The 47312-nt window shown below is 64.7% G+C and carries 50 protein-coding genes; 37 read left to right on the top strand and 13 right to left on the bottom strand.

Annotated features, from left to right (window positions below; translation table 11 throughout):
• The coding region (locus tag ACESNG_RS01460; RefSeq protein WP_373067422.1) for a hypothetical protein at nucleotides 1-202 on the bottom strand (202 nt) is incomplete at its 3' end.
• Nucleotides 203-378: 176 nt separating this feature from the next.
• On the opposite strand from ACESNG_RS01460, the gene ACESNG_RS01455 reads away from it, so the two are divergent.
• Entirely contained in the window at nucleotides 379-1107 is a 729-nt protein-coding gene (locus tag ACESNG_RS01455; protein ID WP_373060668.1) for a hypothetical protein, read from the top strand.
• 18 nt (nucleotides 1108-1125) lie between these two features.
• Here the strand turns inward: ACESNG_RS01455 and arfB are convergent, their stop codons facing one another.
• The 3 genes from arfB to ACESNG_RS01440 are packed head-to-tail and all read right to left on the bottom strand — an operon-like array spanning nucleotide 1126 to nucleotide 3717.
• Nucleotides 1126-1563, bottom strand: coding sequence for an alternative ribosome rescue aminoacyl-tRNA hydrolase ArfB (gene arfB / locus ACESNG_RS01450; protein ID WP_373060667.1), 438 nt, complete (start codon nucleotides 1561-1563; stop codon nucleotides 1126-1128).
• Between the two features lie 10 nt (nucleotides 1564-1573).
• The gene (locus ACESNG_RS01445; protein ID WP_373060666.1) at nucleotides 1574-2365 is read right to left on the bottom strand and encodes a class I SAM-dependent methyltransferase; all 792 of its coding nucleotides are present in this window, start codon (nucleotides 2363-2365) and stop codon (nucleotides 1574-1576) included.
• The gene (locus ACESNG_RS01440; protein WP_373060665.1) at nucleotides 2362-3717 is read right to left on the bottom strand and encodes a hemolysin family protein; all 1356 of its coding nucleotides are present in this window, start codon (nucleotides 3715-3717) and stop codon (nucleotides 2362-2364) included. The genes ACESNG_RS01445 and ACESNG_RS01440 overlap by 4 nt, the downstream gene beginning before the upstream one ends.
• Nucleotides 3718-3861: 144 nt before the next feature.
• Here ACESNG_RS01440 and ACESNG_RS01435 point away from each other — a divergent pair, with 144 nt between their 5' ends.
• The 22 genes from ACESNG_RS01435 (at nucleotide 3862) to ACESNG_RS01330 (ending at nucleotide 29915) form a co-directional block, all read left to right on the top strand.
• Complete coding sequence (locus ACESNG_RS01435; RefSeq protein ID WP_373067419.1) at nucleotides 3862-5634, top strand: nitrogen regulation protein NR(II); 1773 nt, start codon at nucleotides 3862-3864, stop codon at nucleotides 5632-5634.
• On the top strand, nucleotides 5631-7013 hold the full coding sequence (locus ACESNG_RS01430; protein ID WP_373060663.1) for a sigma-54-dependent transcriptional regulator: 1383 nt from the start codon (nucleotides 5631-5633) through the stop codon (nucleotides 7011-7013). Before ACESNG_RS01435 ends, ACESNG_RS01430 begins: the two co-directional genes overlap by 4 nt.
• A gap of 2 nt (nucleotides 7014-7015) precedes the next feature.
• On the top strand, nucleotides 7016-7387 hold the full coding sequence (locus ACESNG_RS01425; protein ID WP_373060662.1) for a type IV pilin protein: 372 nt from the start codon (nucleotides 7016-7018) through the stop codon (nucleotides 7385-7387).
• A gap of 222 nt (nucleotides 7388-7609) precedes the next feature.
• Nucleotides 7610-7984, top strand: coding sequence for a type IV pilin protein (locus tag ACESNG_RS01420; RefSeq protein WP_373060661.1), 375 nt, complete (start codon nucleotides 7610-7612; stop codon nucleotides 7982-7984).
• A gap of 288 nt (nucleotides 7985-8272) precedes the next feature.
• On the top strand, nucleotides 8273-8647 hold the full coding sequence (locus tag ACESNG_RS01415) for a type IV pilin protein (protein WP_373060660.1): 375 nt from the start codon (nucleotides 8273-8275) through the stop codon (nucleotides 8645-8647).
• 295 nt (nucleotides 8648-8942) lie between these two features.
• Nucleotides 8943-9317, top strand: a complete 375-nt coding sequence (locus tag ACESNG_RS01410) for a type IV pilin protein (RefSeq protein ID WP_373060659.1) — start codon at nucleotides 8943-8945, stop codon at nucleotides 9315-9317.
• Nucleotides 9318-9502: 185 nt separating this feature from the next.
• A complete protein-coding gene (locus tag ACESNG_RS01405; protein ID WP_373060658.1) occupies nucleotides 9503-10711 on the top strand; it encodes a sensor histidine kinase in 1209 nt (402 codons plus the stop codon).
• A gap of 57 nt (nucleotides 10712-10768) precedes the next feature.
• Nucleotides 10769-11185: a hypothetical protein gene (locus tag ACESNG_RS01400; RefSeq protein ID WP_373067417.1), complete on the top strand. Its 417-nt coding sequence runs from the start codon at nucleotides 10769-10771 to the stop codon at nucleotides 11183-11185.
• Nucleotides 11186-11235: 50 nt separating this feature from the next.
• The gene (locus ACESNG_RS01395) at nucleotides 11236-12090 is read left to right on the top strand and encodes a hypothetical protein (protein WP_373060656.1); all 855 of its coding nucleotides are present in this window, start codon (nucleotides 11236-11238) and stop codon (nucleotides 12088-12090) included.
• A complete protein-coding gene (locus ACESNG_RS01390; protein ID WP_373060655.1) occupies nucleotides 12071-13135 on the top strand; it encodes a hypothetical protein in 1065 nt (354 codons plus the stop codon). Before ACESNG_RS01395 ends, ACESNG_RS01390 begins: the two co-directional genes overlap by 20 nt.
• A gap of 223 nt (nucleotides 13136-13358) precedes the next feature.
• Nucleotides 13359-14402 (top strand): type IV pilus assembly protein PilM, encoded by a 1044-nt coding sequence (pilM, locus tag ACESNG_RS01385; protein WP_373067414.1) that lies wholly within the window; start codon nucleotides 13359-13361, stop codon nucleotides 14400-14402.
• Between the two features lie 11 nt (nucleotides 14403-14413).
• Nucleotides 14414-15169 carry a PilN domain-containing protein gene (locus ACESNG_RS01380; RefSeq protein WP_373067412.1) on the top strand — a complete coding sequence of 252 codons (756 nt, stop codon included), beginning with the start codon at nucleotides 14414-14416 and terminating at the stop codon, nucleotides 15167-15169.
• 12 nt (nucleotides 15170-15181) lie between these two features.
• Complete coding sequence (locus ACESNG_RS01375; protein WP_373060652.1) at nucleotides 15182-15805, top strand: type 4a pilus biogenesis protein PilO; 624 nt, start codon at nucleotides 15182-15184, stop codon at nucleotides 15803-15805.
• Entirely contained in the window at nucleotides 15802-16311 is a 510-nt protein-coding gene (locus ACESNG_RS01370; protein ID WP_373060651.1) for a hypothetical protein, read from the top strand. The genes ACESNG_RS01375 and ACESNG_RS01370 overlap by 4 nt, the downstream gene beginning before the upstream one ends.
• The gene (locus tag ACESNG_RS01365; protein WP_373060650.1) at nucleotides 16308-18557 is read left to right on the top strand and encodes an AMIN domain-containing protein; all 2250 of its coding nucleotides are present in this window, start codon (nucleotides 16308-16310) and stop codon (nucleotides 18555-18557) included. The genes ACESNG_RS01370 and ACESNG_RS01365 overlap by 4 nt, the downstream gene beginning before the upstream one ends.
• Nucleotides 18558-18579: 22 nt before the next feature.
• The gene (locus ACESNG_RS01360; protein WP_373067410.1) at nucleotides 18580-20991 is read left to right on the top strand and encodes a YncE family protein; all 2412 of its coding nucleotides are present in this window, start codon (nucleotides 18580-18582) and stop codon (nucleotides 20989-20991) included.
• A 1306-nt stretch (nucleotides 20992-22297) separates the two neighbouring features.
• The gene (gene aroC, locus ACESNG_RS01355) at nucleotides 22298-23488 is read left to right on the top strand and encodes a chorismate synthase (protein ID WP_373063060.1); all 1191 of its coding nucleotides are present in this window, start codon (nucleotides 22298-22300) and stop codon (nucleotides 23486-23488) included.
• Nucleotides 23485-24036, top strand: a complete 552-nt coding sequence (locus ACESNG_RS01350; protein WP_373063062.1) for a shikimate kinase — start codon at nucleotides 23485-23487, stop codon at nucleotides 24034-24036. Before aroC ends, ACESNG_RS01350 begins: the two co-directional genes overlap by 4 nt.
• A gap of 3 nt (nucleotides 24037-24039) precedes the next feature.
• Nucleotides 24040-24468: a DUF494 family protein gene (locus tag ACESNG_RS01345; protein ID WP_373063064.1), complete on the top strand. Its 429-nt coding sequence runs from the start codon at nucleotides 24040-24042 to the stop codon at nucleotides 24466-24468.
• Between the two features lie 4 nt (nucleotides 24469-24472).
• Nucleotides 24473-27103, top strand: coding sequence for a type I DNA topoisomerase (gene topA, locus ACESNG_RS01340; protein ID WP_373063066.1), 2631 nt, complete (start codon nucleotides 24473-24475; stop codon nucleotides 27101-27103).
• Between the two features lie 465 nt (nucleotides 27104-27568).
• The gene (trmFO, locus tag ACESNG_RS01335) at nucleotides 27569-28933 is read left to right on the top strand and encodes a methylenetetrahydrofolate--tRNA-(uracil(54)-C(5))-methyltransferase (FADH(2)-oxidizing) TrmFO (RefSeq protein ID WP_373063068.1); all 1365 of its coding nucleotides are present in this window, start codon (nucleotides 27569-27571) and stop codon (nucleotides 28931-28933) included.
• A 7-nt stretch (nucleotides 28934-28940) separates the two neighbouring features.
• Nucleotides 28941-29915: a tyrosine recombinase XerC gene (locus tag ACESNG_RS01330; protein WP_373063070.1), complete on the top strand. Its 975-nt coding sequence runs from the start codon at nucleotides 28941-28943 to the stop codon at nucleotides 29913-29915.
• A 559-nt stretch (nucleotides 29916-30474) separates the two neighbouring features.
• Here the strand turns inward: ACESNG_RS01330 and ACESNG_RS01325 are convergent.
• On the bottom strand, nucleotides 30475-31452 hold the full coding sequence (locus tag ACESNG_RS01325) for a threonine/serine dehydratase (RefSeq protein WP_373063072.1): 978 nt from the start codon (nucleotides 31450-31452) through the stop codon (nucleotides 30475-30477).
• Nucleotides 31453-31461: 9 nt separating this feature from the next.
• Here ACESNG_RS01325 and hslV point away from each other — a divergent pair, with 9 nt between their 5' ends.
• The 4 genes from hslV (at nucleotide 31462) to ACESNG_RS01305 (ending at nucleotide 35193) form a co-directional block, all read left to right on the top strand.
• Nucleotides 31462-32007, top strand: coding sequence for an ATP-dependent protease subunit HslV (gene hslV / locus ACESNG_RS01320; RefSeq protein ID WP_373063074.1), 546 nt, complete (start codon nucleotides 31462-31464; stop codon nucleotides 32005-32007).
• A gap of 84 nt (nucleotides 32008-32091) precedes the next feature.
• Nucleotides 32092-34464, top strand: a complete 2373-nt coding sequence (locus tag ACESNG_RS01315) for a ShlB/FhaC/HecB family hemolysin secretion/activation protein (protein ID WP_373063076.1) — start codon at nucleotides 32092-32094, stop codon at nucleotides 34462-34464.
• Between the two features lie 160 nt (nucleotides 34465-34624).
• Nucleotides 34625-34969, top strand: a complete 345-nt coding sequence (locus ACESNG_RS01310) for a helix-turn-helix domain-containing protein (RefSeq protein ID WP_373063078.1) — start codon at nucleotides 34625-34627, stop codon at nucleotides 34967-34969.
• Nucleotides 34966-35193: a hypothetical protein gene (locus ACESNG_RS01305; protein ID WP_373063080.1), complete on the top strand. Its 228-nt coding sequence runs from the start codon at nucleotides 34966-34968 to the stop codon at nucleotides 35191-35193. Before ACESNG_RS01310 ends, ACESNG_RS01305 begins: the two co-directional genes overlap by 4 nt.
• A gap of 35 nt (nucleotides 35194-35228) precedes the next feature.
• Here ACESNG_RS01305 and ACESNG_RS01300 read toward each other — a convergent pair whose 3' ends face one another.
• Complete coding sequence (locus tag ACESNG_RS01300; protein ID WP_373067424.1) at nucleotides 35229-36401, bottom strand: alpha/beta hydrolase; 1173 nt, start codon at nucleotides 36399-36401, stop codon at nucleotides 35229-35231.
• 1375 nt (nucleotides 36402-37776) lie between these two features.
• Between ACESNG_RS01300 and hslU the strand changes: the two genes are divergently transcribed.
• The 7 genes from hslU to ACESNG_RS01265 all read left to right on the top strand — a co-directional run bounded on the left by hslU (nucleotide 37777) and on the right by ACESNG_RS01265 (nucleotide 42633).
• Nucleotides 37777-39171, top strand: a complete 1395-nt coding sequence (gene hslU / locus ACESNG_RS01295) for an ATP-dependent protease ATPase subunit HslU (protein WP_373063082.1) — start codon at nucleotides 37777-37779, stop codon at nucleotides 39169-39171.
• Between the two features lie 48 nt (nucleotides 39172-39219).
• Complete coding sequence (locus ACESNG_RS01290; protein ID WP_373063084.1) at nucleotides 39220-39576, top strand: ribbon-helix-helix protein, CopG family; 357 nt, start codon at nucleotides 39220-39222, stop codon at nucleotides 39574-39576.
• A complete protein-coding gene (locus ACESNG_RS01285) occupies nucleotides 39549-40064 on the top strand; it encodes a hypothetical protein (protein ID WP_373063086.1) in 516 nt (171 codons plus the stop codon). The genes ACESNG_RS01290 and ACESNG_RS01285 overlap by 28 nt, the downstream gene beginning before the upstream one ends.
• Before the next feature lie 286 nt (nucleotides 40065-40350).
• Complete coding sequence (locus ACESNG_RS01280; protein ID WP_373063088.1) at nucleotides 40351-40632, top strand: hypothetical protein; 282 nt, start codon at nucleotides 40351-40353, stop codon at nucleotides 40630-40632.
• Nucleotides 40633-40872: 240 nt separating this feature from the next.
• Nucleotides 40873-41808: an ATP-binding protein gene (locus ACESNG_RS01275; RefSeq protein WP_373067407.1), complete on the top strand. Its 936-nt coding sequence runs from the start codon at nucleotides 40873-40875 to the stop codon at nucleotides 41806-41808.
• 95 nt (nucleotides 41809-41903) lie between these two features.
• On the top strand, nucleotides 41904-42182 hold the full coding sequence (locus ACESNG_RS01270) for a type II toxin-antitoxin system Phd/YefM family antitoxin (RefSeq protein WP_373063092.1): 279 nt from the start codon (nucleotides 41904-41906) through the stop codon (nucleotides 42180-42182).
• A gap of 73 nt (nucleotides 42183-42255) precedes the next feature.
• Nucleotides 42256-42633, top strand: coding sequence for a type II toxin-antitoxin system VapC family toxin (locus ACESNG_RS01265; RefSeq protein WP_373063094.1), 378 nt, complete (start codon nucleotides 42256-42258; stop codon nucleotides 42631-42633).
• Nucleotides 42634-42686: 53 nt separating this feature from the next.
• Here ACESNG_RS01265 and ACESNG_RS01260 read toward each other — a convergent pair whose 3' ends face one another.
• Nucleotides 42687-43073 carry a type II toxin-antitoxin system VapC family toxin gene (locus ACESNG_RS01260; RefSeq protein WP_373063096.1) on the bottom strand — a complete coding sequence of 129 codons (387 nt, stop codon included), beginning with the start codon at nucleotides 43071-43073 and terminating at the stop codon, nucleotides 42687-42689.
• A gap of 2 nt (nucleotides 43074-43075) precedes the next feature.
• Nucleotides 43076-43303, bottom strand: coding sequence for a type II toxin-antitoxin system Phd/YefM family antitoxin (locus ACESNG_RS01255; protein WP_373063098.1), 228 nt, complete (start codon nucleotides 43301-43303; stop codon nucleotides 43076-43078).
• 930 nt (nucleotides 43304-44233) lie between these two features.
• On the opposite strand from ACESNG_RS01255, the gene ACESNG_RS01250 reads away from it, so the two are divergent.
• Both ACESNG_RS01250 and ACESNG_RS01245 read left to right on the top strand, forming a co-directional pair.
• A complete protein-coding gene (locus ACESNG_RS01250; RefSeq protein ID WP_373063100.1) occupies nucleotides 44234-44476 on the top strand; it encodes a hypothetical protein in 243 nt (80 codons plus the stop codon).
• Nucleotides 44473-44598 (top strand): hypothetical protein, encoded by a 126-nt coding sequence (locus ACESNG_RS01245; protein ID WP_373063102.1) that lies wholly within the window; start codon nucleotides 44473-44475, stop codon nucleotides 44596-44598. The genes ACESNG_RS01250 and ACESNG_RS01245 overlap by 4 nt, the downstream gene beginning before the upstream one ends.
• Before the next feature lie 134 nt (nucleotides 44599-44732).
• Here the strand turns inward: ACESNG_RS01245 and ACESNG_RS01240 are convergent, their stop codons facing one another.
• The 5 genes from ACESNG_RS01240 to ACESNG_RS01220 all read right to left on the bottom strand — a co-directional run bounded on the left by ACESNG_RS01240 (nucleotide 44733) and on the right by ACESNG_RS01220 (nucleotide 46628).
• Nucleotides 44733-44900, bottom strand: coding sequence for a hypothetical protein (locus tag ACESNG_RS01240; RefSeq protein ID WP_373063104.1), 168 nt, complete (start codon nucleotides 44898-44900; stop codon nucleotides 44733-44735).
• Between the two features lie 9 nt (nucleotides 44901-44909).
• Nucleotides 44910-45545 carry a DUF885 family protein gene (locus tag ACESNG_RS01235; RefSeq protein WP_373067405.1) on the bottom strand — a complete coding sequence of 212 codons (636 nt, stop codon included), beginning with the start codon at nucleotides 45543-45545 and terminating at the stop codon, nucleotides 44910-44912.
• A complete protein-coding gene (locus tag ACESNG_RS01230; RefSeq protein ID WP_373063108.1) occupies nucleotides 45523-45681 on the bottom strand; it encodes a hypothetical protein in 159 nt (52 codons plus the stop codon). The genes ACESNG_RS01235 and ACESNG_RS01230 overlap by 23 nt, the downstream gene beginning before the upstream one ends.
• A 184-nt stretch (nucleotides 45682-45865) precedes the next feature.
• The gene (locus tag ACESNG_RS01225) at nucleotides 45866-46135 is read right to left on the bottom strand and encodes a hypothetical protein (RefSeq protein WP_373063110.1); all 270 of its coding nucleotides are present in this window, start codon (nucleotides 46133-46135) and stop codon (nucleotides 45866-45868) included.
• 178 nt (nucleotides 46136-46313) lie between these two features.
• Entirely contained in the window at nucleotides 46314-46628 is a 315-nt protein-coding gene (locus ACESNG_RS01220) for an AbrB/MazE/SpoVT family DNA-binding domain-containing protein (protein ID WP_373063112.1), read from the bottom strand.
• Nucleotides 46629-46878: 250 nt separating this feature from the next.
• Between ACESNG_RS01220 and ACESNG_RS01215 the strand changes: the two genes are divergently transcribed.
• On the top strand, nucleotides 46879-47312 hold a 434-nt coding region (locus ACESNG_RS01215), incomplete at its 3' end, for a Uma2 family endonuclease (protein WP_373067402.1).

Here is a 47312-nt window from a genome sequence, read left to right as displayed (position 1 = left end):
TCGGCGCGCCCGCCATCGGCGCGCCCGGGTTCACCGCGAGCGCTTGGTAACCTTCAGGAGGCGCGATCCAACCAGCACTCGCCAACCGGACCGACGGCGCCACCCGGTTGCCCGACGGCGCACCGGCGCGCAACGCCCCCACTACGGCCGCGAAAGCCATAGCAAGGTGCAGCAGCCAGACGGAGCGAGGCGTAGCGATCATAACCTGAATCAATACCAAATCCTGAGACGGGATTCAAGCAGTCGAGGCGCTAAGACTGAAACGTGACACTTTCTGACCGAGTCGGCGTACTCCTCAGCAAGACCGAATTGCACCCGGTGATCCGGTCGACGCTTTCAATCACATGAGCAACGCGCCTATCCATGTCCGGAGTTTCCATGGGCTCTCCAACCGCCGTGCAGACCATCGTTTCAGCGATCGTCGCTGCCATTCTTGCCGTTCCGGCCGGCGCGCAGACCGACGCCGAGCGCGGTGCGCCCTCCGGTCGCGGATCGATCGGCATCCACCTGCAGCTTTCCGAGCCCAAGGGTGAATTCGGCCGGAATACCGGTAACGGCTTCGGCGTTGGCGGGTACGCGCTCGTGCGACTCGATCCGAACTCGATCGCGAACCTGCGCGCCGACCTCTCCTTCCTGACGTATGGCATGAGTACACGGCGCATTCCGTTGAGTGGAACAGGCGGACTGATTCAGCTCGACCTGCGCACGACCAGCAACATCGTGTCGTTCGTGGCCGGTCCGCAGTTGCTCGGCCCTACTGGCATGTTCACGCCCTACGCCACGGCGCTGGGCGGTTTCTCCGTGTTCTGGACGTCCAGCTCCATTGAAGGATCGAGCAACCAGCGAGATTCGTTCGCCACCACCACCAACGCCAGCGACGCGTCACTCGCCTACGGTGGGGCGGTGGGCAGCTACATCCGCGTGAACAATGGCACGTATCCGGTGCGCATCGATCTCGGCGCGCGTTTCCTGCGCCACGACGATGTGCGCTATCTCAACGCCGATCGCGTGCGCGACGCGTACACCAATGACCGACCGCCGGTGCCCCTTCGCGGGCGTGCCGATTTCGTGACCTACTACCTTGGCGCCAATATCATCGCCTTCTGATCCCACGACCGACAACTATCACGCCTCGTCGGGGCGTCGCCGACGCTTGGTCTCGCTGCGCTGGCGCTTCTCGGTCAATCGCCGTTCAATGGAGCCCCGCGTAGGCCGTGTCGCCTTGCGGGGCTTCTGCACGACGAGCGCTCGCGCCACGAGATGGACCAACCGCTCGATTGCCGCGCGGCGGTTCTGCTGTTGGCTGCGATACTCGCCGGCCACGATGCGCAGCGCACCGTCGGTGTCCAGCCGCGATGCGAGGCGCGCCATGACGAGCGCACGCTGCTCATCGCGCAGCGCACGACTCAGACGCACGTTCCACTGCAGCGCGATGCGTGTAGCACTGCGGTTCACATGCTGGCCTCCCGGTCCGCTGCCGGAAATTGCCGTGACATCGAGCTCGTACGCCGGAATGCGCACCCCCAGCACGACGTCCACGTCCTCCTGCGATGGCGCTGTCATGTACGGCCGTTCACGGCGTACGGCATGGCGACGTACGGAGCTTCGTCGAGATCGCCGCAGGCGTAGGGCGCGACGCGGAGTCGGGAGCCAGGAAAATCGCCACGTACTCCGAGGGAGCGGTCGTCGTGATCGACAGCTGCCGATAGCCCACGGCGGCCAGCTCGCAGCGCAGCAAAGGCCGCGGTGTACCGTGCCCATAAGTGGGACGGTCGAGATCGAGAATCACGAGACGTCCACCCGGACGCATCGCGGTGGCGAGATTCCAGAGCAACGCGAAGGGCTGCTCGATCTCGTGATACATGTGAATCATGATCGCCACGTCCACGCTGGCGCTCGGTAAGCGCGGGTCGTGCGCATCGCCACGCACGACCTGCACGTTACCCATCCCTTCGCGCCGTACGCGTCGTTGCAGCAAAGTGAGGTAATCGGGAATGATGTCCTGTCCGAATACCCGACCGGATGCACCGACCAGCGGCGAGAGTCGGGACACGTAGTAGCCGTCGCCGGCGCCGATATCGGCGACCTGCTGGCCCTGCCGAATCTTCGCCAGTTCTATCACGCGCGTGAACTCGCCCACGTCATCGCGGTCATCCTCATCGCTCCATCGCGGCGCGACGATGTCCGCCACCGGTCGCATCGGGTTCGGAAACTCACTGGCCGGCGCGCCCGGCGGGGCCGCCGGACCGATCGTGTCTTGTTCTGCGGCCACGACGCCAGCGGTCGTGTTGCCGTTTCGGTCGGCTGACGCGCCGCACGCGAATGCCGCCGCGACGACGATCAGCGGCCACCATACACGGGTCATGTGGTGCTCGGTAAATCGGTACGTGAATGCACGCGCAGGGCGGCCACACGTCGGCCATCCATCGCGACGATCTCGAGTTCTCCGCCAGGATACGTCACGCGATCGCCGATCTTCGGAAGTCGACCCAGCATCGCGAACGCGTAGCCGCCAAGCGTCGACCAGTCGCCTTCGGGAATCGGTAGCTTGTGATCCGAGCGTACGTCGACGAGGGACATGGAGCCGGCGAGTTCGAGCACGCCGTCGAAGAGCAGGGCATCGCGTGACAGCGGATCATACTCGTCGGCGATGTCACCGATCACTTCCTCGACGAGATCTTCCAACGTCACGATGCCGGCCGTTCCGCCGTATTCATCGAGCACGACCGCGAGGTGGGCCCGTGTGCGTCGCAGATCATCGAGCACGCGTTCGGCCGCGCGCGTCGCCGGAACGAATATCGGATCGCGCAAGTGATCGCGAAGCGAGAACGACTCGGGATGTTCATGGAGCCAGAAGTCCTTCGCGAGAAATACACCGACGATGTCATCGGGCGTCTCGCGATACACCGGATAGCGCGAGTAGCGCTCGCGCCGCAGCGTCACGATCAGCTCGTCGAGTTCCACGTCTTCGGCAATCGCGATCATGTCGGTTCGCGGGCGCATCACGTCGAGCGCCTTCTTGTTGTGGAAGTCGAACACGCCCGCCAGCATCGCCGAGTCGGACTCGTCGAGCGTACCGTGCGCCCGCGCCTGCATCACGAGCAGGCGCAGCTCTTCCGCACTGTGCACATGTCCAGCTTCGGACACGGGTTGAACGCCGAGCAACTTGAGCAACCGGTTGGCGGTGCCATTCAGAAAGCCGATGAAGGGCGACATGACTCGCGAGAAGAGCATCAACGGGCGGACCACCCACCGGCTCACGGTCTCGGGACGCGCCAGGGCGATCGACTTGGGCGCCAACTCGCCGAGCACGATGTGCAGAAAGGTGATTACCAGAAACGCGACCGCGATCCCGGCTCCGGTGTGCACGGCGCCCGTCGCCGGCTCGATGCCCACCGCATGCAGCGCGCGATCCACCAGCACGGCGATGGCCGGCTCACCGATCCAGCCGAGGGAAAGAGACGCGAGGGTGATGCCCAGCTGTGTACCCGAAATATATCGGTCCAGCTGGCTGAGGGCACGCTGCACCACCTTGGCGCTGCTGTCCCCCTCGGCGGCCATCTGGTCGATGCGGCTCCGCCGCACCGCCACCAGCGCAAACTCTGCGGCAACGAAGAACGCGTTGAGCAGCACCAGCAACAGCACCATCAGCAATCGTCCCGAAGCCGAACCGAACGTGATGGTCTCGACGACGGGCAAAGAAGGGTCAGCAAGCATACTGAAAGGAAACGGACAGGCCGATGATTCGTCAGGGTAGTGCAATCTGCACGACTGCCGGGCATTCCGCTTTTACGGCTTTCTGCAAGACTCACGACATCCGTGCGCTATACCCCCGCGATCCCCCAGGTCCCGATCCAGGAAATGCTCGACCCGCGCCGCGTGCTGCGCTGGGTCTGGCTGGGCCGAGTCGTGCTCTCCTGTGCGATCCTGGTGGCCGCGGTATTCGTGTGGAGCGAAGCCGCCCCGAGCGATACCCTGATCGCCACGCTGGCGTTCGCCGGTGCCACGCTGGCCACCATCGGCTCGGCGTTCTACGGCGAGTTTGAACGCCGCACGCTCGGTCTGAGCTTCTATGGACTGCAGTGCGCAATCGATTTGGCGCTGGTGACGGCGGTCGTGCACATCACGGGTGGATGGAGCTCCCAATTCGCCGCCCTCTACATCCTGGTCATCGCCAGCGCGGCCCTGTTGCTCCCCTTCCGCGGAGGGGTCGCGGTGGCAGCTGGCGCCTGCCTGCTGTACGCCGCCGATGTGATCCTGCTGCGGCCGGGTACGCCGTATGTGGGAATAACTGTGCAAATCGCCGTGTTTGTCGTGGTGGCGATCGGCTCCGGATATGTCTCGTCACGATTGCGTCAGGCGGGCATGGGTCGCGAGGCGCTCGCTGCGCAGTTGGCGAAGGTACAGCTCGAGGCTGCCGACATTCTGCGAACGATTCGGTCCGGCATCATGACGGTCGACGCCCAGGGACGGTTGCTGTATGCCAATCCCGCCGCGTCCGATCTGCTCGGTCTCGATCTCCGCTCGCTGGTCGGACGGCCGCTGTTGCACACGCTGCTCGGCGTGTCGCCGCAGCTGGCCACGCTGCTCGAGCAATCGTCGCGTGACGGCGTGCGCACCACGCGCGCCGAAGGCGTGATCCATCGTGCAGGCGAGACCGTGGAGATCGGTGTGACGACCACGATCGCCAACGGCACGAGCCAGGACGGCGGCGTGACCGCGACCGCGATCTTTCAGGATATCTCGGACAGCAAGCGCATTCAGGCGCTGCACATTCGTGCCGAGCGTTTGCAGGCCGTGGCCGAGCTGAGTGCGTCGTTGGCACACGAGATCCGAAATCCGCTGGCGTCGATTCGCAGCGCGACCGAACAGTTGGCCCGTCGTCGCGCCCGTTCGCTGGAGCCGACCGCGGACGATGACGATGAGCGCATCCTGCACGATCTCGTGGTGCGCGAGGCCGACCGGCTCAGCCGACTGTTGGCGGACTTCCTCGACTTCGCCCGAGCCCGCGTAACGCGCGTGAGCCGCATCGATCTCGGCTCGATCGTGAACGCCGCATCGATGATCGCGGCGTCGCATCCCGACCGACGCGACGGCGTGCAAGTGCAGGTGAGGGTGGCGCCCGACTTGCCGCCGGTGGAAGGCGACGAAGATCTGCTCCATCGCGCCGTCTTCAATCTCGTGCTGAATGCCGTTCAGGCCGTGGGGCCCGGGGGGCACGTGTTCATCCAGGTCGATCGCTTCCGCCCAACCGGCGAGCACGGCGCGGCGTCGGCGCTCCTCACGGGCGAGTTGCTGACCGTGAGTGTCACGGACGACGGCCCCGGTGTTCCTCCGGAGCTGAAGGACCGGCTGTTCGAGCCGTTCGTCACCGGGAAGGCCGGTGGGACCGGACTCGGCCTGCCCGTGGTCCATCGCGCCGTCGAAGCACATCGCGGTGTGGTGCTGGTCGACTCGCTCGCCCAAGGCACGCGCTTCACGATGCTGCTCCCGACCGCCGGCAACAACGATTCGTCTCGCCGTGGGGAAACGCCTGTGCACAAGACTGTCCCCTTCGAGCCGACTCTCGACGAGTCGACTCTCCACGAGTCGACTCACGCTTCGCTTTCTCGCCTTACTGGAGTTGCCTCGTGACCCCTCCCGCGCTCGCCGGTGACGCTCCGCGCGTGCTCATTGTGGATGACGAGCCGGGCATTCTCGACTCGTTGCGCATTCTGCTCAAGAACGAAGGCTTCATTCCGTTCACGGCGCAGGGTGGTCGTGCCGGTGTGGAGCGCATTCCCGAGCTGCGTCCCGATATCGTGCTGACGGACGTGCGGATGCCCGATGTGAGCGGTGTCCAGGTGTTGAGCACGGCGCGTCAGGTCGATCCCGACATGCCGGTGATTCTCATGACGGCGCAGGCCACGTTGCAATCCGCAATACAGGCGGTAAACGAAGGCGCGTTCTACTACATCCAGAAACCGTTTCGCAACGACGAGCTCCTGGCGATTCTACGACGCGCGGCCGAACATCGAAAGCTGCGCGCCGAGAACACGACGCTGAAGCAGGAGATCAAGCGGCGCGAGCGCACCACCAGCGGGCGTCCGATCGGACGCAGCAAGTCATGGCTCGACGTGCTGCGTCTCGCCGAAACCGTGGCGCCCACCGATTCGACGGTGCTGCTGACTGGAGAGTCGGGGACGGGTAAGGAAGTGATCGCGCGCTATATCCACGAGCTGAGCACGCGATCGGACAGCAGCTTCCTGTCGATCAACTGCGGTGCGCTCCCCGAGTCGCTGCTCGAGAGTGAGCTCTTCGGTCATGTGAAGGGCTCGTTTACCGGCGCGGTGAAGGACAAGACCGGTTTATTCACCGCGGCCAATCAAGGCACGTTCTTCCTCGATGAAATCGGCGAGACGACCGCATCGATTCAGGTCAAGCTGCTGCGCGTGCTGCAGCAGCGTGAAGTGATTCCAGTGGGCGCCACCGAAGCGGTCAAGGTAGACACGCGCGTGCTGGCGGCGACGAATCGCGACCTCGAAGAAGAGATCAAGCGCGGTAGCTTCCGCGCTGACTTGTTCTATCGACTGAATGTGATCGCGGTGCACCTGCCACCGCTGCGGCAGCGTCAGGACGACATCCCGCTTCTGGCAGAGTCGTTCCTGGCGCGCAGCGCGACGCTACGCAACGAGAGCGTAAAGATGCTGCGCGACGATGCAATCGACGCGCTGATGGCCTACTCTTGGCCTGGCAACGTGCGCGAGCTCGAGAATGCGCTGGAGCGTGCCGTCATTTTATGTACCGGTTCGGTGATCGACCCCGATGCCCTGCCGGAGCGCGTGACTGCCCGTCGCGCCGAGCCGCTGGTGAGTGAACGCACGCCGGTGTCTCCGACGCTGGAAGCGATCGAGCGCGCGTACATCCAGTGGGTGTTGCAGAACGAAGGTGGCAACAAGAGTCGCGCGGCCGACATGCTCGGTATCGATCCCTCCACGCTTTATCGCAAACTTGCCCGTTACGGAGAAGCTTGACCATGCATGCACGGATGCGACGTCGCACCGGTTTCACGATCATCGAACTGTTGATCGTCGTGCTCATCATCGGAATTCTGGCGTCGGTGGCGATCACCAAGTTCGGCGACTCGAAGCGACGCGCCTATGTCACTGCGATGAAGTCGGATCTGCGTGGATTGGCGACGGTGGCCGAGTCCCGCTTCGTGACGGACAATTCATATGCGGACGTGGTGGTACCGCAAGGTTCGGCCGGTGTCACCCTCACGTTCGTCGGCACGACAACGGGGTGGTCGGCCACGGCGACGCACGTCGGTGTGCCGATTACGGAATGTACGATGGCGGCAGGATCGGCGCTGGCGGCGAACGCGCCTCGCGAAGCGGTCTGTCCGTAGCGACGCGCGCGCGACGATGGCCATTGCATGCTGCAATGAACCTTGCAAATGGTAAGACGCGATACGCCGAGTAGACCCGCGTTGGAATGGTGCAAGTGTTTCAAGTGCAGGGGGTTAGCGTATTTGCCACAACGTGGCAAGGCTGATGCTGATAGCTACGGTGTCGCGTAGGACACCACCGTCGGTGGCCGACGTCGTCAGACCCCCACTGGAGAAGTCACAATGAAGCGCGCTCGCAAGGGATTCACCCTCATCGAACTCCTGATCGTTGTCGTCATCATCGGCATCCTCGCCGCGATCGCGATCCCGAAGTTCGCTGAGACGAAGCGAAAGGCCTACATCACAGCCATGAAGTCTGACTTGAAGAACATGGTGTCCTCTGCCGAAGCATGGTTCTCCGACAACAACACCTATGTCGGTTACGTGGCGCCGACGGGTTCGGCGGGCGTCACGCTCACGTTCACGGGTGCGGCGACGGGGTGGTCAGGCACGGCGGTGCATGCGAACGCGGCCGGCGCCACCTGCTTGATCGGCACTGGCACGAGCACGCCGGCTACGCTCGCGGAAGGCCAGCCGGGCGGCGCGGCCTGCAACTAAGGTTGCATCCGGGTGAAGCAATGCTCCACCCATGTAGGACTACCAAACGGGGGGAAGGGGTCGAGCACGTGCTCGACCCCTTTGTCGTTCCCGCTGGCGCGATCGGGGTATTCTGCCGAAAGATCGCGGAATGACAGGGTGCTGCGGGTGGGCCAGGTGCGGGCTGCGTTCGCAACGCGTTCGTGGTGAACGACTTGCGAATGTACGATGTCGTGGTACGCGCTGTGCCTTGATAGCAGTCGACGACGCGAGCATCAGGTTCGCGCGCCTTCTTCTACGGAGCTCCTAATGCAGCGCACTCGCAAGGGTTTCACCCTCATTGAACTCCTGATCGTTGTCGTCATCATCGGCATCCTCGCCGCGATCGCGATCCCGAAGTTCGCTGAGACGAAACGAAAGGCCTACATCACGGCCATGAAGTCCGACCTCAAGAACATGGTGTCCTCGGCCGAGGCGTGGTTCTCGGACAACAACACGTACGTCGGCTATGTCGCGCCGGCGGGTTCGGCCGGCGTCGCGCTGACGTTCGTGGGTGCGGCGACGGGTTGGTCGGGCACGGCGGTGCACCTGAACGCGGCCGGCGCAACCTGCTTGATCGGTACGGGCACGGCCACGCCGGCTACCCTCGCGGAAGGCCAGCCGGGCGGCGCTGCCTGTAGGTAATTACCCTGTCGGCGCAGCCGCTGCAGCACGCCAAAGGGGTCGGGCTTTCGCCCGGCCCCTTTGGCGTTGGCGGCCGGGAAACGGCAAGCAAGCGCGACGCGATCGTGTTGCAGATTGCCTAGAGAATCGCGAAATGAAATCGCGGCACCGACGACCGTGCATGGTACGTAATATGGAAGCTGTTCAGAATAAACGACTTACAGCTGCCGGTCGGCGTGGTACGCGCGTTGCCAGACATGTCGTCAACGAAACGGGCATCGAGGCCCGGTCGCACCCCCCCGAATGGAGACGGACTATGAAGCGCACCCGCAAAGGCTTTACCCTGATCGAACTGCTCATCGTTGTCGTGATCATCGGCATTCTCGCCGCGATCGCGATCCCGAAGTTCGCCGAAACGAAGCGCAAGGCTTACATCACGGCCATGAAGTCCGACCTGAAGAACATGGTGTCCTCGGCCGAGGCGTGGTTCTCGGACAACAACACCTACGTCGGCTATGTGGCGCCGGTGGGTTCGGCCGGCGTCGCGCTGACGTTCGTGGGCGCGGCGACGGGCTGGTCGGGCACGGCGGTGCATCTGAACGCGGCCGGCGCGACCTGCTTGATCGGTACGGGCACGTCCACGCCGGCTACCCTCGCCGAAGGCCAGCCGGGCGGCGCAGCGTGCAGGTAGGTTCGTGCCGGCATCGGCGGTACGTGTGATCGCACTGACGACGTAACATCACTGTCCCGGTGGTTACAGCGGGCAGCGACAGAGGGGCCGAGCAAACGCTCGGCCCCTCTTGGCTTCTCGGGGGGCTTGCCCTGGCCTCGCCTCGCCCAGTTGCCTCCGGAGCTCGCGTCACGCATCCTCCGCAGGTGCTCGCCATCCCGACTCCCCGTATCCATCAACGACTCAAGCAGGTGCTCGCCCTTGCCAGCGGCAGTGCGCTGGCGGCGATCATCCTGACCATGTGGGTCACCGAATACCTGCCAGCCTACGTCCGGTGGCCGCTCGTGGCGCTGCTGGTAATCATGGTGTCGGTCGTGTGGGCCAGTGTGTTGCGACGACAAGTCGTGGCGCTGGTCGAGGTGCCACTGGCGCAATGCGTCGACGCGGCCGAGGCGATTGCCGACGGCGACAACAGTCGCCGGGTGCCGGTGGGAAACACGCACGAGTTCGCGCAGTTGGCGACCAGCATCAATCGCATGACGGAGCAGATGCTCGCCGCCACGCAGTCGAGGATGCGCGTGGAGAAACTCGCGACCATGGGACGGATCGCCGCAGGCATCTCGCATGAAATCGGCAATCCGGTGTCGGCCATCGCGAACTATGCGCACGTGCTGCGGATGCGGACCACCGACGTGCCGGGGACGACCGAGCCGATTGATGCTCTCGAGCGCGAGATCGCGCGCATCGATCGCATCATGCGCGGCCTGCTCGATTACGCGCGGCCGCGGCGGCTGACGCCCAAGCCGATTGTCGTCGATGAGGTGATCGAAGACGTGGTCCGCTTGCTCGACGACCAGGGAATCGTTCGCCGTTTCCGTGTCACCCGAGGTCTCGAAGCGCCCGACGGTGTTGTGTACGCCGAGCGGCACGACCTCGAGCAGGTGTTCGTGAATCTGTTGCTGAACGCGGTCGATGCCATGGATCGTGAGGGGGACATCGTAATCAATAGCCGCATCAACGATGCCGAGTCGCTCACGGAGGCCATCGACAAGCGCCGCACCGATCCGACGCCGCAGCGCTGGACGCACCGGCCCAGCAAGCGCGCGTTGGCCTGGCTGGCCCGTCCGGAGTCCCCCTCTCGATTTCTGCAGATCGTGATGGCCGATTCGGGCACCGGCGTCGCACCGGAAGACGCCGAACGTATTTTCGAACCGTTCTTCTCCACGAAACAGCCGGGCAAGGGTACCGGACTCGGACTCGCGATCGTGGCGAGCACGATCGAAAATCTGGGTGGGACGATCTGGGTGCAGCGGGCGCGCGAGGGCGGCGCCGCATTCGTGATCCTCTTGCCGCTTCACTCTGGGTCCAGTGGTCTCCCAGCCATCGCGTCCGACGAGCGCTCCGCAGTGTCATGATCCTGCGCGCACGATTCTGGTGACACTGGTGGGCACGCGTCGCACTACCGTGTGACCATGCCTCCTGTCTCCCTTTCACTCGCCTCATCGCCACCGTGCTTGCGCCTGCGTCCGCGTGGCGGATATCTCCTCGTCGAGTGCCTCATGGCGCTCGTCCTCGTGGCCGTCGCCAGTCTCCTGCTCGCGGCCACGTCGGTCTCCGTGGTCACGCTGGGCGATGACGCGCTCCAGCTGGCTCGCGCGCAACGCGAAGTGGGGAATGCGGCCGGCTCCGCCCTGCTGGCGCCGTGTGATACGGCCACGCGCAGCGTTGCAACGACGCGCTGGCCAACGTCACGAGTGCGGATCGATGAGGCGCTGACGACCGTGGGCGCGCTGCACCGTGGTCGTATCGACGTGCACTGGACGGCGTCGGCGCTCGCCACGGCCGCCGCGCGCGATTTGCATGTGAGCACTGCCGGACGGTGCCGGTGAAGCGCCACGAGTCCCGGCGACGCGAGTTCCGGCGTCGCGGAGGAACGCTCGTGGAGCTGCTGATCGCGCTCCCGATCGCCGCACTCCTGGCCGTCGCCGCGGCGGCCACCCTGATCGGTGGCTGGCGACTTGCGCGACGGGCGGCGTCCTCGCAGGGCGGTACGCGCGAATTGCGACATGCCCAGGCCGCCTTCGAAGCGGAGCTGCGTCCGCTGCGCGCAAGGGATATCCACGTGGTGACCGACACCGCGGTGGAATTCGACGCACTGCTTGGCGTGGGTGTGGTCTGCGCCACAACCCTCGGCGCGGTCGGTGCGGCCAATAGCGTGGAGGTAGCGTCGGCGGATCCCGCCGATCCTCGTGGCGCGTCTTGGGCGAGCAGCGTGCAGGTCGGCGACGCGCTGTCGCTGTGGCGCATGAACCCCGACACGCTCGCGTCGCTGGTCGAACTCCGCACCACGGTGCGCGCCATCAGTTGGGGATCGGCGTGCGCCGCCTCGCCATGGATGGCCGGCTGGGCTGATCGGCGCACGGTGCGACTCACGCTCGCCGATGCGAGTCCGTCGCCGATCATAGTCGGCGCGGCGGTCGCCATCCGTCGTCGCACGCGCCTGTCGTTGTATCGCAGCGGAGCGTTATGGCATCTGGGTAAGCGTACGCGGGTCGGCGGCGCGTGGGACGTCGTGCAGCCCGTTGCCGGTCCATTGCTGGCGGCCGCACAAGGCGGCTTATTGATGCGTCTGCTGGACGGCGCGGGCGCCGTCACGCGCGCCACGACGGATGCCGCCGCGCTGCGCCTCGAGCTGCGCGCCGATCGCGCGCCAGACGGTCGGTCGGCAGCGCGCCGTGATACCGCCGCCTTCGATGTCGTCCTGAGGGCCGAAAGTGCGCAGCGCCGTCGCTGAGCGCGCCCGTCGCGTGCCGCGTCGCGCCGGGTTCGTCCTACCTTTCGTGGTGGTGACGACGGCACTCGTCGCGGTGCTTGCCCTGGCTGCCATCAACACGATGTGGCGCAGCTATCGTGCGACTCGACTCGCCGCCAACGGCGTACGCGCCCAGTTCGCGGGCGACGAAGGCCTGGCGCTCCAACTCGACTCCTGGCCCGCTGAGTCATTGGCGGCGATCGCGCCCGGCACCACACTCTCTACGCGCGTCACGACGGCGGTAGGGGACAGCGTGCGCGTGCGGATCACGCGCACGCAGCCGCTGGTGGCATGGCTGACCGCTGATGTCGCGCTCGATCCAATGGGCACACCGGGTGTCGTGCACCGACACGTCACACGCGCCGTCGCACTCGAGCCTCCGGCGCTGCCGATCGTCGGAGCCCTCACTGCCATCGTGGCCGTGCACGCGCAGAATCCCACCACGATCGACGGACGTGATCTCGCCGACGCCGCCGATGCCTGTGGTGCGCTACGGGATACCCTCTCGCGCGTACCCGTCGCGGCGACCGCGCTCATCGATGCACCAGTGGGCTCGTGGGTCGGTCAGCCGGCGTCGGTGCGGCTCGCCGATAGTGCAACTGTACGCGTTGCGTTCAACCAGGCGTGGAGTGCGTTGACTACGCGGAGTGCCGTTCGCGCGTCGAATGCGAGGCCGCAGCGGCTCGCACCGTTACCAGGGTGGCACGCTCTGTTACTTGACGGACCGATCGTTTCCTTGCTCGCGCCCGCGCGATGGCGTGGCCTGCTCGCCGTGAACGGCGATCTCGTGGTCACCGGTAGCCTCGAAGTCGATGGCGTGCTGGTGGTGCGCGGACGACTCGACGCCCGCGGCGCGGCGCTACGCATTCGTGGCGCGCTCGTCGTCGCTTCACTCGGAAACTCCGTCGTGGAGCTCGGTGATGATACTCGCGTACGTTACGATCGGTGCGCGGTGCAGATGGCGATGGCCACCGTCGCGCTACCCCGTGCGCAGCCGTTTTCTCTCTGGTATTCCCCGTTGCTCTGACCGCCACGCGGTCAGAACGCCCGATGGCGGATCGCGTGAAAACTGGCCGTCACTGTCACGGTCTGGGCAGTCGTACCACCTGTCACCCCTGCAGGGAGCGTTACCTCGTGAGGGGACGGTCGTTTGCAGGGAGACGTTCCGGGTGTAGGCAGGTCAATCTGTCCTCTCGGTGCGCTCAGTGCCGAACGGCAGCGTGCAAACCACCAGGACAACCCCAACAGCCATGGCGCTCTTCGGCCGCAAGAAAATCACCATCGGACTCGATGTCGGTTCTGGTCTCGTGAAAGCGGTGGTCATCGACCATAGCGGGCCCACGCCGGAGCTGGTCAAGGTCGTCATCACGCCGCTCAACGACACCGCAATTGTCGAAGGCGAAGTGATGGATCATGGCATCGTTGCCGATGCGATTCGCCAGACGCTCGAAGCGACCGGCGTAAAGACGAAGAGCATCGTGGCAGCCGTGGGCGGACGCGACGTGATCGTCAAGAAGATCTCGATCGAGCGCGTGAAGGAAGCACAGGCACGCGAGCTGATGCGGTGGGAAGCCGAGCAGCACGTGCCGTTCGACATGGACTCCGTCGAACTCGATTTCCAGGTTCTCGATCCGGACGGAGACGGTCTCGACATGAGCGTCCTGCTCGTCGCAGCCAAGCGGGAACTGGTGGAAGCGAAGCGGCACCTCCTCGAGGACGCGGGGTCCCCGCCCTCGGTGATCGATGTCGATGCCTTCGCGCTGCACAATGCGTTCGAGGCGAATCATCCGGATGCGATGCAGGGTACGGTGGCCCTGCTCAACATCGGCAACGAGCAGACGAACCTCAACATCCTCGACGAGGGCGTGCCCATCCTGACGCGCGATCTTGGCGTCGGGACGCGCCGTTTCCGCGAAGATGTGCAGCGTGAACATGGCCTCAGCGGAGACGAGGTCGAGAATATGCTGCGCAGCTTCGATCGCTCGGCGCTGCTCGACGGCACCATCGCCCTGCGCGGTGAAGAACTCGCGGTCGGTCTCGAGCGCGCCGCCACGTTCCTCGCCTCGTCGTCGCGCAACTTCGGTCAGATCCGCGCCGTGTATGCCTGCGGCGGCGGATCGCGCGTGCCGGGCTTGCTGGCGTGGCTCTCCGATCGTCTGCGCATTCCGGTTCAGTCGGCCAACGCACTCGCCCGGATCACCGTGCGAGAAGGCGCGCTGGAATTCCTGTCCACCGATGAAGTCGCACCGCTGCTGATGTTGCCGGTGGGACTCGCGCTGCGCGCTGCGGCCTGAGGAATCCGACCATGATGCTACAGATCAATCTCCTCCCCGGATCGAAGAAAACGTCGCGTGGGGCCGGCAGCCTGGCCGGCTCGATCGGCGCCATCGGCGCGTCGGTGCGCGACCCATGGCTCGTCGGTGCGGCTGGCTCCGTCATCGTCGCCTGCGCCGCCGTGGGTCTCCTCTTCTCGGCGCAGAACGCGCGCGCCGGCGAAGTCACCGACAAAGTCGATCGTGCCGTGCGTGATTCGACACGCTATGCGAAGGTGCTCGACGCGCGTCGCAAACTGATCGCCGAGCGTGACTCGGTACAGCGTCAGTTGCAGATCATTCGCACGATCGACGAGAATCGCTACAACTGGGCGCACATCCTCGACGAGCTCAGCCGCGCGCTACCCGCGTACACGTGGCTGACGACGCTCGAGCAGACGAGCAAGGCGCCGCTGCCCCCTGGTGCGGATACCCTGGCTGGAGTGACTACGTCGGCGCCGGTCACGGCTGCTGCGAAGGCCAAGCAAGCGGCCGTGGTACATGACATCATCGATGTCCATCCACCGCTCACGTTCCGTGTTGTCGGACAGACGGTCGACATCCAGGCGCTCACGATGTTCATGCGGCAAATGGAGAGCTCTCCCTTCATCCAGCATGTCGCGCTGACCAAGTCGGAAATCGTCATTGTCGAAAGCAAGGACGTAACGCAGTTCGAGTTGTCGGCGGAGTACGAAGTGCCGCCTCCGGGCGTGGTGCGAACCTCGCCCCTCGTCGTTCCCGTGCGCTGACCAGAGACTACAATGGCACTGCTCCCTCAGACCCAGCGTGATCAGGTCAAGCTCCTGATCGGCTTCGCGGCTCTCGCCCTCGCCGCAGCGTACTACGTCTACCCCTATGCCGCCCGCGAAGAGCAACTCGCGTCCGACCTCACGCGCGTGGCGGAACTCGAAGACGCCAATCAGCGCGCCGCACGAGAATTCGCGTCGGGCAGCATCGAGAACCTGCGTATCCAGGCGGCGGAGAATCGCTCCACCCTGCTGGTCATGCGGCGACTCGTACCCACCGGTAACGAAGTGCCGGCGTTGCTCGAAGAAGTCAGCACGGCGGCCCGTCGCGCCGGACTGGACGTCGGCGGCGTGCAGCCCGAACCGGTCATTCTCGGCGAACGCTTCGACACGTATCGCTATACCGTCACCATTATCGGTGGCTACCATCAGTTTGGCGAGTTCCTCGCCAACGTCGGTTCACTCGCCCGCATCGTAGCGCCCGTGAACTTCTCGATTGTCGCCGGCTCGGGACCCAACGCGCCGCGTAACGTCATCAAGACGTCGGAGAAGGACGCGCTGGCTTCCACGATCACGCTACAGACCTACGTCGAGAAGACGACGCCGGCCAAGCCCGCCGCCAAGGAGCATTCGTCATGAGACGCCTCACCATTGTCGTCGCCGCGCTCGCGCTGAGCGCTACGGCCTTGAGCGTCGGCGCACAGCAGCCGGTTCGCCCCACACCGGCGCGCACTGTTTCCGGAGAGTCCGCCGGTACGGTCGGTCCGAGCGCTGCCCCCAGGAAGTCCGCAGGCATACCTACTGAAATCACGCTGCAGCGCGAAACGTTCGCTTACAACGGCGGCGGACGGCGTGATCCGTACAAGTCGCTCATGAGCAGCAGCGATGTGCGCCCGTTGCTCAGCGACCTGCGCCTCACGGCCGTCGCCTTCGACCCGGTCGGCGCCGGCAGCAACTCCGTCGCCATTCTGCGCGATACGTATTCGAAGCAGCAGTACCGCATACGTGTCGGACAGCAGCTTGGACGGCTACGAGTGGCCGCCATCCGTCAGAAGGCGGTGCAGTTCACCATCGAAGAATTCGGATTCAACCGGCAGGAAACGCTGCCACTCAGCAGCGATACGACGAAAGTGAGGAAGCCATGATGGGACCGACGACCGTTGCAGTGATCTCCGCGCTCCTGGCGCCTGGCGCTCTCGCGCTGGCGCAGGTAAACGCCCCGGCGGACTACGCTGCCCCTTCGGCCCATGTGGCCATCACCTCCTTTTCCGAAGTGCCGACGCGTGGTCGCGTGCTGGGCATCGCCGTCGCGCCTGCCACGGCGGGCGCCGACATCGTGCTCTCGCTCGACTCGAGCGTCACACTCAAGCACTTCACGCTCGACAAGCCCTCACGCATCGTGGTCGATCTCGGCGGCGCCAATCTGGCGATGCGCTCGAACTACGACGGCAAGGCTCGCGGCCCCGTGCGTAATCTGCGTGTGTCGCAGTACCGCGCAGACACGGTTCGCCTCGTGATCGATCTCGACGGCACGCACAGCTATACTGTTGTTCGCGAGGGCGGTCAGGTCCGTGTCGCACTGAGCGCTCCGGCGGTCGCGTTCGCTCGGTGGGGATCGAACCCCAGCGCTGGGGAGCTGTCGTCGCACGTCGCCGCCGGGCGTCTCGACCAGCAGATGCCGATCGCAATGGTGTCCGCGCCGATAAGCGCGAAGCCGGTTGAGGCGAAGCCGGTCGAAGCGAAGTCGGTCGAGGCCAACCCCGTTGAACTGCGGCAGGTTGAAACGCCGGTCGTGAAGGCGGCGCCGGCACCCGTCGTCGTCGACGACCACTCCAGCGATCCGCTCACCGCCCGTACGCCGGCCACGACTTCGTCCATGGCGGCCGCGCGCCGGCAGCAGCAGAAACCGCGCATTACGGTCAGCTACGATGGGACGAACATCCGTGACGTGATTGCGGCCTTCGCCACGTTTTCGGGACGCACGATCATCGTCGGTAAGGATGTCTCGGGTGACGTGACCGCCGACATCGCCGACAAGCCGTGGGATGTCGCCCTCCAGGCCATCCTGCAGGCGCAGGGGCTCGCGGCCACCGAAGATGCCAGCGGTATCATCACCGTCGACAGCTATCGCAACCTCGCCACGAATCAGGCGCTCGAGCCGCTCGTGACGCAGATCGTCGACATCAACTACTCGAAGGCGACCGTGCTGCGCGGCACCGTACAACAGCTACTGGCCCGTGACTGCACCGGACTCACCACCATGGCCACCGGCCGTGACATGGGCATGCCGATGGGTCAAGGTGGCGGCGGTGCCGGCGGTGGGCAGCAGGATCAGACCGCCGGACAGGGCTGCGTGGTCCGCGGTTCGGTGGCCGCCGACAGCGCGACCAACAAACTGATCATCACCGAAGTGCCGTCGCGTCTGCCGGAAATCGTGGCCCGCATTCAGCAGCTCGATATCCGCACGCCCCAGGTCGCGATCAAGGCGAAGATCATCTTCGTGAATCGCACCGGCATCCAGGACATCGGACTTGCGTACGACCTCGGCACCGGCAACAAGCAGTTCTTTCAGCAGCTGGTGCCACGTATCGATCCGAACACCCTGCGCGCCGTCGACACCGATGGTGATGGTGTGCCGGACGCCACGGGCGGTGGCACGGCCTTCGAAGGCCCCGCCCGTATCGCCCTCGGTGGTAAGGCGCTCGCCGGTATTGCCAACGCCAACAACGCCATCAAGCCGAATGCGCTTAACCTGATCTACAGCACGGCGCTCGGTCGCTACCAGCTCACCGCGTTCCTGAACGCGCTGCAGACGTCGTCGCTGGCCGATGTGCAGTCCGAGCCGAGCATCACGATTCTGAACAACCGTAGCGCCGAGATCTTCGTGGGTCAGGAGATCCCGATCCGCGTCCTCGATGCGAGCGCCGGCGGTGGAGCACAGGGTGGTGGTGGCGGCGGCGGCGGCGGCGGCGGCGGCGGCGGCGGGCAGCAGCCGAATGCGGCGGCCTTCTTTCCCCGCGCCATGGTGTCCAAGGAAGAGGCGGGTATCAAGCTCTCCGTGACGCCGCAGATCACCAACAATCGGATGGTACTACTCCAGATCAAGGCGGAGAACTCGAGCGCGGAGATCGCGTCCACCGACGTGGGCGTGATCTTCAACCGCCAGCGTGCGGAGTCACAGGTGCTGGTGGCAGATGGCGAAGCAGCCGTGATCGGCGGCCTGACCGTTACCGAGACCAACCGCTTCCGCAGCGGCATACCGATTCTCATGAATCTCCCGTTCGTCGGTCGTTTGTTCTCGCAGAACTCCAAGAACGAATCCAAGCGCGATCTCCTCATCCTGGTGACCCCGCACATCCTGGATGATGGCCCGATCCCGCCGAGCCGCTGACGCAACGAGGACTCACATACTCATGTCTGCATACATTGCTGGTCGCCGTTCGCTGCGGCCCACACCTCGCACCGCCCGCCCGGCTGCTCTCGTGGCGCTGGTCGCACTCACCGCCCTCGGCGCGTGCAGCGGTGACGAAGTTTTCGATCCGCCTTTCCGGGACACGATCGTACCGCGTGTTCAGGTGACGAAAGGGAACACGGTCGCGGACACGCTGCTGTCCATGACCGTGAACGCCACGGACAACATCGGACTCAAGCGCGTTCGCGTGCTGCTGGCCGGTGGCATCAACGCCACGTACGACACCGTCATGACGACCGCCGTGACGTCACTCACGGTGAACGTGAATATCAAGGTGCCGACCAACGCGCCACTGGGCGCGACCGTAAACGCGCGGGCCATCGCCACGGACGGTGCCGGTAATCAGTCGGACACGGCGCGCGTCGCACTCACGGTCGGCAATCTCGCGCCGCCGCAAGCAATCGTGACGAGTCCGGTCACCGGATCGCCGGTCGTGAGCGGCAAGTCGCTCGTGATTTCGTTCTCCGGGAAGGCGCGCTACAAGGTGCGCACGCTGGGCTACGAAATCACCGGCGCGTACAACGTGAAGGACTCCGCGTCCTTCGGCAATCCGCTCAGAGACTCCGTGGCGGTGCTCGACACGCTCGTCGTGCCGGATACCGTGAAGGGGAAGATCATCACCGTCACGCCGTTCGTGACGGATTCGCTCAGCCAGCGCGTGCTGGGGACCGCCGTGCAGTACGCGATCCAGAGCAGAGACAGTGTAACCACCGTGCCGGTCGTTCGTACGGGCGTGGCCTCGCGTCTCGAAGTGTCCGATACCGTGTTCGTGGAAGCCACTGATCCAGTCGGTATCTCGGTGCTCGGGTACGAAGTCCGCAGTCTTGCCGGGCAGCTCATCCTGACCGACTCCGTGACCTCGACCGGAGGCTTCTCGACGCTGGTGCGCACGTTCCGCTCACGTGTACCGGTCACAGTGTTCCCGACGCTCGTCACCGTGACTGGCTTCGCGCGTAACGCGAACGGTCGTCGCGACGTGGCCCGCTTCGCGTCGGGTACTCTGCGCCTCGATACGGTGACCGTCGTGGCCGGCTACACCAGTCCTCTGCCCAGCGGCGGACAGGTAGCCGATGCCTTCTACTTTCCACGTACCGACCGGATCTATCTGTCGAACATCGAGCGCAACTGGCTCGAGGTCTACAACTTGCCCGACTCGACGTTCCGCGCGCCGATCGCCGTCGGCTCACGTCCGTGGGGTATCGCGCCGTGGCCGCGCAACCGTGACGGTGTCATGGGTGATACGCTGCTCGTGGCGAACTCCGGCGGAACGAACATCAGCTACGTCGATCTGCGAACGGGCACGACGGGCCGCGAAGTGTTCCGCTATGCGCTGCCCAATATCGTGGCCTACAGCATCACAACGGTGCGTGCTGAGGCCACCGATGCGCCGATCACGCAGCGCACGCTGTACGACTTCAGCGATCGGCCGCAGTATCTCGCCACCACCTGCAACGGTGCCAATACGCCGGGCGCGCCGTGTCGTGACGTGATCGCAGTGTACTCCACCACGCCCACGCCGGGCCAGTCGGTGCCGTTCCCGAACCAGGGGACGATCCGCTGGGAGAATCTCACCCAGCGCACGTCGCACTTCTTCTTCGAGCAGGCGATCGGCCAGTCGGTGGGTCGCTCGGACACGCTTGAAGTGGAGCGATTCGCCGCCGCAGGCTTCGGAAGGGACTCGATACTGGTTCCGTACAAGCAGAACGTCCCGAACGGCAACGGGGGATTCTTCTCCTACTCCATCGTGATCCGTCTCGACAAGCTGGCCTTCCGCGACACCACTTTCGTTCGCAGCTCGGGCAACTTCCGCCGCGCGGTCTTCGGTGAGGGCGGATCGGTGCTCGGCAGCCGGGCCATGGCGTATGACGCGACGATGGGCATGGACTCGACGCCACCCATCCCCGTGATCGACCGCGGTATCTCCCGACCGCTCGATGTGACCGACTTCGTGGCCAATACCTTTTCTCGTGTTCAGGGCGTCGGCATCAACTTCGACGGCGAGCTGAATGCCGTGAAGGGCGACTCCACGTACCTGTTCGATCGCACGCTGCGCCTGCAGGGCATCCTGCAGTCACGGCCGAGTGGTGGCGGACTCGACTTCCATCCGCTGAACACGGGGGTCAACTCGACGCTGCGCACTCGCCTGGCGTTCATCGCCTCCAGCGAGCCGGTCATCGATGTGTTCGACACGTACTGCTACCGAAAGATTGCGTCGATCCCGATCCGCGACCCGATCATCGGTCCGGTGCGCGCCACGACGCGTCCGAACGGCCAGCTGGTGCTGGTCGGCGCCACGATCCGCGGCGTGACCGTGGTGGCGTTGCCGGACAACTTCACCACCAGCTGCCAATAGGTTCTCGGCGCGCTGTCGAGTGAGCAGGGAAGGCAGCACGACCCCGGGGGCACTCGCTCCGGGGTCGTGCTGCGTTTACGTGGCATGCGCCGGCGGCCAATATTGTCCGGTTATGCTGATCGCCGCCGCCACTCACGCGCGGCGGAACCACCATCCACGTCGTCGTCCGACACCGGCCCGCAAGGTCTTGGTCGAGGCGGCGATCACGTGAGCGGGGCCATCGTGCGCTTCACCGCCGATTGGCGGGAGTGTTCTTGAATACGCAGCGCCGACAACATGTGGTTGTTCGCGTTGATCCGCACTGATGCCGTCCTCGGCGACCGCTGACGAACCGCTGAACGGCGGATTGGCACGAATCTTCGGGGATGGACCGCAACGACCAGTAGTGTCCCAACGTTCTCTAGAGGAGAAGGAGTGGGGCTCGAGATCAGCGTCTGAATAACTGGGTGGTGGCGTACGTAGTTGTTGGGGAGGGACTTGCTCGAACAGGGCCACACTCAGGATCTGTAGCATTTCGTACAGGCTATGCCGGTCAAGCTGGAGACCTTGCTTCGCGATCCAGATGTGCGTCTTCACGCGTGCTCGCTGGTCCCCAGGCACTGCCTGATGCGCCGGTGCGGCGTGATCCGCGGGAAGCACCACTCCACCCATGAACTCGTGGGCACCCCACTGATAGTGTTGCTATTCTTCGCGTGCCCTCGCGATCTTCGCGATCTTCGCGGACTTCGCGCGAACTGCGGTGCTGGCGGCTGCCGCGGAGCGATCGGAGAGCCAGCTGGTTCGCGCGAAGCTCGCGGAGCACGCGAAGCGACGCGAAGCACAGCACAAAGATGGAAATGGGCATCGGGCCGACGGACGGGGGCGCGGCGAGTCACCACTCCTGTTGTGGCGGTGCTTCGGTGCAGGACGGTCCCGCGCGCCTCCGCGCAAAAGACCGACATCCAGCGCCTCGTCGTTCACGTCGAGACCAGACAAAACGACGCCGTTCCCCAAGCAAATCAACCACATACACCGTCCTAATCCCAAAACGTTGGGACGCTACTAAACAACGACACCCTTTGCATGTATTGCGGGTCTGGCGGACGCGTCGTCGCGCGACACCGGCCCCGGAAGCACGGGTCAGGGGGATCGTCATCATATTCTGGACAGTGTTGCGCCTGGGGTACGTTCCCGAGGCACGTTCCCGCGGCACGATCGTACGGCACGTTCGTGTGACGACGTGCTCCCATCGCGCCGTGTCGCCTCGTACGTTGTGAGACGGGCTCCGGAACCACCGTAGCCCACCTGTCGTCTGCTCCGCACACTCATGCTCCGCTTCACCACCGCCGGCGAATCACATGGCCCGGCGCTCGTCTCGATTTTGGAAGGCATGCCAGCCGGCGTTCCGTTGCTGGCGGCCGACGTCGACACCGACCTTGCGCGCCGGCAACAGGGCTACGGACGCGGGCGCCGCATGCAGATCGAAACCGATCGTATCGAGTTCCTGTCGGGCGTCCGGGCCGGCGAGACACTGGGGTCGCCGATCGCGATGCTGATTCGCAACAGCGACTGGAAGAACTGGCTCGAAATCATGGACCCGGCCCCGCGGGACGGTGACGCGGAGGGTCCGCGAAAGCGACATGTGACCCGCGTGCGTCCGGGACACGCCGATCTCACCGGACTGCTCAAGTACGACCGCCGCGACGCCCGGGACATCCTCGAACGGGCCTCCGCGCGCGAGACGACCGCGCGCGTGGCCTCAGGGGCCGTCTGCCGCGTGTTGCTGCGGGAAGTGGGCATCTCTGTCGGATCGCACCTGGTGCACCTTGGCGGGGTCGATGCGGCCCGTCCTGTGGTGATGCCCGGTGATATCAACGCCGCGTCCGACGCGTCGCCGCTGCGCACGCTCGATCCCGTCGCCGAAGCCGAAATGATCACCCGCATCGACGCCGCCAAGAAGGACGGCAACACGTTGGGTGGTATCTGCGAAGTGGTGGTGACCGGACTGCCGGTGGGGTTGGGCTCGCATGTGTCCTGGGACCGACGTCTCGACGGCCGGCTGGGGCAGGCGATGCTCTCCATCCCGGCCGTGAAAGGCGTGGAAATCGGTCTCGGTTTCGAAACTGCCCGCCGCACCGGCGCCGACGTACACGATGAAATCGAGGCCGCTCCGGGGAACACGCGCATGGGCCATGTGCGGCGCAAGACGAACCGCGCCGGCGGCACAGAAGGTGGCATGACCACCGGCGAAGACCTGGTGATCCGGGTCGCCATGAAGCCGATCTCCACGCTCATGCGCCCACTCGGCACGGTTGACGTCGCCACCGGCGAAGCGGCATCGGCTGTAGCGGAACGCAGCGATGTGACTGCAGTACCCGCCATGGGCGTGATCGCCGAAGCGATGGCCGCATTTGTCTTGGCCGATGCGCTGCTCGAGAAGTTTGGCGGCGATTCAATGGGTGAGCTGCGTCGCAACCTCAGCGCCTATCTCTCCCGGTTGGACGAGCGGGTGGGGTGACCCGGCCAACCGGCCTTCAGATCGACGGGCACCTCGTGCTCGTGGGGCTGCCGGGTTCCGGCAAGTCCACCGTGGGTCGTGCGGTGGCGAAGCGTCTGTCTCGGCCGTTTCTCGACTTCGACACCGAAATCGAGAAGCGCGAAGGGATTTCGGTGGCGCGAATCTTCGCAGAAAAGGGGGAAGTGGCGTTCCGCGCCATGGAATTGTCGCTGACCCAGGAACTGGCCGCGGCGCCGCCCATGGTACTCGCACCAGGCGGCGGTTGGGTGACGATTCCAGGCGCCATGGTACTCCTTCGGCCGCCAGGGCGTATCATTTATTTACAGATTTCTCCGAAAGAAGCGCTGCGACGTCTCACCCGGTCCAGGATCGTGCGCCCGCTGCTGGCTCAAGCGGACCCCGCCATGGCCATGCATACGTTGTGGGAGCGGCGATCAGGGCTTTACGCCCAGGCCGACGTCATCGTACACGTGGAAAGTGTTGATTCACAACGACTTATTGATTCCGTGGTGGCGCTTGCCCACGACGGGACTCCCCGGATAGGTTAGGCTATGAACGATCGGTGGACGCCTGTCGTCGATGATTTGCGCGAAAGATTTGCGGCCGACACGGATATTGTGGAAGTCGAAGCCTATCTCTCGTCGCAAGGGTATGACCGGCGACAAATTGGTGAGATCCTTTCACTTCTTTATAGCGATACTGCACCAACCCGAGGGTCGGGTGGGGCCATGATGTCGCGCCACGCGCCGCTCCGTGTTCAGGGGCCGCATGAGCGCGGACGGTTCACCGCCGAAGCCTGGGGTTACCTGGTTATGCTGGGTGGCTCCGGAGCGGTGAATCTCAACGATTTTGAGCAGCTGGTGGAGCGCGCGCTCGTCCATATAGAGGGCCGCATCAACCTCGCCGATATCCGTGGAATGGCGGAAGACGTGGGGTTCGATGATGGGTCGATGGACGTCGAGCGGTCCCGGGTACACTGATCTGATGCCAATTACGAAGGGCACGACCGCGGCGGGTACCAGCGTGATAAAGCCTGCCGCCAAGAAGGCCGTGAAAAAGGTGGCCAAAAAGGCCGCCAAGAAAGCGGTGAAAAAATCGGCAGCGACGGCCACACGACTGGTTGCTGAGCCGTCGCCTTTGCGCGCCTCGGTGGCCAAACCGGCCACCAAAACGGTGGCCAAAACGGCGGTCAAGTCGGCAGCTAAAACCGCCGCCAAGAGGGCGGCCGCCAAGAAGGCCACCAGCACCAAGGCCCGCGCCCGGTCCCGCGTCGTCGATCCCCCTCCGGAAGACGATGAACCCGCGCCTGCCGGCGGCACCACGCTCGTCATCGTCGAGTCACCCGCGAAGGCCAAGACGATCGGCAAATACCTCGGCAAAGGCTTCACGGTAAAGGCCACCGTCGGTCATGTGCGAGACCTGCCGGCCAAGAAACTCGGCATCGACATCGAACACGGCTTCGCCCCCGATTACGTCACGATAGAAGGCAAGGAAGACATTCTCACCGAACTCAAGCGGGTCGCAAAGGGCGCCCGCGAGATCTTCATCGCTACCGACCCTGACCGCGAAGGTGAGGCGATCGGTTGGCATGTGGAACAGTTCTTCACGCAGCCGCCTCGGTACGCCGTCACGGCCCCGATCCGCCGCGTGATGTTCCACGAGATCACGAAGGCCAAGGTGCAGGAGTCGATGGCGAACCCGATGGATATCGACAACAAGAAAGTCGATGCCCAGCAGGCGCGCCGAGTGCTCGATCGCCTTGTAGGCTACAAAGCCAGTCCGATCCTGTGGAAGACGGTGAAGAAGGGGCTGTCCGCCGGTCGCGTGCAGACCGTCGCTTTGCGCATCATCGTGGAGCGCGAGCGGGAGATTCGCGCTTTCACGCCGGTCGAGTACTGGAGCATCGCGGCCGACCTGCAGAAGGGCACGCAGCCGTTCACGGCGAAGCTGCATCACATTGACGGCAACAAGCCGGAGATCACCACCGGAGCTGAAGCCGACCGAATTCTCGTCGATCTCAGGGGCCGCACGCAGTTCACGGTCACCGAAGTCAAGCGTCGCGAGAAGCGGAAGAATCCCGCCGCGCCTTTCACCACGTCCACGCTGCAGCAGGAAGCGGCCAAGAAATTAGGCTACGGCTCGAAGCGCACCATGCGTCTCGCGCAGGACCTCTACGAGGGCATAGACGTCGGTGGGGAAGAGGGCCAGGTCGGTCTCATCACGTACATGCGGACCGACTCGTCCCGCGTGTCCGAGACCGCAGCCGGTTCGGCGCGTGATTGGCTGAAAGCCGAATACGGGGAGTCGTACCTCGCGGCCGGCATGCAGCTCTATCCGAGCGGTAAAGCGAACGCACAGGACGCCCACGAAGGCGTGCGCCCCACCGATCCTACGCGTCGTCCCGACGATCGTCTTGCCAAGAAGCTCACCGCCGATCAGTTCAAGCTCTATGAATTGATCTGGAAGCGCTTCATGGCGTCGCAAATGGCCCCCGCGGTGTTCGACACCACGACAGTGGATTTCGATATCCCCACCACGGGACGTACGTACCTGTTCCGTGCCACGGGCTCCGTCATCAAGTTCGACGGCTTCCTCACGCTCTACCGCGAAGCGCGCGAAGAGGGTGACGGCAAGGCGCTCGAAGACGAGCAGGCCTTGCCGTACCTCGAGCTCAACGACACGGTGCCGGTCAGGGCGATCACGCCCACCCAGCACTTCACCGCGCCGCCGCCGCGCTTCTCCGAAGCTTCGCTGGTCAAGGAGCTCGAGCGACTCGGTATCGGCCGCCCGTCCACCTACGCGTCGATCATCTCGGTGCTGGCCGAACGACGTTATGTGTTGCTCGAGCAGCGCCGCTTCTTCCCCACGCCGCTCGGCGAAACCGTGGAGAAGGTCATGGTCAAGAAATTCCCCGACATCTTCAACGTGCAGTTCACGGCGCAGATGGAAGGGGAACTCGACAAGATCGCCGACGGCGAGCTTGACTGGGTGCGTGCGTTGACCGACTTCTGGACACCATTCCAGGCCACCCTCAACGACAACGATCTCGACGCCCTCATCGGCGAAGCCTACGATCTGTCGGCGCTCGCCACGGAGAAGTGTCCCGATTGCGGCGGCAAGCTCGTCGCCAAGGGCGGATTCTTCGGGCCGTTCGTGGCCTGCGAGAATCACCCGAAGGTGTGCAAGTACACGCGCCCGATCAAGGGTGAGAAGAAGCCCGCCGAGCTTACGAAGTACATGTGTCAGGAGTGCGGCGAAGCGATGGTGGTGCGTCACGGTCGCTCCGGCGACTTCCTGGGCTGCTCCAAGTTCCCGAAGTGCCGCGGTACGCGCTCCATGCCCACCGGCGTAAAGTGTCCGAAGGACGGTGGTGAAATCGCCGAACGACGGAGCAAGAAGCGCGGGAAGGCGTTCTACGGCTGCGAGAATTATCCGAACTGCGATTTTGTGGTCTGGGATAAGCCCGTGGCCGAAGCGTGCCCGGAGTGCGGGTACGTGGGCGCCGAAGCGAAGAGCAACAAGACCCGCGGCGCGTTCCGGAAGTGTCTCAAGTGCGCGAACGAGTGGGAGGTGCCGAGCCCGGACGAAGCCGAGTTGGTGGCGGAAGTCGCGTAACGGCATAACGACGCTGGTGTGCGGGAGACGCTCGGCGCGACCCGTGCGATCCCCTTGGCGAAATTGCTGCGGGGGTGCCTCGTCGACGGCTAGGACTACGCGCTCCACGGCGACTGTCGTGGCGGCAAAGTGCGCGCGCTCCCTTCGTCCGCGCGAGCCTCTGCCAAGCGGCGTCGCTTCCGGCGCGACTGCCGCCGCCCCGCGCCCGTACCTCCGCCATGCGTTTACCGCGCCCTCGGCACTCCGGCGCCGCGACCGCGCGCACCACTCCCGCCCGTGTAGTTCGTTCGGCACGGGGACGCCCCGCCGCCGCCTCAGCGTGGGCGCCGCGATGCAGCAGTCCTGCGCCGGGCCCGGCCCGCACGCGCAGCAAGCGGCGAAGGGGTGCTCCCCGATGCCGCACGAGCGTACGCACCATACTAGCGCCGCCGAGTCGTCGAAGCGCAAAGACGTTAGACTACAGTCATGGCATCCAACGAAGTGCATGTGATCGGCGGCGGGCTCGCCGGAAGTGAAGCGGCATGGCAGCTGGCCGAGCGCGGTCATTCCGTCGTGGTACATGAAATGCGCCCCGTACGCGGCACAGCCGCGCATCGTACGGAGAAGCTCGGTGAGCTCGTCTGCTCCAATACGTTCAAGAGCACCGAAACTACCAACGCGCACGGCTTGCTCAAGGCCGAGATGCGTCAGCTCGGTTCGCTCATCCTCGACTGCGCCGATCAGTCGCGCGTGCCCGGTGGTTCGGCGCTGACCGTCGATCGCGAGATTTTCTCACAGCACGTACACGATCGTGTACATGCCCATCCGCGCATTCGTGTGTCGCGCGAAGAAGTCACGTCGCTTCCCGACGTGGGTATCATCGCGACTGGTCCGCTCACCTCCGACGCGCTCGCCGACGCCATCCGCGCGCGACTCGGCGTCGAGTCGCTGGCGTTTTACGATGCCATCGCGCCGGTGGTTTCGCTGGAATCGGTCGACCAGAGCATCGCCTTCCGCGCCTCGCGCTGGGGCAAGGAAACGATGGACGGCGCCGGTGACGAAGGCGCCTATCTCAACTGCGCGTTCACACGTGACGAGTACGAAGCATTCATCGACGCGCTTACGACGGCCGACCAGTTTACCTCGCACGAGTTCGACAAAGTGCCGTACTTCGAAGGGTGTATGCCCATCGAGGAAATGGCGCGGCGTGGGCGGGAGTCGTTGCGCTTCGGGCCGATGAAGCCCATCGGGCTGCAGGACCCGCGCTCCACGTCGCGTCCCCACGCCGTCGTGCAATTACGCATGGAAGACCGCGGCGGTCGCATGTGGAATCTGGTTGGCTTCCAGACGCGGTTGCGCATTCCTGAGCAGGCGCGCGTGTTTCGCATGATCCCCGCGCTCGCCGACGCGGAGTTCCTGCGGTTTGGCTCCATTCATCGCAACTCGTATGTGAACGCGCCGGCGGCACTGTCTCCGCATTTGTCTTTGCGCGATGCGCCGCAGTTGATGTTCGCCGGACAGATCACCGGCGTCGAGGGCTATACCGAAAGCAGTGCGACCGGTCTGTTGGCCGGCATCAACCTCGCGCGACAGATCTCCGGTGGCGAGCCGGTGGTACCACCGCCCAGCACGATGATGGGCGCGCTGTATCGCTACATGCGCGAAGCCGACCCGAAGCACTTCCAGCCGATGAACGCGAACTTCGGATTGCTGGACGATCTCGAAGGCGTCGCGCCGAAGCTGTTGAAGGACAAAGCGAAGAAGCGCGAGCTGTTCGCCGAACGTGCGCTCACCGCCATGTCGGCGTGGCGTGACGAGGCTGGCATCATTCCGACGGTTCTTCGCGCATGATACGCCCGTGAGTGACGGCGTCGCGCTGCCGACAACGGGCCTGCCCCGAACGGCACGCCCCGCCGAGATCGACGAGTTTCTTGTGCATCTCGCCAAGGAGCGCGACCTCTCGCCGAATACGATATCGGCTTATACGCGTGACCTGCGGGAGTTCTCCACGTGGCTCGCGAGCACGCACGGCATCGATGGATGGCAGTGGAACGCGCTCGGACGCACCGACATTCGCGGCTTCATGGCGTATTGCACACGCCGTGGTCTGGCCAAGCGCTCGGTTGCGCGTCAGCTGTCCGCCGTGCGCAGTTTCTATCGCTGGATGCATCGCGATGAACGGGTCGACGTGAACCCCGCGCGCGCGGTTTCGTCTCCGCGCCTACCGCGCACGTTACCGGCGTATCTCGACAAGCGGCAGGCTGAAACGCTGCTCGAGCACGCCGCCACGCGCGCGATGAGTCTCGAGTTCACCGACGTGCGTAACCTGGCGATGCTCGAGTTGTTCTACTCGAGCGGTCTCCGACTTTCCGAACTGCGCGGCATCGACCTTGGTGATCTCGATCTCGTCGTGCAACAGGTGAAGGTGCGAGGCAAAGGTCGCAAGGAGCGCATCGTGCCCGTCGGCGATCACGCGCAGCGCGCGCTGCGCAACTATCTTGTGAAGCGAGATACGTTGCTCGCGAAAGTGAAGGAGAGTAACGCGAAGCTCGCGCGCAGCGCGGTGTTCCTCAGCGAGCGCGGCGGGCGCATGAGTCCGCGGGCTATTCAGCACGCCATCGTCGGACTACTCTCTGCTGTCGACGAAGGGGCCGGGCTCAGCACGCACTCATTGCGACACTCGTTCGCCACGCACTTGGTGGACGGTGGTGCGGACCTGCGCGCCGTGCAGGAGCTGCTTGGGCACGCCAGCATCAGCACGACGCAGATCTACACGCACACAAGTGTCGAACGCCTCAAGAAAGTCTATCGGCAGGCGCACCCGCGCGCTTGAGCTGTTCGTGCGGTGGTGGTGGTGTGCTTACGGCTGGGGTCGTGGTGCGCGCGGTTGCTGGGCTGGCGCGTACGCCGCGTCGCCTCGTGGGGATCTCCTCGTCGGCTTTCCTGCGGGGGGAGGGCTTGGGAGCGCCGCGCGGGAACGTGCCGCCCCCCGCAGAGAGCCGCCGTGGAGCCCCACGGGGCCAGCGGCTACACACAGATGCCCGGACACTACGCCCGCGTTGTTTGGCGCGGGACACGCCCTCGCGCGGGAATCCGGCGCGCGGTTACGGGGGGAGGGCAAGCGCTGGGAACTACGCTGCTTGCCACCAATCGCGTCAGAAATCACGGCGACGCGGTCCGCGCGCCACGATCGCTTCGCCGGGACGCCTCACCTCCGGCGTGTTGTGCTGATCCCGCCCCACGGTACGTCGGCGGTGTGCCTCCCTGCAGCCGCCTCTGCGGGCGGCCGCGCCTCAGCTGCGCGGCGCACCCACGCGTCCCGCCCGCAGGAAGCGACGAAAGGGTGGCACACTGCCGGACCACCACCTCTCCGCAAGCACACAACGCAAAGCTCACTCGGGCGTGCCTCCGGACAAGACAATAGCAGCGCGAGCCGCGTCGAGATTGCCTCCGCACAGAACAATGCCGACCGTGCGCCCAGCGAGTCGCGGCGCCAGCAGATGCAGGCCGGCCAGCCCCGTCGCTCCCGACCCCTCGGCCAGGTTGTGCGTGATCCGCCACAAATCCCGCACGCACTGCGCGATCGCCGCGTCGCTCACCACTACGAACTCCTCGAGCCCGGCACGCAGGGCGGGGAACGTGAGCGCGTAGGTCGAACCCGTTGCGATCCCCTCGGCGAACGTATGCACCGACGCGCCCGCGCGCGGCACGCCGTCGTGCCAGGCATCATGCTGCGCTGACGCCCCGATGCTTTGCACCGCGTATACCTCGAGATTCGGTTTGAGCGCGTCACGGACCACCGCCGCACCCACCGCCTGCGATCCACCACCCAGCGCAATGATGATCGCGTCGAGCGTCGGCGCCTGCTCCAGAAATTCCGCCGTCATCGTGGCCGCGCCGGCGATCACCTCGTGGTGATTCGTCGAGTGCACCAACGTCTTCCCGTCACGTTCCGCCAACTCGCGACAGGCGGCGACCGTGTCGTCGTACCGATCGCCCACCTCGATGAGGGTGGCCCCGAGTCCGCGAATCGCCGCGCTCTTTTCGGGGTTGTTGCCGCGCGGCACGCAGATGGTCACTGACACGCCGCGCTGGGCGCCTGACCAGGCGAGGCCAAGGCCGTGGTTGCCCGTGGTGGCAGCGATCACGCCGCGACGCGCTTCGTCGTCGGAAAGGGCGGTGATCGACGACGTGCCGTTGCGCACCTTGAAGCTGCCCGTGGGCAGGTGATTCTCGTGTTTCACGAGTACGCGGATGCCGTGCCCCACGAGCTCGTCCAGTGGTGGGTAGTGCCGGACTGGGGACGGGTCCAGAAACGGGCGTAGCCGGGCGCGAGCGGCGAGTACGTCGTCGTAGGTAATGGGGTACATTCCTCAAATATGCCTCTCCCAATCATCCGAGCTACCACCATTCTGGCTGTGCGTCGCAACGGACGCGTGGCCATTGGCGGCGACGGGCAGGTGTCCGTCGGCGATACCATCGCCAAATCGCAGGCGGTGAAGGTCCGTCCCCTCAAGGGCGGACGCGTGATCGCCGGCTTTGCCGGCTCCGTGGCCGACGCGATCACGCTCTTCGAGAAGTTCGAGGAAAAGCTCGATCGCTTCCCGGGCAATCTGCCCAAGGCCGCCGTAGAGCTGGCCAAGGAATGGCGCAGCGATCGCGTGCTCCGTCGCCTCGAAGCCATGCTGATCGTGACCGACGTCGATCACGGCTTCATGCTGAGTGGCAACGGCGAACTCATTGAGCCCGATGACGGTATTCTCGCCATCGGCTCCGGCGGTGCCTATGCGCAGGCGGCCGCGCGCGCGCTCGTGCGCGAGACCACGCTTTCGCCGGCGGAGATCGTGCTGAAAGCCCTCACGATCGCCGGCGAGATCTGCATCTACACGAACACGAACATCACCGTGCTCGAACCCACGGCGTAAGTAGCGGTGTAGCGCGAGCCGAGTCGGTTCCCCCGGGAGTGCCGACTCGGAAACAATCGTCGAGCGTGCGGCGTAATACCGGCCATGCTATCACCCCTGCTTCTGCTCGCCACGTTGCTCGTGCAGGAGTTGCCTGCCGAGCAGCCGCGTCCGTCTCGTCGTCGGCCACCCACGGTTGCTGAGCTTTCGTCCGCGTTCGCGACGCCCGAGACACGTGCGTTCGTGGAGCGTGCGCGACTCGAGCGCTCTCGCGTCGACTCGACGCTCGAGAGTTACAAGGCCACCTCATACGAACGGGTCACGGCGGGCGGGAGCGTTGCAGCGGTGGCTCGCGAGCGGATTCTTGGGCGGCGCGAGACCGTCGGTGAGGTGACCTGGTCGCGCGCCGCCGGGGCACACGTGGCGCTGAGCGGACGACGCCGCGAGCGCAGTACGAGTTTCGTCTTGCCTAATCCCACCGGCGATCTGCTCGTACCCATTCCGTGGTATCCGGGCATGGACGCCCTGTGGACACCATCGAATAACGGCCCGCGGGGAACCAATGGCCGCGCCGCCGAAGTCGACACCACGGACCTCGTACATCCGCTCGCCACCGGCAGCGAGGCCTACTACACCTTCACACTCGGCGACAGCGCCAGCATCTCGCTCCAGGATGGCCGTCGCATCACGCTGCGGGAGCTGCGCACCCGGCCGCGCGCGCCCCGCTGGAACCTGTCGGTCGGATCGTACTGGTTCGATACGGATCGCATGCAGTTGGTGCGCGCCGTGTACCGGTTGTCCGTACCCTACGATGTATGGACCGAAGTGGCCAATGCCGGCGAGAAGGGCCCGCCCTGGTACGTCAAAGCGCTGGCGCAGCCGCTCAAGGCCGAGCTGCAGGCGGTCACGCTCGAGTACGGATTGCACGAATCGCATTTCTGGTTACCGCGCGTGCGGCGGGTCGATGGCACCGTACGCGCCGGTCCCTTGGAAGCCACGATCACGATCGAGCAGGGCTTTCGCTATCGGAGCGTCAACGCGGTCGCTACGATGCCCACGATCCCCGCCGAGAACTTGGTGTTGCGGGCCGAGTACGATTCGCTCTACGGACCGTGGCAGCAATTGTGGCGTGATCGCCGCGCGTTGCGAACGTCCGCCGACAGCGTGCTCTGGAACAGACGGCGGGCCGTTCTGGACAGTGCGTTTTTACAGTACGGCACAAGAATGGACCGCCAGGCGGCAGCGGATTGTCGCCGTGACGGAGTGCGCTATCAGACCGGTACTCGTCTTGGCGATGCCGTCGTCACGCGCGTCGCCATTCCCTGTGACTCGGTGAAGCTGGCCAACGCGCCCGAACTGTCGGGCGGCCTGTTTGCCACGCGCGCGGAGGTGTACGCCAGTACCATGGATGACGCTACGCGCGAGGCGCTCGCGCTCGACGTGCAGGCCGAGTTCAACCCGCAGCCACTCACCGCCCATGCCGGGTTGGAGTATCTGCGATTCAACCGCATCGAAGCCTTGTCGGTGGGCGGTGCGGTGCGGCAACAGCTTGGCGCCGGCTGGCGTTGGGAGCTCAATGCGCGCGGGTCGCTTGGGGATCGACAGCTCAACGGCGAATGGAGCGCCACGCGTGCCAACGGTGGCAGCGACTTCAGCGTGGCGGGTTATCGGCGACTGGTGCAGGCCGACGACTACGGGGCCGCGTTCACACCGTTCTCATCGCTGCAAAATCTGGTGAGTGGACAGGACGAACAGTTCTACTCGCGTGCCGCCGGCGCCGAAGCGGTGTGGCGTCACAACGGCCGCGGCGCGGGCGCGAATCGGCGTGAGCTTCGACTGTTTGCCGAGTGGCAGCAGGGCGTGGGTACGCAGAGTACCGTGTCGTTACCGTGGCTGATCGATCGGTCCCGCACCTTCGACCGCGAGGTGATCGACACGCTGCCCCATGCGCGAGGGGCGTCGTACGGCGTGCAGTGGCGCCTGTTGGCCGCGCGCGGTGTGGAACAGGAAGGGTGGCGACTGGGCTCCGCGTGGCGCATCGAAGCCGCTACAGGCGCGTGGGACTACGTGCGCGCCGCCACGGATCTCTCGCTCAACCGTGCGGTCACGCGCACCCTGCGCGCCACCGCCACCATCAGCGGCGGCACCAGCGCGGGAACGCTACCGGTGCATCGCTGGTGGAACATCGGAGGATGGCAAACCGTGCGCGGACTGAAGGCCGGTTCGATGCGCGGCGACGCCTACTGGATGAGCCGCGGTGAGTTGACGTGGGCGCGGACTGGGCGATTACAGCCCGGCCTCTTCTGGGACGCGGGATGGGCGGGGGATCGACGCGACCTCGGCGCGCATCGCAACGTGCGCACCAGCGTCGGTGGCGGAGCGGCGCTGTTCGGACTGCCCATTCGCATCGACGCCGCACGTGAGCTCGCGTCCGGCGCACGTTGGCGCGTCGACGTGTACGCGCCTATTCGGTTCTAACGCGCAATCCCCTCATCTATCAATTCGCCTTTCTTCGCGACACTTCGCGTACTCCGCGAGCTTCGCGCGAACCAGCCGGCTTTCCGACCGCTCCGAGGCCGCCGCACGCACCGCGGTTCACGCGAAGCTCGCGAAGTGTCTTGCGTCCAGGCGGTTACGCATGGCGATTAATGATAGGCGATGTTCGTCGTCTCGTTTCGGGGACACCCCCGGCTGGGACGAGCGCGTAGTCGCCGAGACGGACGCAGCGGTCATCGCGGAGCAAGTGTATGCCCTGCGAAAACGGCATGGCCTCACCCAATCCGCGCTCGCGAAACGGATCAATTCTGCCCAGTCGGCCATCGCCCGCATGGAGCACGCCGAATACCGCGGGCACTCGACCTCTGTGTTGCAGCGCATAGCGGCGGCAGTCGGCGAGCAGGTCAGCGTCCGCTTTGTTTCGAAGACTGCGGCGGGTAGCGCGCAGGGAGCGTCTTCCGCTACCCCTTCACCCGCGTCCCCTTGACCGGCGACGGCTCGGCCTCTGCTGGCATGCCTGGCGGCAACTTGAGCAGCAACGTGCCCGTGAGCGTGTCGCCGCTGGCCTGCGGCGTCCCCACCAGCGGGTCGCCCGACGCGTGGGACGTCGACGAGCACCGCGATCCGTTGGTAGAGCACTTTCTCGCGTTCCTCGAGCACGACATGCATCGCGGTGCCATCGCGTCGCGATCGACCGTCATCTTACTGTAGCGCCGTTCATGCACTACCCTCGTGCGAAATCCGGGTCAGCGCAACCGAAACACGGGCGGCTCCAGTCGGATCATCGACTGCACCTCAGCCCCGCGGAAGAACGCCACCACGGCATCCGCAACGCGCTTATCCGCCTCGAAGATGTTGTGCCCACCGTTTTCGACGAGCAGATGCTTTCCGTTGCGGAGCCCCTTGAGCTCTTCACGCGCCTCTGTCGGTGATGTGCGGCCATCCAGTGTTCCGGAGATGAACAACGTGGGTACGGCGGACCGCAGCGGTGCGCGGAAATCATCGCCGAGGTCCAGCGATGGTCGCATGCCCGCGACGTGCGGCATCGGAAAGTTGATCGCGTCGCCCAGCATGCCCGTCACCGCCTCGCGGCGAATCATCGCGAGACGAGCTGCCGAAATCCCGGAGGCAAGGTCCATCGCTTCCGGCAGCCCACGGTAGCCGCCGATCCGCGTACAGAACTCGCGGCACAGGATGGCGGCAATCTGTTCGTATCGTCCAGCGGCCAACGCTCGATAGAGCAGCGGAACCTGCGCACTACCCGATGGATCGGCCATCATGCCACCGACCAGTATTTGCACGGGGAATGCATCGAAGATCAAGACCGTCTCGGGGCGTCCACCCACGGCCGGAATCGTCACGCGGGCCGGTGAGGCGTTGAGCTGCGCGTGCACTCGTCGCATCGTGGCGGCGAAATCGGGATAGGCCTGCCGTGCTGCTGAGTCCCGGTCGATGAGTTGTTGCACACGCCCGATCAGGCTGTCGAACACTGCGGGCCGCTTCACGGTCTGATCCAGTCCTTCGATCCCGGCGAACACGGCGCGATGAATCGTTGCACCGTGAGACTTGAGCGTGGCGAGACCGAGGTGCGAGCCGTAGCTGATTCCACACAGACTGATCTGCTCGACGCCAAGCGCGCGACGAAGCGCATCGATGTCCGCCGCGCTTTCGCGGGTGGTGTATCCGTCGATCGCCACTCCAGCCGCCGTCCACTTCGCAAAACAATCCTGGAGTTCACGACGAAATTGCGTGGTGACCGAATCACGCGTCATGATCACCGGTGATGACGGCTCTCCCGGTGGCACGCACGGGACGATGTCATTCGACCGTCCCGTGCCGCGCTGATCGAACGCGATCACATCCGCTACCTCGCGCAGTGCCTGGAAGACCGGGAAGCGCGAACCCGCTGCGGTTCCAATGCCGGAGCCGCCCGGTCCGCCGACGGGCCCGTGTGCAGGTGGGGCTGGTAGCGGGCTTGGTGTTGGCTGTGCCCTCGCCCTCAGGGGCGCAGCAGGTCGACAGTCTTCCCTTTCGCGACGGCCAGTGGGGCGCGGAGTTCACGGCGGCCGATTTCAGCGGGGTCGGCGCACTGCGGTTCACCAGCTCGCGCAGCGCGTGGCTGATCGACGTGCAAGGGCGATTCACTCGGCAAAGCGGCGACTCCGATTCGCCCTCGAGATCCGAAACCGTGAGCGACCCCGACGCCTTGCAACTACGTCTTGGGTGGCGGCGCTACGGTACCCTGGCGCCGCGCGTGGTGCGGCATGTAGGCGTGGGCGTGCTCGGCGATCTGCATCCAGCGAGCAGGGCCCGGGCGCCTTCTCGATCTCCGCCCCGTTCTCGTTCGAGTCGACCCGCGCTGACTATTCCGCCGGCGCGTTCGCAGAGGTTGGGGCGCAGTGGCTGATCACGTCGAACCTCGGGTTGGGCGCAACATGGTCGGCGAACGTGCAAGCCGGACGCGCGAATCTCGAACGGCTTTCCGCGACTGGATTCGGCGGGCCTGAGCGCACCAGGACCGCAGTGAACACGCTGAGCGCAACGCTCGGTGCTTCCGCCATACGGGGGACGATGTATCTCTGACGTGGCCCGCGTCATCACTATCGGGCTTGTCCTTTTAGCCGGCTGTGGACCGGAGCCACGCGACACCGCGATGCCGCCGACCGGGACGGGCCGTAACCCGTGGCACTTCGCCGACCTGCCTCCCTCTCAACTCGTACGGCCGCCAGTCGGAACCGTTGAGCTTCGCGAAGTTGCTCGCTTCGGTTCCGAGGAGGGCGCTAGTTGGCTGAGCATCATCGGCTCCCTCGCCGTCTCCGATCGTGTGCTCGTCGTCTCGACGCCCCGAACGTGTGAGTTTGTGGTATTTTCCGCAGATCGACGCACCGTACGCTCTCGGTTCGGGCGCTGTGGTGAAGGTCCCGATGAGTTCGACGCACCAGCCGCGATTGCTCTACCCGGCGACACGCTCATGGCGACCGAGCGCCGAGCGCTGGACGTTCGTACAGCTACTGGGTGACTCAGGGCTCCTGCCGGCCGTTTCAACTCGGGCACCATGCATATCACGGCATGGAAAACGCCGTATGCCGTTCCGAACCATCGATGGTGGAAGCTAGGCTCGTACCATCAGGGCCCGCCAGCCGATTCCTTCTTCTTCGGGTTGTCGGTCGCCTTTGGGTATTCGATGATCACAGAGATGAAGCTATGTCGCATTCCCAAAGAAACGCGGTGAAGGGCCTCCTGATCGAGCGGTAAGGACATGCGCAAACGCCACCTCGATCGTTAGCGTTCGGCATGCCCTCTCCCCGTACGCAGCAGGCCATCGCTCGGCTCGCCGACCTCACGCCACGCCAGATCGTGGCGGAGCTGGATCGCTACATCGTCGGCCAGGCCGACGCCAAGAAGTCAGTGGCTATTGCGCTGCGCAATCGCTGGCGTCGCCAGCGGGCCCCGGAAGCGATCCGTGAAGAGATCTCCCCGAATAACATCATCCTCATCGGTCCCACCGGTGTCGGGAAAACGGAGATCGCACGACGTCTGGCCAAGCTCTCCGGCGCGCCGTTCGCCAAAGTGGAGGCGTCGAAATTCACCGAGGTGGGCTACGTGGGGCGTGATGTGGAGTCGATGGTGCGCGATCTCATCGAGAGCGCGATCGACATGGTGCGCACCGAGCGCGAGTCGGAGATCGAAGACCTTGCCAATGAGAAGGTCGACGAGCGTCTGCTGGAGCTGCTGTTGCCCGTACCGCCTCTCGCCACCGGAGACACGCCCGAGGTGAAGGCCGAGCACGATGCGGCGATGGAGCGTCACAAGCGCACGCGCGATAAGCTTCGGTTGTTGCTCCTCGACGGGCAGCTCGACGGCCGTGAAGTCGAACTCGAAGTCACGCAGTCGGGCCCTGGCATGCCCGGCATGATGACACCCGGTGGCAACGAGGGCATGGAAAGTGTAGCCGAGTGGTTCCGCGACATGATGCCCAAGAAGAAGAAGCGGCGCACCGTGAAAGTGAGTGAGGCGCGCCGCATTTTGCTGGACGAAGAACTCGAGAAGCTGATCGATCTTGATGACATCACGGAGGACGCGCTCGAGCGCACCGAAGCAATGGGAATCATCTTCCTCGACGAGATCGACAAGATCGCTGGCGAGCGCGGGCAGGGTGGGGGCCCCGATGTTTCACGTGAAGGCGTGCAGCGCGATCTGCTGCCCATCGTGGAAGGGTCGAACGTGCAGACGAAGTACGGCACCGTGAAAACCGATCACATCCTGTTCATCGCCGCCGGTGCGTTTCACGTTTCGAAGCCCAGTGATCTGATTCCGGAATTACAAGGACGCTTCCCCATTCGCGTGGAGCTCAAGCCACTCACCGAGCAGGACTTCGTGCGCATCATGACGGAGCCCGAGAACGCACTCACCAAGCAGTACGCGGCATTGGTAGAGGCCGAAGGCGCGTCGTTGGAGTTCAAAGCGGACGGCATCGCCGAGCTGGCGCGCGTGGCCACGCGAGTGAACGAGCGCATGGAGAACATCGGCGCGCGTCGGTTGCACACGGTAATGACGACGCTACTCGAGGATGTGCTGTTCGACTTGCCGGATCGAGGGAAGGACGCCGTGATTGTGGACGCCGTGATGGTGCGGGATCGGCTGAAGGCGATCAGCGAAGACGAGGATCTGCGGAAGTACATCTTGTAGCCCGAACGCTCAATTGGATTTCTGCCGCTAGGGCTGGTATGATTCAGTATGAGCGCTCCAAAGTACGCCCGCATCGCGATCACGCTGCCGCCCGACGACCTCGCCGCCGCCGACCGCTTGGCAGCCGCGCAAGACCGGTCACGCAGCTGGATTGTGGCCGAGGCGCTTCGCCAGTACGTCGCGCGGTCGGAATTGTTGGTGGAACCGTCGGCCGCGCTTGGCGCGTCGAGGCACGCGCAACTCGTGCGTGATCTGCAGCTGACCGCGCAGGAGCGCATCCGTGACGCCGAGGAGCGCGACGTGCTGTCCATTGATCGTGAACACGTCGACTCGCTCGAGACGCCGTTGCGTTTCGCGACCTACGACGACTTCGCCGCATGGCGACGGGCGCTGCCGAACCGGTGACAGCCATAACTACACGAGTTGCGCAGCTGTGCGCGTTGCTCAATGCCGCTGATGCTCGCTACGTGATTGTGGGCGCGACGGCGATGCAGCTCTGGGGTTCGTCGCGCTCGACACGCGACGTGGACATCCTGATCGAGCCGACCGTGCAAAACGCTGAGCGCGTGCTTGCCGCATTGAGCCAACTTCCATTCGGCGCGGCGCGTGATGTCACCGCCGCTGAGATCCTGCGTCGCGGCGTGACCATGATCGGTGACACGCCGAATGTCGATGTGCTCACACGCGCGTGGAATGTGCAATGGGCGGATGCGAGCCGCGACATGGCCGTGTTTACAGTGGACGGCATCCCCATTCCCACGGCGTCGATTGAGCAGTTGATTGCGTCGAAGCAAACGGGACGCGCTCAGGACGCGGCTGACGTGGTTGTACTTCGGGCGATACTGCACAAGCGCAACAATATTGGCCGTGACGATGTCACGGATGCGCTGTAGCAAGAACGTCTCACCGAGGTCGGGCTGACGACGATTTGCCACACGCACGACGAGTCCGGCTGCGAACTCGCGTCGGGGCTGTACGGCGCGCTGCTCGTGCTCGACGATCCCGCGTCGTACAACCCCGAACGCGATCACGTGGTGCTCATGGCCGCGAGCGGCCCCAGTGACTCTGGCGTAGTGGCCTTTAACGGGCAACGTGCGCCCGCGCCGATTGTGATGGAGCCCGCGTGGCGCCTCGCATCCGCCTCGCATCCGCTTCGCGAGTATCCCCAGCAACGAACGCGTGGGTATCGCGCTGGTGAAGTTGGGAGCCGATACCGTGCAGGTGGTGCAGCAGTGGACCGTGCTGGCCGTAAACGGGGCCGAGCTACCGGTAGCGCAGCAGCGGCCGGCTCGCGCCCAACGCCTGATGGCGGCCGGCATGACGATGGACGTGGCTTTCGTCATGCCGGCCCAGGATCGATACGCCATCCGCGTTCGCATGCTGGCCTGCGAGGTGGCGGGTTTCGCCGGGTCCTCCGTGCTCATTCCATTGGTGTCGACAAGCGTTTCGGATAAGCGGTAGCCGCTGGCGCCGTCGGATGGCGTGGCGGCTGGCGCACGAAGGTTGTGGGATGAGTACCTCGGAATTCGAGCGATTAACGCTCAGAATACGCTATGGGAAAAGTCCTTGCCCGCCCGCAGGATCTTGCCAGGGTCACGGTGTTGCCGCGGGACTAGCACGCTCTTCGATCTCGAGAGTACCGCCGATCGCGCGCGCCTTGCCGATCCGATGCTCGCGCTCAGTGGCCTACGCGGCCTGATTGTGAGTGGCGAAGTCCATCTGCTGCCAGATCTCTTTCGTACTCTTCGGGTCCTCGCTGACGATCCGGCCGCGCGACGCCGATTTCTGGTGCTGTGCAGCGCGGCACCCGAGCTGTTGCGACAGGGTGCGGAGACACTGGCCGAGCGCATCGCGTACCACGAACTGTCCGGATTCCGCCCGGATGAGGTCGGCCTCCCACAGCCGTCGAAACGTTGGGTACGTGGTGGGTTTCCCCGGTCGTTCCTCGCAAGCAGTGACATCGCCAGCGATGAATGGCGCGAGCAGTTCATTCGCACCTTTATCGAGCGCGACATCCCGCTGTTCGGCCTACGGATTCCCGCGCCGGCCCTGCGTCGATTCCGTACGCTGATTGCGCACTACCATGCACAGACATGGAACAGTGCTGAGTTGGCGCGCGCGTTGGGCGTAACGCACACCACGGTGCAACGCTATCTGGATGTATTGACCGAGACCTTCATGGTTCGGCAGCTTCCGCCATGGCACGAGAACCTGTCCAAGCGGCAGCTACGCGCACCCAAGGTGTATCTGCGCGATACGGAATTGCTGCATACGCTGCTCGGTGTGCGTAATCTGCGCGACCTTCAAGCCCACCCCAAAGTGGGTGCGTCATGGGAGGGCTTCGCCATCGACGTCGACCTCGACCATCTCGGTGCGCGTTCCGGTGAGGCGTACTTCTGGGGCACGCACGCGAGCGCCGAACTCGATCTGCTCATCGTACGGGGCAGCACGCGCGTAAGATTCGAGTTTAAGCGCACGTCATCGCCGTCGGTCACGCCGTCAATGCGTTCGGCCCTCTCTGATCTCCGACTACAGCGCATCTACGTTGTCCACGGCGGCGCAGAGACATTTCCGCTGACCGAGAAGATCCTCGCTGTGCCGCTGTCACGAATTGCGCAGGACGTGCCGCCGCTCTGACGCGGGCGGGTATTGCGACTGCGGTTGATGGATCGAACAGCGCGCCCCGGCCCGAGGCGCCGCCGTTGCAGATCAGCGCTAAAATGACTATATGTATGACTATGGTCACGGTATCCAAGAGTGCGCTCAAGGCGCGCATGCTCGAGTACTTCCGTCAGGTCGAAGAAACGGGCGAGCCGCTCGTCGTCACGGATCACGGCAAGCCCGTACTGCAAGTGGTGCCGATGCCGCACAAGCGGCCGGCGGCTGAGCTTTTGGCCGAGTTCCGGGCGCGAGCTTACGGTCCTGTTCGATTCGTGGGCGACCCCGACGAGCCTACGATCGACGAGTGGAAGGACCCGTGGGGACACATGCCCCTTCGCGATGCCCCCTGATCGTCGACCAAAGCGTCCCGCGGCGTCGACCGCGACGACGCGAAAGCTGCGCGAGCGTCCGCCCGCTCCCGTGATGCTCGATACGTCCGCGCTGATCTGGTGGATGTGCGATCCGTCGCATCTGTCGAGACTCGCGCGCGTCACGCTCGCATCTCCGCCGCGCGGCCTGTTGATAAGCGCCGTGTCGTTCTGGGAAATCGGAATCAAGGTGCGACGGGGACGTCTCGACCTCGGCTCGTCATTCGATGACTTCGTCACCACCGTGCAAGCGATGGAAAGCGTGTCCATCCTCGCCGTCGATCTCGCCACGTGGCTCGACGTCATTGATCTCGATTGGGATCACGGTGATCCCGCTGATCGCATCATCGTGGCCACGGCTCAACGGAACCGCGCGACGTTAGTGTCGTCCGACCGCGCGATTCGCGCGTTCTACACCGAGGCGGTGTGGTAGCAATACAATGGCGCATAGTGGCGTGACGTACGGGGCTTGTCGACGCCACCCGTTCACCACACGCGGCGCACGTCGTACCTGTCGAACAGTCGTTCGATGGAAACGAGCGCCATCTTCTCCTCGCGAGCCTGGGCGATGAGCATGCGGTCAACGGGATCGCGATGTTCTCCCGTCAGTCCCCCGGCTATCTGTGCATGGCTGATGCTGATCGACAACGGCGCGAAGCCCTGCTGCTCGATCTCACGCTGAAAATCCACCGCGAGCGGGCCGGCACCGGGCAGCTTGCCGAGGCGATGCTTCGTCGTGGTCTCCCAGGCCGACGCGGCGCTCACGAAAACATCGTTCGTCGGGTGCGCGATGGTTTGCCTGGCGCGCGCGCTGAGCTGTTCATCGCCGGCGAGCCACCAGAGCAGGGCGTGTGTGTCGAGAAGCACGCGCACAGTCAGCGCTCCCAGGCGTCGAGATCGTCGGGCGGAATCGGCTCGAAAAACGCGGCCGTGGTAAACACCTCACCCTTGAGCGCTCCGAACAGACGCACGGGCGCTTTCAGCGCCACAAGTCGGACGATGGGCTCCTGTCCGCGCTGAATGATCACCTCTTCGCCGGCTTCCGCATCGGCCAGGAGCTGGGACAACGTGGTTTTGGCGGTGTGGATGGTGACGCGTTTCATATGTGAGTCATGGTTAGCTACGTCTATTAGCTAATGGCGGGACGAGCAAGGCGCGCCATGCGAATTCGTCCCTACCGAAGTCGAAATTGATGTCCAAACCTTGAGTTCAAGAGTGCCGAGTTCTGCGCGGATTTTTGCGCTATGAAGTCAGGCGGAACATCTCGAAGGTGTCCAGGTCGTGTCGTTCGATGATGAATTTGCGAGGGAATGGGTTGCGCGCGTAGTCACGAGAAAATCCAACCGGGTTTAGCTGAGCGCCGCTGCGTGCTCTGCGTGCTCTGCGTGCTCTGCGTGCTCTGCGTGCTCTGCGTGATCAGTTCCACTGCCCTGTGCGCACCGTACGCCGCGCACGACTCCCGGGGGGCGGCGACGACCAGGCCGCTGACCCGATCACGTAGAGGACGCGGAGGCGCAGAGAACGCTGAGCAACACGCGAAGAACATGAATCGGCACCTCTCTGACCGCATGGCTCGAAATGGGAGTCGTTCCGCCGAACGCCTTTCCGCGACCGTTCGACGTACTCGATCAGCGCACCGAGCGGTGGATCGATGCGCACAAACGGCAGGGTGATGCCGCACTGAAGCGGGTGAGAACTCGGCACTCTCGAGCTTGAGCGTCCACGTCACGAAATTCCACGCGCCAATAATCCGTCGCTATCAGCCGAAGTGACGGCTTAGCTCGTCCGGAAAACGGTGGCGGATCAGTGACCAGCTCATACGCAACGCAGCTTAGCGCGTGCACATCGGCACTGGGCCCGGTCTCTTCGTCCACGGCTTGCGTGCGGGCCAGGTACGCCGGTGTGCCGAGCACGAATCCCAACGACGTCAGCTCCGTGTTGATGGATCCGTGCCGCGCCTTCGCGGCCCCGAAATCGACCACGATCGCGCCACCGTGACGGAGGGGCTGAATTGTCTGATGCAATAGGTCTATATGAATCGACCATTCGTGCCAACCATTCCCATCTACGAGGCGAAAGCCAAGCACGCCGCTTTGGTGCGCGAGGTCGTGGCCTCAGGTGAAGGCTACGTCACAAGCGTGAACGGGCACTCATTGGCCGAGCTACGTCCGTTCGTGCCAGTACCAACCCCCTGGCGCTTCAAAGACACCATTCGCTTCACCGGCGACGCGTTCGCGCCGCTCCCCGACGCTGACGCCGGAGCGCGGGGCGTGTGACGTCGATCGATCAGCCGCTGCTGCTCTACACCGTCGCGTTCGTGTTCTGGCACGCCGACAGTTCGCGATTGTCCACGCACGCTCGTGCGGCATTGTTGGAGGTACCGCAACGTGCGATGTAAGTCAGCGCGGCGAGCGCCTTAAAGAGCTCCACCAAAGTGCGACTCGGCAAGCACTCGGTGCCGCCGTCGTCACGAACCACGCGGCATTCACGCAGCTTGGCGTCGAAGTCTTCTGGTAGCGTGCCGGTGCGCCGCTACTTGCTCTCCTTCACCGCTTCACTGAACAGTGGACCCGCGTTACCGAGCATCGCGTGCCGCACCATCGGGATCGGCGGGCCGCCGTACGTGAGGAATTGGTCGTGGAACGCTTTCCATCCGGCGCGGCCCCCATGAGTCTTCTCCCATTCTGAACGCATCGCCATGATCCTCAGCTAGCCCACCGTGTAGTCCAGATACTCGGGGTCGAACGTAACGCGTGCCGCCTGCTGCTTGGCGGTGGCCATGTCCTGGTAGCCGTCTTCGAAGAACAATCGTTCGACTTGCGCGATCGTCATGCCTTCCGTGTGCAAGCCAATCGCCGCGAGAAACCGCACGTTGCGCAGCAGCGCATTGGAGAGTTGGCCGATGTGCGTTTTCGGGTCACCGTCGCCGAGGCCCGCGTCCCACATCATCGCTTCGGTGTAGTGCGCCCATCCTTCGGCGAACGCATAGCCCACGAACACGTGGCCGAACGTGGACGGCATGTTCTTCTCGTACGGTCCCGGAATACTGATGTACGCGAAGTTCCAGCGCATGTCCGGCGGCGACTCGCCGATCTTGACTTCTTCGCTGCTGGGAATGCTCACGATGTTCTTGTCCACTAGGAACCAACGCAACCCGGTGAGTTGACGACGCGCGGCGTCGGGGGTGGACTCGGCTGGCTCGTGTGCGTTCATCTGCGACATGCACTGCTGCAGCGTTTTGCCAAGCGCAAACTTCGTGCACTCGGTGCGCATCGCGGCAACGTTGCGATCGAGGTGCGCGCGACCGACCCGCTCTAGTTGATCAAGGGGCGTATCCGCGCGCACGATCGATGAACGCTTGCGGTAGCGGCCCACTCATGTTGGCCTCGATGCTGGCGGCGGCGCTTACGACCGAACGCGCGTAGCGTGCGTACGCGTGCATGCGCTCGGGCAGCGGCGCACTGTCGATGTATCGAGTCACGAACCCGGGCCAATTGGCGGTGGGTTACGGTGACTCGGCTTGGCTACAGGCGGTCACGCCGGCGAGGACCACGGCGGAGAAGAGCGCGCGACGGCGTGGCTTGGTGGGGCGGAAGAGGGTTGGGTGCTTCGTCGTTCAGAAAAACACATCGGTTTCGGCTGTCACCGTCGGCAACAGGCGGTGGCTACGGCCTGCGTACGATCGTGGACACGTCCGGTCTTTGCCGTATGAAGTGCTTCCCGTTCCACGTGTAGAGTGCGCTCGCGTTGACCTTCAACGCGCACTGCGTGATCAGCACATCGTATATCCCTCCGCCAATCGTGCCGGCCGCGGTCGCTCGGTTGAGCGCTTTAGCGTACTCGGCCGAAGAGAGGGACACCAACGACAGCCGCTCTGCGACATCGGCGAGGAAGAGCAGTGCCGTATCCGGACTGACGCGGTTCTTCCTCGGCATTCCGGTCAATAAGGAGTACGTTTTGGCGAGGCAGTGCGCCGTTGTGGATCCAGTGCGCGGATTCAGTGCGCGGATTCAGTGCGCGGATTCAGTGCGCGGAAGAGGTCGATGCTTGTCGCGTGATGTTCGTGTTCGCCGTAGAACACGGCGACCAATACGGACGTATCGAGGAGCTCCGTCACGTGAGCGACTTTACCATGTCGAGCTGGCGGTCCGCGTGAACGGCGGCGCGAGCGCGCTCCACGTCTTCGCTGGAAAGCGGGGCCCCGCCGGCGCGGAACACCCACACCCCTCGCTCCTTTTGCACCGTCGCCCCTGCGCGCTTGGGTCGGAGGGTGATGTACTCACCCTCGGTCTCGACTTCGAGCGTGTCCCCCGCCTCGAGATGGAGGGCGTCCCGCAGCAGCTTCGGGATAACGACGCGTCCCGCGCAGTCGATGGTGGCCGTGTCTTTCGTAAATGGTATTATGATGCGGTATTTACCATTTGGCAAAACCAGACATGATCGGCCCGATGCGACGTGATCTGAAGCCGCAGCCCTCACGACAGCATGACGTGGGCGCCTGACGCTGCGCTGCCGCCGATGGTTGTGACGGCCGACGAGATCTTCGGACCAGCGACTTGAGCGGGTTCGCGTTCGCATGATCCTGGTCGCAAGGATTCGGCGACGCATGAGCCGGATGATCATAGTATCCTCGGCGGATGTTCGCCCCATGCGTAGACCCACGCGCCGAGCCGACCGTATGGCTATGCCAGATACGCCATTGTATCGATGCCCAAGCCCCGATCGCACCGTGTGGACCGTGGCCGATCTCGAAGCCATCCCCGACGACGGGCACCGCTACGAGATACTGCACGGCGAGCTGCTCGTGACGTCGCTGTCGCCTACGGGGCCTCAGCGCAGTGCGATGCGCTTGACGGTACTCACCGTCATGTGGTGTCGCGCGCACACCGGCTGGACGGTGCTCGCGCCCCGAAGTGTGCACATCAGCGAAACGACGTGGCTGGAACCGGATCTCGCCCTGTACGCCGCACAGGAATCAGCCGACCCGTCGTGGCGCGAAATGCCGCCACCGCTGTTGGTGGTCGACGTGCTCAGCCCGTCCACGCGGCGTCGCGATCGGCATCGCAAGCGTCCCACGTATCTCGCGCACGGCGTCGGCGAACTGTGGCTGGT

Source organism: Gemmatimonas sp. (assembly GCF_041689975.1).
Classification (GTDB): domain Bacteria; phylum Gemmatimonadota; class Gemmatimonadetes; order Gemmatimonadales; family Gemmatimonadaceae; genus Gemmatimonas.
Note: the sequence above shows the minus strand (reverse complement) of the source record. Positions and strands in the feature narration are given on the sequence as shown.

Excerpts from the sequence above, each read along its gene's own strand:
- ACESNG_RS01455 (WP_373060668.1), top strand. The coding sequence starts at position 379 with ATGGGCTCTCCAACCGCCGTGCAGACCATCGTTTCAGCGATCGTCGCT.
- arfB (WP_373060667.1), bottom strand. The coding sequence starts at position 1,563 with ATGACAGCGCCATCGCAGGAGGACGTGGACGTCGTGCTGGGGGTGCGC.
- ACESNG_RS01445 (WP_373060666.1), bottom strand. The coding sequence starts at position 2,365 with ATGACCCGTGTATGGTGGCCGCTGATCGTCGTCGCGGCGGCATTCGCG.
- ACESNG_RS01440 (WP_373060665.1), bottom strand. The coding sequence starts at position 3,717 with ATGCTTGCTGACCCTTCTTTGCCCGTCGTCGAGACCATCACGTTCGGT.
- ACESNG_RS01435 (WP_373067419.1), top strand. The coding sequence starts at position 3,862 with ATGCTCGACCCGCGCCGCGTGCTGCGCTGGGTCTGGCTGGGCCGAGTC.
- ACESNG_RS01425 (WP_373060662.1), top strand. The coding sequence starts at position 7,016 with ATGCATGCACGGATGCGACGTCGCACCGGTTTCACGATCATCGAACTG.
- ACESNG_RS01420 (WP_373060661.1), top strand. The coding sequence starts at position 7,610 with ATGAAGCGCGCTCGCAAGGGATTCACCCTCATCGAACTCCTGATCGTT.
- ACESNG_RS01415 (WP_373060660.1), top strand. The coding sequence starts at position 8,273 with ATGCAGCGCACTCGCAAGGGTTTCACCCTCATTGAACTCCTGATCGTT.
- ACESNG_RS01410 (WP_373060659.1), top strand. The coding sequence starts at position 8,943 with ATGAAGCGCACCCGCAAAGGCTTTACCCTGATCGAACTGCTCATCGTT.
- ACESNG_RS01400 (WP_373067417.1), top strand. The coding sequence starts at position 10,769 with ATGCCTCCTGTCTCCCTTTCACTCGCCTCATCGCCACCGTGCTTGCGC.
- pilM (WP_373067414.1), top strand. The coding sequence starts at position 13,359 with ATGGCGCTCTTCGGCCGCAAGAAAATCACCATCGGACTCGATGTCGGT.
- ACESNG_RS01380 (WP_373067412.1), top strand. The coding sequence starts at position 14,414 with ATGATGCTACAGATCAATCTCCTCCCCGGATCGAAGAAAACGTCGCGT.
- ACESNG_RS01375 (WP_373060652.1), top strand. The coding sequence starts at position 15,182 with ATGGCACTGCTCCCTCAGACCCAGCGTGATCAGGTCAAGCTCCTGATC.
- ACESNG_RS01370 (WP_373060651.1), top strand. The coding sequence starts at position 15,802 with ATGAGACGCCTCACCATTGTCGTCGCCGCGCTCGCGCTGAGCGCTACG.
- ACESNG_RS01365 (WP_373060650.1), top strand. The coding sequence starts at position 16,308 with ATGATGGGACCGACGACCGTTGCAGTGATCTCCGCGCTCCTGGCGCCT.
- ACESNG_RS01360 (WP_373067410.1), top strand. The coding sequence starts at position 18,580 with ATGTCTGCATACATTGCTGGTCGCCGTTCGCTGCGGCCCACACCTCGC.
- aroC (WP_373063060.1), top strand. The coding sequence starts at position 22,298 with ATGCTCCGCTTCACCACCGCCGGCGAATCACATGGCCCGGCGCTCGTC.
- ACESNG_RS01345 (WP_373063064.1), top strand. The coding sequence starts at position 24,040 with ATGAACGATCGGTGGACGCCTGTCGTCGATGATTTGCGCGAAAGATTT.
- topA (WP_373063066.1), top strand. The coding sequence starts at position 24,473 with ATGCCAATTACGAAGGGCACGACCGCGGCGGGTACCAGCGTGATAAAG.
- trmFO (WP_373063068.1), top strand. The coding sequence starts at position 27,569 with ATGGCATCCAACGAAGTGCATGTGATCGGCGGCGGGCTCGCCGGAAGT.
- ACESNG_RS01325 (WP_373063072.1), bottom strand. The coding sequence starts at position 31,452 with ATGTACCCCATTACCTACGACGACGTACTCGCCGCTCGCGCCCGGCTA.
- hslV (WP_373063074.1), top strand. The coding sequence starts at position 31,462 with ATGCCTCTCCCAATCATCCGAGCTACCACCATTCTGGCTGTGCGTCGC.
- ACESNG_RS01315 (WP_373063076.1), top strand. The coding sequence starts at position 32,092 with ATGCTATCACCCCTGCTTCTGCTCGCCACGTTGCTCGTGCAGGAGTTG.
- ACESNG_RS01310 (WP_373063078.1), top strand. The coding sequence starts at position 34,625 with ATGGCGATTAATGATAGGCGATGTTCGTCGTCTCGTTTCGGGGACACC.
- hslU (WP_373063082.1), top strand. The coding sequence starts at position 37,777 with ATGCCCTCTCCCCGTACGCAGCAGGCCATCGCTCGGCTCGCCGACCTC.
- ACESNG_RS01290 (WP_373063084.1), top strand. The coding sequence starts at position 39,220 with ATGAGCGCTCCAAAGTACGCCCGCATCGCGATCACGCTGCCGCCCGAC.
- ACESNG_RS01285 (WP_373063086.1), top strand. The coding sequence starts at position 39,549 with ATGGCGACGGGCGCTGCCGAACCGGTGACAGCCATAACTACACGAGTT.
- ACESNG_RS01270 (WP_373063092.1), top strand. The coding sequence starts at position 41,904 with ATGACTATGGTCACGGTATCCAAGAGTGCGCTCAAGGCGCGCATGCTC.
- ACESNG_RS01265 (WP_373063094.1), top strand. The coding sequence starts at position 42,256 with ATGCTCGATACGTCCGCGCTGATCTGGTGGATGTGCGATCCGTCGCAT.
- ACESNG_RS01255 (WP_373063098.1), bottom strand. The coding sequence starts at position 43,303 with ATGAAACGCGTCACCATCCACACCGCCAAAACCACGTTGTCCCAGCTC.
- ACESNG_RS01250 (WP_373063100.1), top strand. The coding sequence starts at position 44,234 with ATGAATCGACCATTCGTGCCAACCATTCCCATCTACGAGGCGAAAGCC.
- ACESNG_RS01240 (WP_373063104.1), bottom strand. The coding sequence starts at position 44,900 with ATGGCGATGCGTTCAGAATGGGAGAAGACTCATGGGGGCCGCGCCGGA.
- ACESNG_RS01225 (WP_373063110.1), bottom strand. The coding sequence starts at position 46,135 with ATGCCGAGGAAGAACCGCGTCAGTCCGGATACGGCACTGCTCTTCCTC.